The organism is Rothia halotolerans (genome assembly GCF_004136635.1).
GTDB classification, from domain to species: Bacteria; Actinomycetota; Actinomycetes; order Actinomycetales; family Micrococcaceae; genus Rothia; species Rothia halotolerans.
This window is the reverse complement of record NZ_NOIU01000004.1, coordinates 56766-112970: the sequence shown is the minus strand read 5'-3', so window position 1 is coordinate 112970 and position 56205 is coordinate 56766. Positions and strand designations below refer to the sequence as shown.

Here is a 56205-nt window from a genome sequence, read left to right as displayed (position 1 = left end):
GGTGTTCACGCTGCTCGCCCGGCACTTCGCGTTCTGGACGGCCAACGTGCTGACCTCGGTGATCTTCGTGAGCTTCCTGTGGGAGCTCGGATACCAGTCCTGGGGGCCCTTCCTCACCATCCCCTTCGCCCTGGTCCAGGCCGTCATCTTCACCAGGACGAAGTCGCTGCCCTACACCGTCACGGCGCATCTGCTCTTCGATCTGATCGTCTTCCTGGCGATCGTGCACGCGCACCATCCGGGGTGGCTGCCGGTCTTCGTGTACTGAGCGGGCGTCGAGCCTGTCCGCCGGTACCGAAACCCCTGGACGGCGCCCCGCTCCCGGCGTTTGAGTAGGACCATGAGTACTTTCGCTGTGACCAATCCGAACACCGGCCAGGTCGAGGAGACCTTCGACTCCCTCACCGCGGAGGAGATCCCCGGCGTCATCGAGCGCGCCGACCAGGCCTTCAGGCAGTGGCGGGACACCCCCATGCAGAAGCGCTCGGAGATCCTGAGCAAGGCGGCGGAGATCTTCGACTCCCGCGCCGAGGAGCTGGCCGACATCATCGGCCACGAGATGGGCAAGCCCAAGCAGCAGGGCGTCAACGAGGCGAAGAAGGTCGCCATGACCGCCCGCTGGTTCGCCGAGAACGCCCCCGGCTTCCTGGAGACCACCGAGCTGCCCGAGGCGCAGGGCGCCGACAGCACCTACGTCAAGCACGAGCCCCTCGGCGTCCTGCTGGGGATCATGCCGTGGAACTTCCCGTACAACCAGGTCGCCCGCTTCGTGCTGCCCAACCTCATGGTCGGCAACGCCGTGATGATGAAGCAGGCGGCGATCTGCCCCAAGTCCTCCCAGACCTTCCAGGAGATCCTCGAGGAGGCGGGCCTGCCGAAGGGCACGTACACCAACGTCTACCTCAACAGCAGCGACGCCGAGGAGGTCCTCAAGGACTTCCGCGTCAAGGGCGTCTCCCTGACCGGGTCCGAGGGCGCGGGCGCCTCCGTGGCGGGGATCGCCGCCAAGTACCTGAAGAAGTCGGTCCTGGAGCTGGGCGGCAACGACCCCGCCGTCGTCCTGGACACCGACGACGTCGAGGCGCTGGCCCAGAAGCTGGTCACCCTGCGGACCGCCAACGCCGGGCAGGTGTGCACCTCCCCGAAGCGGTTCATCGTCCTCGAGGACGTCTACGACGACTTCGTGGCGGCCGCCAAGAGGGCCGTGGAGAACGTGACCGTGGGCGAGTACGACGGCGAGGACACCGACATGGGCCCGCTCTCCTCGGAGGGCGCCCGCGATGAGGTCGTCGAGCGCATCCAGCAGGCGGCGAAGGACGGCGCGACGCTGCACTTCGGCGGCGAGAAGCTGGACCGCCCGGGCTGGTTCATGTCCCCGGCCCTGCTGACCGACATCGACGAGGACAGCGACCTCGGCTGCAACGAGCTCTTCGGCCCGGCCGTGATGGTCTTCAAGGCCGAGGACGAGGACGACGCCGTGCGGCTGGCCAACAACACCCAGTACGGCCTGATGGCCTCGGTCTGGACCACCGACGCCGAGCGCGGCCGCCGGGTCGCGGACCGCATCGAGGCCGGCATGACCTTCGTCAACACCCACATGGACTCCAGCCCCGAGTTCCCCTTCGGCGGCATCAACAACTCCGGCTACGGCCGCGAGAACGCCCAGTGGGCGCTGAAGGAGTTCACCAACGAGAAGCTGTACCGCGTCAACGGCTAGGGACCGCTGACCGCCGACGCGCCGAGGCCCTCCCCGCATCCGTGCGGGGAGGGCCTCGGCTCTTTTCGCCTCGGGCTCCGGTCCGGGCGGCCGGGCGCTCAGGCGGCCAGGCCCACGCCCTCCTTCCCGGCACGACGCCGTCCGCCCCCTCGGCGCGCCGGCCCGCGCCCGGTCCTCACGAGGGCGAGCAGGGCGAGGATCACGAGCGTGATCAGCAGGAGCAGGAGCGTCATGGCCGCGGCCAGGAAGACCTCCCCGCGGTCCAGCGCCGTGAAGATGCTGACCGGGACGGTCCTCCAAGAGGCCGGGTAGACCATCATGGTGGCCCCCAGCTCGCCCATGCAGAGCGCCAGCGAGAGGCCCGCCGCGGCGCCGATCGAGGGGAGCAGCTGCGGGAGGGTGACGGTGAGGAGGATCCGCGCGGGAGAGGCGCCGAGCGAGGAGGCCACCAGGGCCTGCTGGCGGTCCAGGCCCTCGAGCGCCGCGTGGACGTTGGAGTAGGTGAAGGCCAGCACCATGACCGTCTGGACCGCGACCACGATGGCCGGGGTGCCGTTGAGCAGCAGCGGCGGGGTGGAGAAGGCGATCAGCACCCCGAGGCCGATCACCACGGAGGGGATCGCGGAGGGCAGGTGGAACAGGGCGGACATCGGCTGCCGCAGCCAGGCCGGCGCGCTCCGCCCCGCGAGGGCCGCCCAGGTGCCCAGCAGCACCGCCAGCGCCGAGGAGATCACCGCGGTCTGGACGGAGACCGAGAAGCTGGCCAGGCTGTCCGCGGAGAGGGCCTCGCCCAGGTGCTCCCCGGTGACGCCCGAGGGCAGGAAGCTCGTCCACTGCCGGGCGAGCGCGAGCATGAGCGTGATGAGGACGGGCGAGGCCATGAGCCCCAGCACCAGCAGTCCGAAGACCGCCCAGATCGCACCGCGGGCGGCGGCGTTCCTGATCAGCATGGTGGCATCCTTTCGTGGAGCGGAGGGGCGGGGGGCCGCGGGGCGCGCGCCGCCCTCATCGTCCGGAGCGGCGGACGAAGAGCCGGGAGTAGGCGAAGTAGACCAGCAGGGAGACGGCCGCCTGGAGGCACGCGATGACCGAGGCCCCCGGCAGGTCGAAGGTCACGATGGCCCGGGTGTAGACCATCAGGGGCAGCGTCACCACGTCCTGGGCCCCGGTGAACAGGATGATGCCGAACTCGTTCAGCGCGAGCATGAACACCAGGACCCCGGCCCCCGCGATGGCCGGATAGGCCCCCGGCAGGATCACCTGGCCGACGATGCGCCCGGGATGGGCCCCCAGCGAGGACGCCGCGTTGATCTGGTCCGGGGGAAGCCGCTGGAACGCCGCCAGCACCGGCCGGACGATGAACGGGGTGAAGTACGCGACCTCCGCGAGGACGACGCCGTGGACGCTCCCCATGAACTGCAGCGGCCCCTCCGCGGCGCCGGTGGTCCCGGTGATCGCGGTGTTGACGATGCCCACGGGTCCGAAGAGGGTCCCGAAGGCCAGCGGGATGAGGAACGAGGGGAACGAGATCACGGCCTCGACGAGCCGGGTGACGGCCCCCGCGCCGGGGAAGGGGACGTAGGCCAGGACCAGGGCGAGGAAGACGCCCAGCACCAGGCAGCCCAGGGTGGTCATCGCGGCCACCTGCAGGGTGGTCAGCAGGGCCCGGTGCACGGCCGGGTCGCCGAGCACCGTGGGCCAGGCCTGCCCCGGGGCTCCCGAGCCCACGGCGTCGAAGGACGTCGCGACCACCTGGAGCATCGGGTAGACCAGGAGGATCAGGAGCGCCGCCAGGGGCGGCGCCGCCCAGCCGACGCGGCGGAGGGTGGGGGCTCTCATGCGCCGTCGCTCCTCTCCGCCGGGAGCACCATGACGTCCCGCGGCGCGACGGTCACGGACAGGGTCCCGCCCACCGCTGGGGCCCGGCCACGGGCCGGCATCTCCACGTGGAGGGTCTGGCCGGTGGACTCCGCGGTGGCCTGCACCCGGTAGGACGAGCCCTTCCACTGCACGCCGTCGACCTCCGCCGCGAAGACCGGGTTGGGGGCGGGGACGGCGTCGTCCGCCAACTGCCAGGACCACGGGCGCACCGCCAGGCTGATCCCGTGGTCCCGGGGCAGGTCCTCCCGAGTGAGCACGGAGATCTCGTGGCCGCCGTAGGCCGCGCGGACCGTCTCCCCCGCCCCGGCCGCCGTCAGGGTGCGCGCCGGCAGGATGTCCGCCCCGCCCAGGAAGGTCGCGGCGAACTCGGTGGAGGGCCGCTCGAACATCTCCTCGGTGCGGCCCAGCGACTCCAGCCGGGAGTCGCGCATGAGGGCGATGCGGTCCGCGAGCGCCAGCGCCTCGCCCTGGTCGTGGGTCACGTAGACCATGGCCAGGTCGGGGAGGCGCCGACGCAGCTGCTGGAGCTCGTGGAGCATGCTCTGGCGCAGCGCGGCGTCCAGGGCGGAGAGGGGCTCGTCCAGCAGGAGGACGCGGGGGCGGATCGCCAGCGCGCGGGCGATGGCTACGCGCTGCTGCTGGCCGCCGGAGAGCTCGCGGGGCAGCCGGTCCGCGTAGTCGAACATGCCCACCATCCGCAGGGCCTCGTCCACGCGCTCGCGCGTCCGGGCCGGAGGGACGCGCCGGGCCCGCAGCCCGAATCCCACGTTCTTCCGCACGTTCATGTGCGGGAACAGCGCGTAGGACTGGACGACGATGCCGATCCCCCGCTGGGCCGGGGAGAGCCCGGTGACGTCCCGGCCGCCCAGCAGGACGGCGCCGCGGCTCGGGGCCTCGAAGCCCGCCAGGGCCTTCAGCGCCGTGGACTTGCCGGAGCCGGAGGGCCCGAGCAGGGCCACGGTCTCGCCGTGGTGGATCTCCAGGGAGCAGTCCCTGAGGGCGTCGGTGGCGCCGTAGGAGACGGTGACCTCCCGCAGGGCCGCGGCGGCGGGACGCCGATCGGTCCGGTGGGAGACGGCGTCGGGGGCGGTGATGCTCATTGCTGGGTTGCCTCTCGGTAGTCGCGCAGGTCGGAGTCGAGGTGGGTGAGGACGTCGTTCCAGTCGGGGGACCAGATCTCCGCGCCGTCGAGGGCCGCGGCGATCCGTTCGGCGTCGGGCCCCTCGTGGACGACGTCCCGGCGGGCGGACTCGCCCCGGGCGGCGGACGGGAGGCTCTGCTGGACCTCGGCGGAGACGAGGAACTCCATGAGGCGCCGGGCGCCGTCCGCGTGCGGTGCGTTCTTGGCCAGTCCCATGGCGTAGGGCAGGGCGACGGTCGTCCTCCCGCCCGCGTGGGCAGGGATGAAGGTCTCGTAGTCCATGCGCTCCGCCTCGATGGCGTTCAGGGCCATCTGGACGTCGCTGTTGGCCACCAGGAGCTCCCCCGTGGAGACCTTGGGGCCCAGGCGGCCGGTCGAGGAGGAGGGGCCCACGTTGTTGGCCTGCAGCCTGCCCAGGTACTCGTGGGCCTCCTCCCGCCCCAGCACCTGCTGGAGGAGCAGGAGCATGGCCGTGCCGTCGCCGGACTGCCCGGGCGTGGAGTACTGGATCTTCTTCCGGAGATCCTCGCGGAGCAGGTCCTCCCAGGTCTCCGGCGCGGCGCCCTGGGGCGAGCGGATCATCGTGAAGTAGTTGCGGACCACGGAGAAGAAGAGGCCTTCGGCGTCCCTGTCCTCCGGGTCGAGGATCGAGACGTCGATCCCGTGCGGGGCGAGGAGGTCGTCCTGGGCCGCCTTCTGGATGAAGGGCGGGAGCGTCACGATGAGGTCCACCTGGGGGTTGGAGATCTCCTTGGCGGCGCGCGCGATGACCTCGCCGGAGCCGCCCTCGACGATCGAGACGGCCACGCCGGTGCGCTCTCGGAAGGCCTCGAACTGCCGCTCGAACCAGTCGCCCAGGCCGTCGGCGGAGTAGACGACGACGCCGTCCTCGCCGGAGGGCCCGGTGCCGCCGCAGCCGGCCAGGGCCGCGCCGAGGGTGAGTGTGCCGGCCGCGGTGAGGAAGCCGCGCCGGGAGAGGGGGTGATGCCCCATGATCTGCCTTTCGGGAGGTGTGATGGTCGGGATCGGCGGCCGGTGCGGATCAGCGGAAGGCCCGGCGGCCCAGTCCCAGGCCGATCGTCATGCCGACGCCGGAGGTCACCGTGCAGGCCTCGGCCCGGTCCGAGATCCGGGCCCGGAGATACCTGCCCTGCGTCCCGGCGGCGTAGACGCCCTGCCAGCGCTGGACGGGGCGGAGCGCCGAGCGCCCCAGCCCGAGGGCGTCGGCCGCCGCGCACAGGAGCGTCTCGCTGGTGGCCTCCCGGAGGAAGGGCTCCTGGCTGGGAGCGAGCTCGTGGGAGTCCCCGATGAGCAGGGTCCCGTCGGGGCGCTGGGTGAGCATGAGGTTCGCGTCGATCTCGAGCAGCTCCGGCACGCGGCGGGCGAGCTCGGCTCGCAGGTCCCGGGCGGCGTCGGTCTCGGAGAAGGCGTCGTAGCGCAGCATCGAGGTGCCGGTCAGGACGGCGGGCTCCACCCGGATGCCGGGGTCCTCGGCGAGGACCATCTGCAGGGCGCAGCGCTGGATCCCCGCCGAGCGCGCGGCCTCGGGCTCGAGGTGGTCGAGGTCGTGCCCGACGCACAGGACGACCCGCTGGGCGCGGATCCGTCCCCGCGAGGTCTGGACCAGGCCGTCCTCCTCGGTCAGGAAGGAGGTGTTCCAGAGGATCTCGACGCCGTCCTGCTCCGCGAGCCAGGCGGCCAGCGCCGGCACCGCCTCGCGAGGATCCACGCGGAGGTCCTCGCGCAGCCAGGCTCCGGCGATCAGGCCCTCGGGACCCGGCGCGCCGAGTCGCTCGCGCGCCTGCGCCCCGGTGAGCATCCGCACCTGCCCGTCCCGCCGCCCGGAGAGCTCCTCGAGCACCGCGGCCTCCCGCTCGGTCTGCGCCAGGGCCAGGCCCCCGGTCTCCGCCGCGAAGAAGCCCGCCCGGGAGGCGGCCCGCAACCACGCCTCGCGGGCGCTCTGCGCGAGCTCCGCGCACTCCCCCGCCTGACCGGTCACGCAGGCGTGGCCGAAGTTGCGCACCGACGCCCCCACCACGCGGTGCTCCCGCTCGATGACCACGACCCTGAGGCCGGCCTCGTGCGCGGCCAGGGCGTGCCCGAGGCCCACGATCCCCGCGCCGACGACGAGGACGTCGGCCTCGGACAGGAGGGCTCTGCGGCTCCGGCGGTCTTCTCGATGGGCGCTGCTCGATGTCGTCATGGTCTCAGCGTGCGGCTCGCATGCCAGCACGGGCAAGATGAAACAGAACTTGTTTGAACAGTTGTTCCCAGAGTTCACCTTGAGATCTCAGCGTTCTCCTGCTGTTCACCCGAATCACCTGGGCGCATTCCGGAAACTTGTACAATCAGGATATGACCACGACGCGGCCCCACCTCTCCCGAGAGCTCGAGGAGGCCTTCCGGTCTCTCATCCACGGCGGGGAGTGGCCCAAGGGGCAGAAGATCCCGAGCGAATCCGCCCTCCAGCGGTCCTACGGCGCCTCGCGCGGCACCGTCCGCAAGGCGCTGGACGCCCTGCGCGCAGACGGCCTGATCTACGGCTCCCAGGGGAGGACTCCCGTGGTCCGGCACAACTCCTCGGAGCAGTCCGCGCACCTGCTGGGCAGCTTCACCGCCTGGGCCCGCTCGGCGGGCAGGACGCCCGGCCAGCGGACGCTGGAGGTCACCAAGCGTGCCGCCGGGGACGACGTCGGCGGCGCGCTCCAGGTCCCGGCGGGGGAGCTCGTGGTCTTCGTCCGGCGCCTGCGCCTGCTGGACGGCGAACCGGCGATGCTGGAGGATTCCGCGTTCGCCATGGCGGCGGGGCGCCATCTGCTGAACTTCGACACCGACTCCGGATCCATCTACGCCCGCCTCGCGGCGTGCGGAGCCGGCGTCTACACGGCCCGCCACACCCTCGAGGCCGTCCCCGCGGACGCCGCGCAGGCCGAGGTCCTCGACTGCCGGCCCGGAGCACCCCTGCTGCGCGATCGGCGCATCGGGACGGACTGTGAGGGGCGCATCGTCGAGTACAGCATGGACAGCTACCTCTCCGACCGCGTGAGCCTCACCCTCGACAACCAGATCCATCCCGCCCCCTGAGACCCCATCCCTCTCCGAAAGGCCCTCTCATGCAGCACGTCGACACCTCCCGCATCGCCCTGTGCGTCTTCGACATGGCCGGCACCACCGTCGACGACGGAGGGCAGGTCTACGAGGCGCTCCGCTCCGCGGTCGAGGAGACCGGCGCGGACGTCGCCCCCGCCGACCTGCAGCGCTGGATGGGCACGGACAAGGTCACGGCCATCGCCGAGCTCATGCGCCGGGGCGGGCAGGATCCGGACCACGAGCGCGTCGGCAGGGCCTTCGAGAGGTTCCTCGAGATCCTCAAGGCCGCCTATCAGGCCCGTCCCCCTCGCCCCCTGGACGGGGTCCCCGAGGCGCTGGCGAGGCTGCGGGAGCACGGCGTCAGGGTGGCGCTGACCACCGGCTTCAACGACGAGGTGGCGAAGCCCCTGCTCGCCTCCCTCGGCTGGGACGCCTCCGTCGTCGACGCCGTGGTGACCACCGACGACGTCGCGGCGGGGCGGCCCGCGCCCTACATGATCCACCGGGCCATGGAGCGCCTCGGGGTCGATGACGTCCGCCGCGTGCTGGCCGCCGGCGATACCGCCGTGGACGTCCAGGCCGCGCGGAACTCCGGCGCCGTGGCCGTGGGCGTACTGAGCGGCGGCGCGGACCCTTCCGTCCTGGAGCGCGAGGACCATGACGCGATCCTCGAGGGGGTCCGCGAGGTGCCGGCCTATCTCGGCATCGCGTAGCCGGAGCTCCGGGAGGCACCGAGGCCTGATCCTCGGATCGCCTCGCCGGACCCCCGGGGTCCGCACCGCCCGGCCCAGCTCAGCCGGCCTCGCCCTGCTCTCAGCCGAGGCGGACGAGGTCTCGGAGAACCTCGAGGTCGATGTCCTCGGGCTGTTCACATAGGTGCAGGAGGCGCCCCGGCGGTACTTGCCGGGCCGGGCCCAGAGCTCGGGCGCGGGCTCTCCTCGGCGGGCAACCCGTAGAGCGAGAGGGCCGCCTTACGGGGGCTGAAGCCCGACCTGAAGGCGCTGCCGGACCAGCCGGAGTCGTACGTGTAGTCGTAGGAGCCGAAGCCGATCATCGACTCCCCCACACATGACGGGCTCCTCCCCCCGTGGCATCGCGCCAGAGGTTCAGCAGGAGGCGACCGTGTTCCCGCCGCCGAGCCTGCGGGAGGTTCTCGATGTACTGACGGATCCTGTCCGGTGGGACCGACGACGGAGCTCATGCCCCAGGGTAATCGTCGTCACCCCGGACGTTCAGCTCCCGGCGAGACCCGTAGATCGGCCCCCGGGCCGGGGTGTTGGGTGAGGGTATGAGCACATTCGCAGTGACCAACGCAAGCACGGGCGAGGTCGAGGAGCGCTTCGACTCGCTCACCGCCGATCAGGTTCCCGGCATCGTCGACGTCGCCCATGAGGCGCACACCTCCTGGCGCCGGACCTCCGTGAAGGAGCGGGCGAAGATCCTGGCCCGCGTCGCGGAGATCTTCGACAAGCGCGAGGAGGAGCTCGCCGGGATCATCGGCCGCGAGATGGGCAAGCGCCTTCCGGAGGGGAGGCAGGAGGTCCAGCTCGTCGTCCAGATCTTCTCCTGGTACGCCGAGCACGGCCCCGGCCTGCTCGAGGACACCCCGCTGGACCCGATGGGAGCGGACCGGACCTACGTGCGGCACGACCCGCTGGGCGTGCTGCTGGGCATCATGCCGTGGAACTTCCCCTACTACCAACTGGCCCGCTTCGCGGCCCCGAACCTGCTGGTGGGCAACGCCGTCCTGATGAAGCAGGCCGAGATCTGCCCGCTCTCCTCGCGGACCTTCGCCGACATCCTGAAGGAGGCGGGCCTGCCCGAGGGCGTATACACCAACCTGTACCTGGACACCGACGACGTCCCCCGCGTCATCGAGGACTTCCGCGTGCGCGGGGTCTCCCTGACCGGCTCGGAGCGCGCCGGCTCGAGCGTGGCCGGGCAGGCCGGCGAGCACCTCAAGAAGTCGGTCCTGGAGCTGGGCGGCAACGACCCCTTCGTCGTCCTGGACACCCACGACCTCGACGGCCTCGTCCGGCACGCGGTGGGTCTGCGCGTCTCGGTGCAGGGTCAGGTGTGCACCTCCCCCAAGCGCATCATCGTGGTGGACGAGCTCTACGATGACTTCGTGGCGAAGGCCCAGGAGGCGGTCGAGGCGCTGCGCATCGGCGCCTACGACGACCCCGACGCCGACCTCGGCCCGCTCTCCTCCGAGGCGGCCCGCGACGGCGTCGTCGAGCGGATCCAGCAGGCCGCGCGCGAGGGCGCGACCGTCCGCACCGGGGGCGAGAAGCTGGACCGCCCCGGCTGGTTCATGTCCCCCGCCCTGATCACCGACATCGACCTCGACGCCGACCTCGGCTGCAACGAGCTCTTCGGCCCGGCCGTCATGGTCTTCCGGGCCGCTGACGAGGAGGACGCGCTGCGGATCGCCAACGCCTCCCGCTACGGGCTGCAGGCCTCGGTCTGGACCGAGGACCAGGAGCGCGGCCGCCGGTTCGCCGAGCGGATGGAGGCGGGCATGGTGCACGTCAACGAGCACCTCGTCACGCAGGCCGGGCTGCCCTTCGGCGGCGTCGGCCGCTCGGGCTACGGCCGCGAGCTGGCCGAGTGGGGCCTGAAGGAGTTCACCAACGAGAAGCTGGTGCGGGTGAACCGGCAGGACTTCGGCTGATCCGGGGGAAGCACCGCGACGCCGCACGGGCGGGGCGGGGACGGGCCGAGGGGTCCGCTCCCGCCCCGCCCGCGTCGTCGGGCCCTCCCCGGGCCGTCGTCCCTCCAGGCGCTCCTGTGGGCCGAGGCATCGGCCGAGCATCCGGGGTTCTCCCCCGCGGCCCGGCCAGAGCCCGGTGCCGCCCGGACGGGGCGGGACCCGCGTTGACACGCCCCCGGCACGGGTACCAGACTGGGTGAACGGCACTGGGCTGCAGGTAGCCCCGGGCTCCATCATTTAGCCGCTACGAGCGGCCTTCCGCCGAGAGGCGCTCCCAGCCCAGTGCCACCTCTTCCTCCCGGCTCCCGGTCCTCCCCGGGCAGCTCGGCGCTCCGGCCGGGCTCCTCCCCCTCCGGGACGTCCAGGCGCGTGACCGTGACGCCCCTCTTCCCGTAGCCGCCCTTGGTGGTCCGCCAGACCTCCCCTCGGTAGGTCTCGATGAACCACGCGTGGCTCCCCCGCCCGCTGGCCTCCCGGTAGTCCCTCTTCACCTCGCGGGCGCTGCGCCGCGTGCGCCGCTCCCACTCCTCGAGCTGGTCCCGCGGGATAGCGCGGCGCACCGCGATCCCGTGGGCGGCCCTGACGAACCAGCGCTCCCTGTTCTCCGGGTGGGCGTCCGTGACGTACCAGCCGAAGTTCCCCGAGCCTCCGCCGGGCGGCCTCTTCCGCTCCCAGACGATGTCCTCCCAGTCCAGCCGGGCGGATGCCCGCTGGAGGGCGAGGATGAGCGTGTGCGCATCGCGCGGCCTCTCTGCTCCCATGGTGTCCTCGTTCCCGGCCCTGCCTGCCGCCGCCTGCGGGCGGCCCGCACCGTTCAGTGCCCAGATCGTGACACGGTCCGTGGGGTACTCCCCAGTCCGCTCCGGCGGGGCGGGCGGCGTCGTTAACCTGGGCCGGTTATCTTAGGGACTGTTCCCCCTCGGCATTCACCGGAAGGCACCTGACGTGGCGATCCGACTGTTCCCTCAGGAGACCCAGGCCCTCGAGCTGCTCTCGGACATGGCCCAGCTCGTGGTCGACCAGACCTCCGCGATCTCGCGCATGATGGGCTCCCCCGTGGAGGAGCACGAGGAGATCTTCGAGCGGGCGCTGGAGACCGAGGGGAACTCCACGGACCTGTTCTTCGCCCTGATGACCTCGGTGCGCTCGTCCTTCGTGACGCCGCTGCCGCGCAGCGACCTCTACATCCTGGCCCGGCACCTCAACACCGCGGCGGAGGACCTGACCGGCGCCACCCACGCCATCAAGATCCACTCGCTGAACCAGTTCTCCGACCGGGCCTCGGACCTGCTGGACCTGATCCAGCGCCAGGCCGCGCTGACCGCCGAGGCCATGCGGCACCTCTCCGACCTCGAGGGGCTCGACGAGTACTGGATCGAGGTACTGCGGATGTCCAAGCAGGCGGCCCGCACCTCCGAGCTCTACCAGGCGCATCTGATGGATCGCCTCAAGCCGGGCAGCTACCTGCGGAACACCCTGTTCACGGCGAAGCTCGACGCCGCCTCCCGCAGCATGCGCGGCGTGGCCACCGAGGTGGGCCGCATCCTGGTCCAGGAGTCCTGAGCCCGTGACCGTGACCCTCTTCGGGGCCTGCTGCGCCCTCCTGATGGCCTTCGCGGCGCTGGCCAGCTTCCACGACGTGCCGAACGCCGTCGCCGTCCCGGTGCGCACGCGCGCCGTCACCGCCCGCATCGGCGTCTCGCTCAGCGCCCTCTTCAACGTCCTGGGGCTGCTGCTCAGCATGATCACCCTGCCCCTGGTGGGCGACCGCTGGCTGCAGATCCCGCACTCGCAGGTGGGGCTGGGCATCCTGGCCGCGACGCTGCTGACGGTGATCGCGTGGGAGGCGATCACCTGGTGGTGGGGAATGCCCTCCTCCGCGACCCACGCCCTGGTCGGAGGCCTGCTGGGGGCGCTGTGGGCGGCGAGCGCCGTGGACCTGACCGAGGACATGTCGCTGGCCTGGACCATGCTGGGCGTGGTGTGGCTCCCGCTCCTGCTGGGGCCGGTGCTGGCCTTCGGGATCGGCTGGCTCGCGGTGGTGCCGCTGGTCCGGATCTTCCGCTACGCGAGCCCGCAGACCGTGAACCGCCGGGCCCGCTACGCCCTGACCCTCGCGCTGTCCTGCCTCTCGCTGGCCCACGGGCTGTTCTTCGGGCACCGACTGCTGGTCGTCGTCGCCATGATGTTCCTGGGGGCCGGGATCGGGTTCGACGCCGGCACCCTGTGGCTGCTGTGCATCCCGCTCGCGGCGTGCCTGGTGCTGGGCACCCTGGGGGGCGGTTGGCGGATCGGCTACACGCTGGGCAGCCGGATGGTGAAGGTGGACCCGTTCCGCGGGGCCATCGCGCAGATCACCACGACCCTGCTCGCCTTCGGCACCGGCGCGGTGACCCACGAGCCGCACTCGGCCTCCCAGCTGGCCGCCTCGGCGATGCTGGGGGCGGGCTCCAACCAGCGCTTCAACGCGGTGCGCGTGCTGACCGCCCTGCGGATCGTCGGGACCTGGCTGCTGACCATCCCGGCCTGCGCGGTGGGCGCGGCGGTGTTCCTCCTGGCCCTCTCGCCCCTGCTCTGAGCGGGGACCGGGCCGACGGCGCCGGGCGGGTCCGTCGGGCCGGGCCGGTCCGTCCGGTCCTCCTCACGCGGACGGACCGGTCAGGCGGGAGCCCCGCGTCGGCCCCGGACCTTCCGGGATCAGCCGAAGCGGCCGGAGACGTAGTCCTCGGTGGCCTGGTTCTTCGGGTTGTTGAAGATCTCCTGGGTGGGCGCGTACTCGATCAGCCTGCCGGGCTTGCCGGTGCCCGCGATGTTGAAGAACGCCGTCTTGTGGGAGACGCGGGCCGCCTGCTGCATGTTGTGGGTCACGATCACCACCGTGTACTCCTCCTGCAGCTCGCTGATGAGGTCCTCCACGGCCAGCGTCGAGATCGGGTCCAGGGCGGAGCACGGCTCGTCCATGAGGATCACGTCCGGCTTCACCGCGATGGTCCGGGCGATGCACAGGCGTTGCTGCTGCCCGCCGGACAGGCCCGAGCCGGGCTTGCCCAGCCGGTCCTTGACCTCCTCCCACAGGTTCGCCCCCCGCAGGGAGGACTCGACCAGCTCGTCCGCGGCCGAGCGGGACATCCGCCGGGAGTTCAGCTTGGCGCCGGCCAGCACGTTGTCGCGGATGGACATCGTCGGGAAGGGGTTGGGGCGCTGGAAGACCATGCCGACCTGCGAGCGCACCCGCACGGGGTCGACGCCGCGGCCGTAGAGGTCCTCGCCGTCGAGGTTCACCTTCCCCTCGACCCGGGCGCCGGGGACGACCTCGTGCATGCGGTTCAGCGTCCGCAGGAACGTGGACTTCCCGCAGCCGGAGGGGCCGATGAAGGCGGTCACCGCGCGGGGGTCGATCTGGATGTTCACGTCCTCCACGGCCAGGAAGTCGCCGTAGTACACGTTGAGGCTTTCGACGTCGATGCGCTTGGACATGTCGTTCTTTCTCTCGTCGGTGGGGCCTCCGGCGGCCGGGTCCGCCTCTGGCGGGCGCGGCGCGCGGGGCCGGGGTCCGGCTGGGTCTCAGCGCCCGGTCTTGGGGGCGAAGATCTTGGCGATCAGGCGGGCAAGGAGGTTCAGCACCATCACGATCACGATCAGGATCAGCGCCGCCGACCAGGCCCTGCCCTCGGAGATCCCGGGGTTGGTGGGCGAGGTCGGGGTGACGATCTGGTAGTAGATGTAGGTGGGCAGCGTCGTCATCCAGCCGCTGAAGGCGTTGGCGTTGATCGTGGTGACGAAGCCGGCGGTGACCAGAATGGGCGCCGTCTCGCCGATGACGCGGGCGATGGCCAGGGTGACGCCCGAGGAGATGCCGGAGATCGCCGTCGGGATGACCACCTTGGCGATGGTCCGCCACTTGCGGACCCCTAGGGCGTAGGAGGCCTCGCGCAGCTCGTTCGGCACGATCCGCAGCATCTCCTCCGCGTTGCGCACCACGGTCGGGATCATCAGCACGCTCAGCGCCACTGAGGCGATGAAGCCCATCCGCATGGAGGGGTCGTCGAAGATCTGGACGAACAGCGCCGCGGCGAACAGGCCCGCCACGATCGAGGGGATGCCGGTCATGACGTCGACCAGGAAGGTGATGATCCTGGCGATCAGCCCGGAGATCCTCCCGCCCGAGTACTCGACCAGGAAGATCGCGGTGAGCAGGCCGACCGGGACCGACATCAGGGTGGCCCAGAAGGTGACCACCAGGGTGCCGAGGATCGCGTGGTAGGCCCCGCCGTAGACCGGGGTCTCCCCCGCGGCCGCGGCGTTGTCGGTGGCGCCGGTGACCCCGCCCATCGAGGTCATCAGCATGTTGAGGTCCAGCCCCGGCAGGCCGCGGGCGAGCACCGTGTAGATGACCGAGACCAGGGGGATGAGCGCGAGCAGGAAGGCGCCGTAGACGAGGTAGCGGGCCAGGGCGTCCACGCCCTTGCGCCGCCCCTCGATCGCCCCCACCACGGCCGGTCCGGCGACGACGAAGAGCAGGCCGGCGAAGACCGCCCACAGCCCGATGCTGAAGCCCGCCAGGGAGGCGAGCGCGGCGCCCAGCACCAGTGCCCCCGCACCGACGGCGAAGGGGAGCCAGCGGGGCGCCTGCCCGCCGGCGAGCGATGATTTCCTGAGGGTCGCTGTGCTCACGAGTTGGCTCCCGAGAATTCCTTGTAGCGGCTCACCACGAAGCGGGCCAGCATGTTCACGACCAGGGTGATCAGGAAGAGCACCAGGCCGGCGGCGATCAGCTCGTTCATCCGGAAGCCGTAGGCCTCCGGGAAGTTCAGCGCGATCTCGCTGGCCACGGTCTGGTTGCCGGACTGGATGAGGGACGGGTTGAAGGGGCCGCCGGAGAGCACCAGCGTCACCGCCATGGTCTCGCCGAGCGCGCGCCCGAGGCCGAGCATGACCGAGGAGATGATGCCCGCCCGGGCGAAGGGGAAGACCGTCATCCGCACCATCTCCCAGCGGGTGGCGCCGAGGCCGAGCGCGGCCTCCTGCTGCAGCACCGGCGTCTGCTGGAAGATCTCGCGGCTCATGGAGGTGATGATCGGCAGGATCATGATCCCGAGCACGACGCTGGCGGTCAGGATCGTCTTGCCGGTCGCGCTGGCGGGCCCCGCGAAGATCGGGATGAACCCGAGGTAGGCGCCCAGCCAGTCGTAGAGGGGCACGATCCTGGGCGCCAGCACCGAGGCCCCCCACGCGCCGAAGATGATCGAGGGGATCGCCGCCAGCAGGTCGATCACGTACCCCACGGGCTTGGCCAGCCGGCGGGGGGCGTAGTGCGAGATGTACAGGGCGACCCCGACGCCGACCGGCGTCGCGATGACCAGCGCGATGGCGGCGGCGATCAGCGTCCCGGCCACCAGCGGCCAGATGTAGCTGAGGAAGCCCTCCCCGCCGTAGAACTCCTCGGCGGGGGCGCCCACCACGGGCCACGCCTGCAGGCACAGGAAGAGCGCGACGCCGGCCAGCACCACCAGGATGAGGAGGCTGGCGCCCAGCGCGAGCCCGGAGAAGGCGGCGTCCTGCCGCGGGCTTCCCGAGGGCCCGGCGCCTCGCGGCGCCCGGCGCTCCGCCGGGGCCTCCCCCGTCTCGGGCTCGGTGGGAGCGATTCGAGTCATGGTCCTCAGCTCTTCAGATCGTGGTGGACTGCGGCGTGATTCCCGCCGAGGCCGAGGCGGCCCGGACGGGAATCATGCTAGCGGGTGCGGGCGACCCGGCGGAACCTACCCGCCGGCGTTGATGGAGTCCACGGCCGTCTGCGCCTCCTGGCGGACGCTCTCGCTCAGCGGGGCGGAGCCGGCGGCCTCGGATGCCGTCTTCTGGCCGTCCTCGCTGATCACGTACCCCTCGAAGGCCTTCACCCGGTCGGCGACCTCCTGATCCTGGTACTCGGAGCAGACGATGTGGTAGGAGACCAGGACGATCGGGTACGAGCCGTCGTCCGGGGTCCGGTTCAGCTCCAGGGACATGTCGTGCTCGCCGCGGCCCTCGACGCGCTGCGCGCTCTCCAGGGCGGCCGCCGCGGAGTCCTGCGAGACCTCCACGTAGTCCTCGCCGGACTGCACGTTCACGGTGCCGAGGTCGCCCACCGCGGAGTCGTCGGCGTAGGTGATGGCGCCCTCGGTCTCCGCGGTGGCGGAGACCACGCCGGAGGTGCCCTTGTTGGCCTCGGCGGAGAACGCGCCCGGCCAGTTGCCGTCCGGTTCCTGGCCCCACGCGCCGTTCGAGGCCTCGGCCAGGTACTCGGTGAAGTTCTCGGTGGTCCCGGAGTCGTCCGCGCGGTGCACCACGGTGATCGCGGTGTCCGGGAGCTCGACGCCGTCGTTCTGCTCCGCGATGGCGGGGTCGTTCCAGCGGTCGATCTCGCCCTTGAAGACCTTGGCGATGGTCTCGCCGTCCATGTTGACGTGCTCGACGCCGGGCAGGTTGAAGGCGACCGCGATGGGCGAGACGTAGGCGGGGATGTTGATCGCCCCGTCGGTCCCGCAGGTGTCCCGGGAGGCGAGCTCCTCGTCGTCGTCCAGGTGGGCGTCGGAGCCGGCGAAGTCGGCGCCGCCGGCCAGGAAGGCCTCGCGCCCGGCCCCGGAGCCGTCCGGGGAGTACTGCATGCTGGCGCCGGAGTGCGCCTCCTGGAACCCCGTCTGCCAGGCGGTCATCGCGGCCTGCTGCGAGGAGGCCCCGACGCCGGAGACGGTGCCGGTCAGCGAGTCGCCGCCGCCGGCGGTGCCGGTCCCCTCACCGGTGGCGTCGTCGGAGCCGCACCCGGCCAGGGCGAGCGAGCCGACGGCGGCGAGGGCGGCCAGGCGGCCGATGCGAGTGATCTTCATGGAGAGCTAACCCCTTCGAGATGATGGATGCGCGCCCGGTTCTTGGCCGGACAGCTTCCAGCCTAGGAGCGGCAGGTGGCGGAGGCTCCCACTCGAGGTGAACGCGCGGTGAACTTTGCCGCCGCGGGAGCGGCGGGGGCTCGTCGAGGCCGCCGCCCGCCCCGATTACCATGAGGAGCATGGCTTCAGGAAAGGTCCGCTCGGCGGTGCGCACGGCGTCAGGTCATCTGAAGGACCGCGCCCGCATGGGCTTCAGCCGGGTCCGCGGCGGCTTCGGCCAGTCCCTGCAGATCACGGCCGCCGCCGTGGGGGCGTACTTCATCGCCGAGACCGTGCTGGGGCACACCGGCCCCCTGTTCGCCGCGACCGCCGCCATCGTCTCGCTCGGCTACGGCAACGGCTCGGCGCACCTGCGCCGGATCCTGGAGGTCTCCATCGGCTGCACGCTGGGGATCGTGGTCGGGGACGTGCTCATGTACTTCCTCGGGCGCGGGATCGGCCAGGCGGCGCTCGTGCTGCTCTTCTCGATCCTGCTCGCCCGGTTCCTGGACAACGGCACCATCTTCACCACCCAGATGGGGCTGCAGTCGGTGCTCATCGTGCTGCTGCCGCCCTCGGTGGACGGGCCCTTCGCGCGCAGCCTCGACGCCGTCGTCGGCGGCCTGTGCGCCCTGCTCATCATGGCGCTGGTGCCCAACGACCCCCGGCGCGAGCCCGTCCGGGACCTGCACCGGCTCACCGGGGAGTTCTCCACGGTGCTGCGGGAGGCGGCCAAGGCCATCGGGGACTACGACGCCGCGGAGGCCTGGCACGCGCTCTCCCGCGCCCGGCAGACCCACCCGCTGGTGACCTCGCTCGAGGGCTCCCTGCGGATGGGACGCGAGAACGCCCGGCTCACCCTGACCCGGCGGGCCACCCGGGGGGACATCGAGCGCTACGGACGCACCCTCGAGGGCCTGGACAACGCGATCCGCAACACCCGCGTGCTGACCCGGCGCATCGCCAACACCATCGACACCGTGCAGCTGCGTCCCGGCGCCGTGAAGGCCCTGAGCCGCGCCCTGGGAGAGCTGGCCGACGCCGTGGACCTGATCGGCCTGTCGCTGACCGCGGAGACGGCCGAGTCCCGGCGGGCCTTCCGGGAGCGGGCCCGGCAGGAGCTCAGCCGCACCGCGGACGGCCTCGACCCGCAGGCCATGGACGTCCGCACCTACCAGGGCGAGGCCCTGGTGATGCTGATCCGCCCGCTCACGGTGGACCTGCTGGTGGCCACCGGCATGAAGAGCGCCGAGGCCAGCCGCACGCTGGCCACCATCCGGCAGGAGCTCACCGAGGCGATGGGGACCATCGACCCGGACGAGGATCCCCGGGAGGACCGGCTCTGAAGCCCCCTGGGCCGGGCGAGTGCGCGTGCGGCTCCGTCCTCAGCGCGTGCGGCCGGCCTGAGCGCGTGGCGGCGCCGGGCCCTCGCTCCGCCGGCCTGCCCGGGGCCGTTCTTAAGTTGTCAGTGGGGCGGCCTAGGCTGGGAGACATGAGTCCCGCACGCAAGCCCGCCCGCTCCGTCAACGCCTACCGCTGCCGCGAGTGCGGCTGGACCACGGCCAAGTGGGTCGGGCGCTGCGGGGAGTGCCAGCAGTGGGGGACGATCGAGGAGATCGGCGCCGGGGCCGCCTCCGCGCGGACCAGCGCCTCGCGCAGCGTCGAGACCCCCGCCCGGCCCATCGGGGAGGTCGACGCGAGCCTGGCCAGCTCAGCCCCCACCGGGATGGCGGAGTTCGACAGGGTGCTGGGCGGCGGCCTCGTCCCCGGCGCGGTGATCCTGATGGCCGGGGAGCCCGGCGTCGGGAAGTCGACGCTGCTGCTCGACGTCGCCGCCACCTTCGCCCGCGGCGAGGGGAGGAAGCCCCACGAGGTGCTGTACGTGACCGGCGAGGAGTCCGCGGCGCAGGTGAAGCTGCGGGCGGACCGGATCGGCGCCGTCGCGGACACCCTCTACCTCGCGGCGGAGACGGACCTGGGCGCCGCCCTCGCCCACGTCGAGGCGGTCCAGCCCGGCCTGCTGATCCTCGACTCTGTGCAGACGCTGGCCAGCGCGGAGGTCGAGGGCGCGGCGGGCGGGGTGACCCAGGTCCGCGAGGTCGCCGCCTCCATCATCGCCGAGGCCAAGCGCCGCAACATGACGACGCTGCTGGTGGGCCACGTGACCAAGGAGGGCACCATCGCCGGCCCCCGGCTGCTGGAGCACCTGGTGGACGTGGTCTGCCAGTTCGAGGGGGACAAGAACTCCCGGATCAGGATGCTCCGGGCCGTGAAGAACCGCTACGGCCCCACCGACGAGGTCGGCTGCTTCGACCTGATGGAGGACGGCATCGAGGGCGTCACGGACCCCTCGGGGCTGTTCGTCTCCCGGACGCCGCACCCGGTGGCCGGGACCTGCCTGACCATCACGATGGAGGGCCGCCGCCCCCTGCTGGCCGAGGTGCAGGCGCTGCTGGACGAGTCCTCCACCGCCCAGCCCCGGCGTGCCACCGCCGGGCTGGACTCCCAGCGCACGGCGATGCTGCTGGCGGTCCTGCAGCGGCGGGCGGGGTTCAACGTGGGCAAGCTCGACTGCTACCTCTCCACGGTGGGCGGCGTGCGGCTGGCGGAGCCCGCGGCGGACCTCGCCACGGTCATGGCCCTGGCCTCGGCGGCGGAGGACAAGCCGCTGCCGCGCCGCCTGGTGGTCTTCGGCGAGGTGGGGCTCGCCGGGGAGGTGCGGGCGGTGCCCGGCATCCGGCAGCGGATCGCGGAGGTCGCCCGGCTGGGGTTCACGCACGTCTTGGTCCCGGCCTCCCCCGCCGGCGTCGGCGAGGTGCCGGAGGGGATCACCGTCAAGGAGGTCTCCTCCGTGCTCGACGCCGTGAACACCCTGTTCCCCTCCCGCTCGGCCCGCCCGGCGGCCGACTAGGCCCGCGGTGGCGCGGAGGCGGCGTCGTCGGCCCGTAGACTGTTCTCCGTGGTTCTCCCTCGCTCGACTCTCCTCAAGAAGACCCTGACGCTGCTCGCTCCCGGCACCGAGCTGCGCGACGGCCTGGAGCGCATCCTCCAGGGGCGCACCGGCGCGCTCATCGTGCTGGGCAACGACCGGACGGTCGACGCCATCGGCACCGGCGGCTTCGACATCGCCATCGACTTCACCGGGACGCGCCTGCGCGAGCTCGCCAAGATGGACGGCGCGATCATCTGCGACCGGGAGGTGACCCGCATCCTGCGGGCCGGCATCCACCTCATGCCGGACCCCTCCATCCCCACCGAGGAGTCGGGGACCAGGCATCGCACCGCCGAGCGGGTCGCCCGGCAGACCGGCTTCCCGGTCATCTCGGTCTCGAAGTCGATGGGCATCATCACGATCTACGTGGACGGCGAGCGCTATCCGCTGGAGGGCTCGCAGGCGATCATGGCCCGGGCCAACCAGGCGATCCAGACCCTGGAGCGGTACACCGAGCGGCTCGAGCAGGAGTTCGCCAACCTCTCCGCGCTGGAGATCGAGTCGGACGTGACCGTGCGCAACGTCGCCGCGACCCTCCAGCGCCTCGAGCTGGTCCGGCGCATCACCGAGGAGATCGCGCAGAGCGTCATGGAGCTCGGCGTCGACGGCCGGATGATCTCGATGCAGCTCGAGGAGCTGGTGCTGAACCGTCCCGAGGCGGACACCGTCCTGATGGACTACCTGCCGGTGGAGCCCACCGCCCCCGCGCTGACCGAGGCCCGCCACGCCCTGGCCTCGCTGGACCCCGGCGAGCTCGCGGACCCCGCCACGGTGGCCCGCTGCGTGGGCCTGGTCGGCAACGGGGACCTGGACCACCCGATCTCCCCGCGGGGCCACCGGTTGCTGGCGGGCATCGCCTCGATCCCGCGCGTCGTCGCGGATCGCCTCGTGGACCGCTTCGACGGGCTGCAGGCTCTCATGGCCGCCAACCTCGAGGACCTCAAGGGCGTGGAGGGCATCGGCGAGCACCGGGCCCGCACCATCCGGGAGTCGCTGGCGCGCATGGCGGAGTCGAGCCTGCTCGAGCGGTTCATGTGACCGAGGGGCGTCCGGCCGCGACGCGGCGTCGCTTCCGCGGACACCGGCGGTTCCGAGGCTGCGCGGGCTGACGAGCCGACGCTGGCGGACGGCCGGCGCCCCTACCCCTCGATGCGGATCAGCTGGGGCTCGCTCGCGACGCCGTCCACGCTCGCCGTGACCCAGTAGTAGCCGGGCTCGGCCGGGGTGGCCGCTTCCCCGCACCCGTACGCCGTCATGCCCCGGTTCCAGGTGCTCTCCTGGCTGGCCTCCGCGCCGGGCTCGAGGGTCTGCTCCTGCCCGCCCTCCGGCGCCGCGCCGCAGGCCCGCGAGTCGTAGACCTGGGCGGGGCCGGAGGTGATCACGTACTGCACCTGGCCGGCGGGGTCCACGGTGCACGGGTTCTCCGAGTCGTTGGCCACGGTCGCGGTGATCACCGGGGACTGGCCGGGCGCGTAGGACTCCTGGTTCACCGAGGCGGCGACGCTGATCGAGTCCCCGCAGGCCTGCACCTGCGCGGCGGGATCTGCCGAGGGGCTCTCCTCGGGACCCCCGGACTCGCCGGGACTCTCGGAGGGCTCGGGGCTCTCGCTGCCCTCGCCCGTCGCGGAGGGGCCGGCCGACGAGGAGGGATCGGCCGAGGCGGATCCCGACGCCGTCCCGGAGGGCTCGGCGCTCCCGCCGCCGGACGACGTCGGGCGCGCGCTGAAGCTTGCGAAGTTGTTGTCCTCCGTCTCGACGGCGCTCGCCTCCGCGCCCCCGCCCCCCAGGCCGGCGGAGATGCGCTGCACGGCGAAGACGACCCCCCACACGACCAGCCCGATGACCACCAGCGCGATCAGCGCGGCGACGATCCGGCGGCGTCGGTACACCTCCGGCGGCAGCCGCTGGTAGCGCTGCTCGCCGGGGTCTCCATCCTCAAAATCTGCCATGCCACCAGGCTACCCAATGGTAGCCCCGCGCCACGCCCTCGCGGCATCCCCTACAGTGAGGGTGAGATGAGAACTTCCGCCCCCGAGCTTCCCGCCCCCGAGACCCTCGCCCGCCTCCACGAGCGCATCATCGCCTGGTTCGCCGAGAACGCCCGGGACCTGCCCTGGCGCGCCCCCGACCGCACCGCCTGGCAGGTCATGGTCAGCGAGTTCATGCTGCAGCAGACCCCGGTGGTCAGGGTGCTGCCGGTCTGGCAGCGCTGGATGCAGCTCTGGCCCACCCCCGCGGACCTCGCCGCCAGCTCCACGGGCGAGGCCGTGCGGGAGTGGGGCCGGCTGGGCTACCCGCGGCGCGCGCTGCGCCTGCACGCGGCCGCCACGGCCATCGTGGAGCGCCACGGCGGCCACGTCCCCCGGGACCACGCGCAGCTGCTCGACCTGCCCGGCGTCGGCGCCTACACCGCGGCGGCGGTCTCCGTCTTCGCCTTCGGCCAGCGGCAGACCGTGATCGACACCAACATCCGGCGGGTGCACGCCCGCGCGGTCTCCGGGAAGGCTCTGCCCGGCAAGTCGCTGACCGCGGCGCAGACCCGGCTCGCGGAGGAGCTGATGCCCGCCGACGACGACGCCGCGGTGGCCTGGAACGTCTCCGTGATGGAGCTGGGCGCCCTCGTCTGCACCGCCCGCTCCCCGCTCTGCGACCTCTGCCCGGTCCTGGAGGACTGCGCGTGGGTCGCCGCCGGCCGCCCCGAGCCGGACTACGTGCCCGCCGGGCAGTCCTGGCAGGGGACCGATCGGCAGGCCCGCGGGGCCATCATGGCCGTGCTCCGGGAGGCCGAGGGGCCGGTGCCTCGGGAGTCGCTGCTGCGCCCCGACCTCGCCGAGCCCGGGAACCGGCCCGGAGCCGCGAAGGCCGTCCGCCGGCTGCGCGAGCTGGGCGCGCCGCGGGAGCAGCTGGAGCGCTGCCTGGGCGGGCTGCTGGCCGACGGCCTCGCAGGGGCCGAGGGGGACGACGTCGGCCTCCCCCGCTGACGCTTCCCGCGCGGCCGGACCGGCGCTTCCTCGTTCCCACGGGCCCGCCCGCCGGCGTGGCGCTCGTCCGCGGCCGCCGCAGGATCCGCCCTACAGGTCCCGGATCATCCGCGTGTTGCCCAGCGTGTTGGGCTTCACGCGGGCCAGGTCGAGGAACTCGGCCACGCCCTCGTCGTGCGAGCGCAGCAGCTCCGAGAAGACCTCGGGGTCCACGGTGTCCTGGTTGTCCATGACCTCGAACCCCAGGCGGCGGAAGAACTCGACCTCGAAGGTCAGGCAGAAGACGCGGGAGACACCCAGGCCGCGGGCGCGCTCCAGCAGGGCCTGGACCAGCATGCGCCCCACGCCCAGGCCCTTGGCCTCCGGGGCGGTGGCCAGCGTGCGGACCTCGCCGAGGTCCTCCCACATGATGTGGAGGGCGCCGCAGCCGACCAGCGCCGTCGAGCCCCGCTCGTCCGTCCGCTCGACCACCATGAACTCCTGGACGGCCTCGTAGTAGTCGACGGCGTCCTTGGAGATCAGGATCCCCTCGACGGCGTAGGGGCCGATCAGGCTCCTGATCCCCCTGATATCGCCGGTCCGGGCCGGGCGCATCCTCAATTCGCTCACGGCGGCCAGTCTACGCCGACCCCGGATGCGCGGAACGGCCCGACCCGCGCGATGCGGGTCGGGCCGTTCGGTGGGAGCCCCGGCCCGCGCTGAGCGGGCCGGGGCATCCCGTAGGCGTCCCGCCGGCTAGGCGGTCGCGGAGCCGGTGGCCCCGCCGGGCCCCTCGTCGGAGCGCGGCGGCTGGGTCGGCCGGGAGACCTGCTCGGCGTCGGAGAGCTCATCCTCGCCGGAGCCCGCCTCGCCGTAGTCGAAGCCCTCGTCCGGCAGCTCGGACATCTTCTGGGAGGTGAAGGTGAACGTGGCGCTCTCCCCCTCGCCGTCGACGTCGACCGTGATCTTCTCCCCGCCGCTGATCTCGCCGAAGAGGATCCGCTCGGAGAGCTGGTCCTCGACCTCCTTCTGCATGGTCCGGCGCAGCGGGCGGGCCCCCATCGAGGGGTCGTAGCCGCGCTGCCCGATCAGCTTCTTGGCGGCCTCGGTCAGCTCGATGGACATGTCCTGGTCGCGCAGGCGCTCGGCCAGGCGCGCCACGAAGAGGTCCACGATCTGGATGATCTCCTCCTCCGAGAGCTGCGGGAAGACGATGATGTCGTCCACGCGGTTCAGGAACTCGGGGCGGAAGTGCTCCTTGAGCTCCTCCTGCACCTTGGCCTGCATGCGCTCGTAGTTGGTGGTCGGGTCCTCCGAGGACTGGAAGCCCACCGGGACCCGCCGGGAGATGTCCCGCGTGCCGAGGTTGGTGGTCATGATGATCACCGTGTTCTTGAAGTCCACGACGCGGCCCTGCGAGTCGGTCAGGCGGCCGTCCTCGAGGATCTGCAGCAGCGAGTTGAAGAGGTCCGAGTGGGCCTTCTCCACCTCGTCGAACAGCACCACTGAGAACGGCTTGCGGCGCACCTTCTCGGTGAGCTGGCCGCCCTCCTCGTATCCGACGTAGCCGGGGGGCGCCCCGAACAGCCGGGAGACGGTGTGCTTCTCCTGGTACTCGGACATGTCCAGGGTGATCAGGGCGTCGTCGTCGCCGAAGAGGAACTCGGCGAGCGCCTTGGCCAGCTCGGTCTTGCCGACGCCGGTGGGGCCGGCGAAGATGAACGAGCCGCCGGGACGCCGCGGGTCCTTCAGCCCGGCGCGGGTGCGCCGGATCGAGCGGGACAGCGCCTTGATGGCGTTGTCCTGGCCCACGACGCGCTTGTGCAGCTCCTCCTCCATGTTGAGCAGGCGGCCGGACTCCTCCTCGGAGAGCTTGTAGACCGGGACGCCGGTGGCGGCGGCCAGCACCTCGGCGATGACGTCGGCGTTGACCTCGCCCATCGCGGAGTCGGACTCCTTCCAGGCCTTCTCCTGCTCCTCCTTCTCCACGATGAGCTTCTGCTCCTTGTCGCGGAGGTTGGCGGCCTTCTCGAAGTCCTGCCCCTCGATCGCGGCCTCCTTCTGGGAGCGCAGCTTGGCGATCCGCTCCTCGAGGTCCTTGATCTCCGGCGGGGCGGTCAGCCGCTTGATGCGCAGCCGGGCGCCGGCCTCGTCGATCATGTCGATCGCCTTGTCCGGCAGGAAGCGGTCCGAGACGTAGCGCGCGGACATGTGCACCGCGGCCTCCAGGGCCTCGTCGGTGATGGTCACGCGGTGGTGCGCCTCGTACTTGTCCCGCAGCCCCTTGAGGATCTCGACGGCGTGCGCCTGCGAGGGCTCGTCCACCTGGATCGGCTGGAAGCGGCGCTCGAGGGCGGCGTCCTTCTCGATGTGCTTGCGGTACTCGTCGAGGGTCGTCGCGCCGATGGTCTGCAGCTCGCCGCGGGCCAGCATGGGCTTGAGGATCGAGGCGGCGTCGATCGCGCCCTCGGCCGCGCCCGCACCGACCAGGGTGTGGATCTCATCGATGAACAGGATGATGTCCCCGCGGGTGCGGATCTCCTTGAGCACCTTCTTCAGGCGCTCCTCGAAGTCGCCGCGGTACCGGGAGCCGGCCACCAGGGAGCCGAGGTCCAGGGTGTAGAGGTGCTTGTCCTTCAGCGTCTCCGGGACGTCCCCGCGGACGATCGCCTGGGCCAGGCCCTCGACGACGGCGGTCTTGCCGACGCCGGGCTCGCCGATCAGCACCGGGTTGTTCTTGGTGCGGCGGGAGAGGACCTGCATGACCCGCTCCATCTCCTTGAAGCGCCCGATCACCGGGTCCAGCTTGCCCTCGCGGGCCGCGGCGGTGAGGTTGGTGCCGAACTGGTCCAGCACGGTGGAGCCCGAGGGGGTCCCCTCCTTGCCGCCCCCGCCGACGCCGGCGGTCTCCTTGCTCTCGCCCGCGTTGCCCTGGTAGCCGGAGATCATGTCGATCACCGTCTGGCGGACGCGCGAGGGCTCCGCGCCCAGCTTGGACAGGACCTGGGAGGCCACGCCCTCGCCCGCGCGGATCAGGCCGAGCAGGATGTGCTCGGTGCCGATGTAATTGTGGCCCAGCTGCAGCGCCTCGCGCAGGGACAGCTCCAGCACCTTCTTGGCGCGGGGGGTGAAGGGAATGTGCCCGCTCGGGGCCTGCTGGCCGGGGCCGATGATGTCCTGGACCTGCTCCCGGACGGCCGAGAGGGTGACCCCCATGGACTCCAGGGCCTTCGCCGCGATGCCCTCGCCCTCGTGGATGAGGCCGAGCAGGAGGTGTTCGGTTCCGATGTAATTGTGGTTCAGCATGCGGGCTTCTTCCTGAGCCAGCACCACGACGCGCCGAGCGCGATCCGTAAACCGTTCAAACATAGCTATCTCCTTGTACGTGTCTGGTTCGATGCTACGCAGGGAAATAGCCCCATACAGAACTGTTCGCCACCGGCGAGACGGAATAAAGCTCAGGGCGGAAATGCCTCGGCATTTCCGCCCTGAGCTGCATAAGGACGGGGGAAATCCGGCTCGCCGGCCCCGCCGGCCCCGGGCCCCGTCAGGCTCTAGGAGGCCTTTTTCTGCGCCGCGTAGTAGGCGTCCTGGACCTCCTGGTGGATCCGCCCGCGGTCGGAGACGTTGTAGCCGTTCTCCTTGGCCCACTGGCGGATCATCGCGGTCTCGGGATTGCGCGCCTGCCCCGAGGAGGACGAGGCGGCCTTTCCGGAGCCTCCCCGTGCCGAGCGGGTCTGCACGCGACGGGCTTTGGCCGCATAGGGGCGAATAGCCTCGCGCAGCTTAGCCGCATTGTCCGACGAGAGGTCGATTTCGAACTGCCCGCCGTCGAGGCCGAAACGTACGGTCTCGTCAGCGGCGCCGCCCTCGAGGTCGTCCTCCAGAATGATCTTGACCTTCTGAGCCATAGTGCTCTCCTCAAAAACTGTGTTTGTCGGTTCCCATGTGGGAAGGGCCGACCGGCCGGGCATATCTCCCCGCCCGGCGCGGCCCCCGTCCACTGAACGTGACTATTGAACGGCCCGAAACACACAGTATCAATAGTTGAGTGGAAATGACAGTCTTGTCATCCGAGGGTTATTCGATATTTTCTGTGAATTCCCCAGGAGAGCTATTGCCCGGAATCCTTGAACTGGTCAGAGCCGTCATGCCGGGATTTGATGCTTTCATACCAATTCGCGGCGTCTTCCTCGGCATTCGCCCGGGCGCGGCGCTCCGCCCCGTCCGCGCGGAAGATCCAGCGCATGACGAAGTAGAAGATGACGCCGATGCCGATCGACGGTATGAGGACGGCCAGATACTCCACGATTGCTCCTAACGACGCAGCCGCTCGCGGCTCATTCGGGCTTCATGAGCGGGAAGAGAATGGTCTCACGGATCCCGAGGCCGGTGAACAGCATGATCAGCCGGTCGATGCCGAGCCCGAGCCCGCCCATCGGCGGGGCGGCGTGCTCGAGCGCGCGCAGGAAGTCCTCGTCCAGCTGCATGGCCTCGAGGTCGCCACCGGCGGCCAACTGGGACTGCTCGGTCAGCCGCTCGCGCTGGATCACCGGGTCGATCAGCTCGGAGAACGCCGTGCCGCGCTCCATGCCGCCGATGATCAGGTCCCAGGCCTCGATCACGCCGGGCTGGGAGCGGTGCGGCCGCGCCAGGGGCTGGGCCGAGGGCGGGTAGTCGCACACGAAGGTCGGATTGATCAGCGTCGGCTCGACGATCTCGCCGAACAGCTCGACGACGAGCTTCTCCGCGTCCCAGCCCGGGTCGACGTCGACCTCGTGCTCCGCCGCGACGCCGCGCAGCTCCTCCGCCGTGGTCTCGGGGGTGATCTCGCGTCCCACCGCCTCGGACAGGCCCGGGTAGACGCCGAGCCAGCGCCACTGGCCGGTCAGGTCGATGACGCCGTCCTCGGTCTCGATGCGGTGCATACCGACGGCGTCGGCGCAGGCCATGATGATCTCCTGGATGCGCTGCGCCATGGTGAACTGGTCGCCGTAGGCCTCGTAGGCCTCCAGCGTCGTGAACTCGGGGCTGTGGGTGGAGTCGACGCCCTCGTTGCGGAAGATCCGGCCGATCTCGAAGACCCGCTCGATGCCGCCGACCACCGCGCGCTTCAGGTACAGCTCGGTCGCGATCCGCAGGGTCATGTCCTGGTCGAAGGCGTTGAGGTGGGTCGCGAAGGGCCGCGCCGCGGCGCCGCCGTGGACCAGCTGCAGCATGGGCGTCTCGATCTCGACGTAGCCCTGCTCCACCAGCGTCTGGCGCACCGCCTGGACGATGCGGGCACGGCGGTAGACCACCTCGCGCGCCTCGTCCCGGACCATCAGGTCCAGGTAGCGCTGCCGGACCCGGGTCTCCTCGTTCAGGTCCTTGTGCAGGGTCGGCAGCGGCCGCAGCGACTTCGAGGCCATCGCCCACTCCTCGGCCATCACCGAGAGCTCGCCGCGGCGGGAGCTGATCACCTCGCCGCGCACGAAGACGTGGTCGCCCAGGTCCACCAGGGCCTTCCAGTCGTCGAGCGCCTCCTGCCCGACCTTGGCCAGGGAGATCATCGCCTGCAGGCGGGTCCCGTCCCCGGACTGCAGGGTCGCGAAGCACAGCTTGCCGGTGTTGCGGACGAAGACCACGCGCCCGGCCACGCCGACGACGTCGCCCGTCGTCTCGTCGGCCTCCAGGCCCTCGTACTGCTCCCGGACGCTGGGGATGGTGCGCGTCACCGGGACCCCGACCGGGTACGCCTCCCGTCCGGATTCGAGCAGCCTGCCCCGCTTCTCCATGCGGATCTGCATCTGCTCGCTCACCTCGGCCCGGGGGTCCTGGGCGCGGTCGGCGGCGGTCACGGTCTGAGCGGGGTCTGGAGTAGTCACGGGGTACAGCCTATCGCGGGTCTGAGGGGCTAGAGGACGTCCATGTTGTCGATGAGCCGGGTGCCGCCGACGCGGATCGCGGCCATCGCCATGGCCCGGGTGGAGTCCTCGGTGGGCGCCTCGAAGGTCGCGGGGTCCACGATCTCGAGGTAGTCCAGCTCGACGCCGTCCCGCTCGGCGATGCGGGACCGCGCGGCCTCCAGGTCGATCCCGGCGAACCCGCGGGAGAGCCCCTCCTCGCGCAGCAGGGCGAGGGTGCGGGAGAGCACCAGCGCGGCCCGGCGCGCCTCCTCGTCGAGGTAGGCGTTGCGGGAGGAGAGCGCCAGCCCGCCCTCCTCGCGGACGATCGCGACCGGGACGATGGAGACCGGCACGTTCAGGTCCGCGACCATCCGCTGGACGATCGCGACCTGCTGGGCGTCCTTCTGCCCGAAGTACGCCCGCACCCGCTGCGGTCCGGCCGCCGCGACGAAGAGGTTGAAGAGCTTGGCGACGACGGTCAGCACTCCGTCGAAGTGGCCGGGACGCGAGCTCCCCTCGAAGCGCGTCCCCAGGGTCCCGGCGCTCAGGGTCACCAGGGGATCCCCGCCCGGGTACATGGTCTCCCGCTCGGGGACGAAGGCGAGGTCGACGCCGAGCTCCCGCAGCATCCCGAGGTCGGCCTCGGGGGTGCGCGGGTAGCTCTCGTAGTCCTCGCCGGGGCCGAACTGCAGGGGGTTGACGAAGATCGAGACGGCGACGACGTCGTTCTGCTCCTGCGCCCGCCGGATCAGCGTGGCGTGCCCCTCGTGCAGGGCGCCCATGGTGGGGACCAGCCCCACGGTCACCGGCCGCGGCTCGGCGGCCTCGGACTCCGCGGCGTCGTTCCCCTCCGCGGGCTCCTGGCGGGAGGACGCTTGGGCGGCCTCCCGGCGGCTCTCCTCCGCGGCGTCGATCAGTCGCGCGAGATGCTGGGACAGTTCTTCCGGTGTGCGAGCAACGGTCGGCTCACCCGTCATAGTGGTTCCTTCTTTCGCCGGTGCGTCGGCGTGATCGGTGCGTGATGATCGGTGGTGGCACCACCGGCTCCGTTCCGCGGCGGGAGGGGAAGACACCGCCGGGCGGATCGGAGCACAGACTACCGCCACAGAATTCTACTGCCCGACGACGCCGGCTTCATCCTCGGGCCCGCCCTCGAGGTCCAGGGCGCGGAGGATGCGGGCGTGTCCCTCCTCGCTCAGCGCGCCCCGGGAGCGGGCCCGGTCCGCGGTCGCACGGGCCATGGCGAGGTACGCGGCGTCGATGTCCTCGGCCCGCTCCTCCGCCGCGAAGCCGGCGAGGATCTCCCGGTGGGCCTCCACCGTTCCGGCGTCCCCGCGGACCACGGGGCCGGTCAGCGCGGAGTCCCCGGAGGCCAGCGCGTTCTCCAGCGTCGCCTTCAGCAGCGGCCCCAGCACGTGGGAGGGGTCCTCGACGCCGATGCCGGTGAGGATCTGCGAGGCCTGCCCGACCAGGGTGACCATGTGGTTGGAGGCGTGCGAGAGGGCCGCGTGGTAGAGCGGCCGGTCCCCCTCGGCGATGACCACGGGCTCGCCGCCCATCTCCACGGCCAGCGCCTGCGCGATCGGCAGGAAGGGACCGGGGGCGGTGATGCCGAAGGTCGTCGTCTGCAGCCGCGCGAGGTCCAGCGAGAGCCCGGTGAAGGTCATCGCCGGGTGCATCGCGATGCCGATCGCGCCGGCGGAGCGGGCGTCCCGGAGGACCTCGACGCCGTACCGGCCCGAGGTGTGGATCAGGATCTGGCCGGCGCTGAAGTGCCCGCCGGCGGCGAGGCCGGTCACCAGGGGCTCCAGGGCGTCGTCGGGGACGGCGAGCAGGACCACCTCGCTGCGCTCGACGATCTGGGGGATCGGCAGGACGGGGGTGTCCGGCAGCAGCGCCTCGGCGCGGGTCCGCGACTCCTCGGAGACGGCGTGGACCCCGACGACGGCGTGGCCCGCCGCGCGCAGGGCGGCGCCGAGCACCGCCCCGACCTTGCCCGCGCCGATCACCCCGATGCCGAGGCGGCCGGGGCGCAGGGACGGATCGCTCATGCTTCTCTCCTTCTCGAGTCGGCCGGCGGCACGGGCGGCGGTCCGCCGGCGTCCGCCGGCCCGTGGTCTTCGGCCGCTGCGGGCCCTTCCGCCTCGCCCGGAGGGGCCGGCGGGCAGTCCGCGCGGGCCTGCGGCTCGCCCACCCGGCGAGCCCCGGCGGCCCGCTCCGCCTGCCGCCGGGCCAGCTCCTGGGCGTCAGCGAGCGCCAGATGGCGCACGAGGCCGCTGACCGGCCCGCCCACCGAGTGCAGGTGCAGGTCGGCCAGGCCGAGGCGGCGGTCCAGGGGGCCGTTGGCCAGACGCATCGACTGTACTTTCACGTGCGGCATCACCGCGAGCCGGCGTCGCAGCCGCCCGGAGCGGACCAGCAGGAGGTCCCGGGTCGCGCCGTAGCCGTTGCGGCGGTAGGTCAGGGGGTCGACCCACCGGGCGCTGCCCGGGGAGACCGTGAAGCCGTGCTCGGTGCCCGAGCCCTCCAGGGCCGCGCGCAGCTGACGGCCGTCGACGCCGCCGCGCTCGGGGCGCTCCACCACGTAGGGGAGGATCCGCATCAGCTCCTGCCCCGTGCCGACCGGCAGCAGGACGTTGCGGGCGGAGTCGGCCCCCGAGGCGCCGAGTCCCGCGGAGTTGATGACCAGCTTGAACCATCCGAACGGCCGCCACAGCAGCGGCTGCTCGATGCCCACCGCCTGGATCCTGCCGAGCGGGATGGTCTGGGTGCGGGTCGAGGTGAGGCCGTACCGGACCTTCAGCCCCTCCCCGGTGATGCCGGCCCGGAAGTTCGCGGTGGAGTTGAGGGTCCCCCACCCGCCGGTCACCAGGCCGAAGAGCGCGGGCGCGAGGACGGCCAGGGAGATCCCGGGCAGGCTCACGATGTTGAGCACCACGACGGCGGCCAGCGCCAGGAGGAGGAAGATCCCGTAGCCGCCGGCCACCAGGGCGGCGACGGCGCGGCCCACCCCGACCCGGGCGAGCTCGGTCTCCTCCTGCCCGGATCCGGCCGCCGACGGGGCGGCAGCCGACGGGCCGGCCGGAGCGGCGGCATCGGGCTCCGGCGCCGGGCCGGAGGCCGGTGCCGTCCCCGCGCCGCCCGGGGCAGGGGGCACGGATCCTTCCGGCACGTCGCCGGGATCCCGGGCTTCGCCCGGTCCGGCGCCGCCGGCCCCCGGGCCCCTCGTCCCGGCGGCCGCCTCCCCCGCGGACGAGGGGGCGGCGTCGTCCTGCATCTGCCGCTTGCGCCGCAGCAGGCGGGCCCGCAGGTCCTCGGCGCCGCGGCGGGTCAGGAAGCGCAGGTGCAGCGTCGACTCGCCGGAGTCCGCGACCTCGAAGCGGAGCTCGGCGAGCCCCAGGAGCCTGGCCAGGAGCGGCTGCGAGATCTCGATGGCCTGCACCCGGTCCAGCCGCGCCTGCTTCTCCTTGCGGAACAGCGCCCCCTCCCGGACCCGGACCGTGCCCTCGGTGACCGCGTAGCGGGTGAACCACCAGGACCAGAACATCGCGCCCAGGACCAGCAGCACGACGCCGATGCCGATCAGCCACCCCACCAGCTCCAGGCTCCGTACGAACTCGGGGATCCCGCGGCCGAGCTCCTCGGGGTCCCAGCCGTCCTCGAAGGCCGATTCCACGACGTTGCGCCCGACGACGAAGACGATCACCAGGATGGCGATCCAGAAGCGCGCCAGCGGCGTGAGCGGATGCACCCGCTCCCAGGTCGCCTCGCCCGCGGACGTCCCGGCCGGTCCGCTGCTCTCGTTCCGCGGCTCCGTCATCTACAGCGCCGCCAGACGTTCTTCGCCGCGCTGGGCCAGCTCCTCGCGCAGGCGGGCGGCGTCGTGCTGGCTGATGCCCTCGATCTTCACGTCGGTGGCCGCCGAGGCCGTGTGCAGCTCGACCTTGGCGAGTCCGAAGAGCCGGTCCCACGGTCCCGAGGAGACCTCCACGTACTGCATGCGCCCGTAGGGGACCACCGTGATCCGGTGCCACATCACCCCCTGCCGGACCAGGAGGTCCTCCTCGCGCTCGGAGTAGCCGCGGGCCCGGGCCCGGCGCGGCGCCAGGACCAGCTCGAGGACCGTCCACGCCACCGACAGGACGGGCAGCGCGACGGCCAGCCACATCCACGGCCAGGACCAGACCTCGAGCAGGCGCAGCACGAGCGGCACGCAGAGGACCGCCGTCCAGATCACGCAGGAGACGATCTCGTTGATCACGATCACCGTGAGGTACTTGGCGTCCGGACGGACCCACCGGGAGTCCCAGGCGTCCAGGGCCGCGAGCCGCCGCTCGAAGGCGGGGCTGCCCTCACCCAGGTGCTTGCGGGCCTCTCCTCGGGCCGCGGGGGCGTTCTCGGTCTCTGGCATAGCCGCCTTCTCCTTCGGGCGCATCTCGGTCTCCGCGCGGGTGCTGGGGCGCATACGGGTCGTCCGCCTCGCCGGGGTCCTCGGGGGGCCGCTTGCACCAGCTCTCGGCGACGGCGCCGGCCACTCCCACGGCCAACCCTACGGCACCGTTCAGGACGATCAGCAGGAGGGACGAGGTCGCGCCGCGGTACTGCACCAGCGTGAGCTCGTGCGCCAGGGCGCCGAGCCCCCAGCCGGTCAGGAGCGCGCCGTACACCGCGCAGGCCTGGGCGAAGACCACGATGCGGGAGGCCAGGATCGGGTCGATCCGCCGCTTCCGGGGCTCCCTGATGTGGGCCCGCACCCGCCATGCCAGGACCAGCGCCGCGGCCCCCAGGAAGACGCTGACCAGCAGGGAGAACCACGGCAGCACGAGCGGGGCCCCTCCGTCCCAGACGGAGTTCGCGACGGCGCCCAGGGCCAGCCCCAGCGCGCCGACGAGGACCAGCCAGCGGACCTTGAGCGGCTTCATCGCTACTCCTCCGCGGACGGGTCCAGGTAGCCGCGCAGCCCCTCGCGGTCCGGGGCCCGCTCGGCCAGCGCCGAGACCAGCACCCCGCCGAGCATGGCCTCCGGGTCCATCAGGGCCCACGGCGCCAGCACGAACGCGCGCTCGGCGGCCCGCGGGTGCGGCAGGACCAGCTCGGGCTCGTCCATGATCAGCTCGCCGTAGGTCACGATGTCCACGTCCAGGGTCCGGGGCCCCCAGCGCACCTCGCGCACGCGGTCGAAGGCCTCCTCGAGCTCCTGGCAGTACCGCAGCAACGTGAAGGGCCGCAGGTCGGTCACCACCCGGACCACCTGGTTGAGGAAGTCCGGCTGGCCCTCCGGCCCGCCCACCGGGGCCGTCACGGCGACCGGCGAGACCGCCTCGACCGCGATGCGCTCGTGCTCGTCCAGCAGCGCGACCGTGCGCGCCAGGGTGTCCGCGGAGGCGCCCAGGTTGGAGCCGAGGGCGAGGACTGATCTCACTGGCATGATCGCTCCCGGTAGATCGTGACGGAGACGTCGGCGAAGGTCACCTCGATGGGGGCCTTCGGCTTGTGGACCGTGACCTCCACGGCGCGGGCGGGGTAGTCGCGCAGGACGTCGTCGGCGATCCGCTGGGCCAGCGCCTCCACGAGGTTGAAGCTCTCCCCCACGATGACGTCCTTGACGCTCTCTGCGATCTCGCCGTAGTTGATCGTCTCCCGCAGGTCGTCGCTGCGGCCCGCCGCGGTGAGGTCGGCGAACAGCGAGAGGTCCACGAAGAACGGCTGCCCCACCCGCTTCTCCTGGTCGAACACGCCGTGGTAGCCCACGGCCCCGATGCCGGTGACGGTGATGCGGTCCAGGCCCGCGCCGACCCTCCTGCCGTGGTCGGCCCCCACGGCCGCTGGCGTTTTCTCGGACAATTCTTCCCCTAGCTCTGGTGATCGATGGTGGACTGGGCGGCGAGCCAGCTCCGGGTCACCGCGAGGGCGTCGGCCGTGGCCGCGACGTCGTGCACCCGGACCGCCCACGCCCCGCGCTCGGCGGCCAGCGCGGAGATCACGGCGGTGGCCGCGTCCCGCTCCGGCGCCGGGACCTGCTCCGTCCCGCGGGCCCGGGCGAGGGCCGTGCCGATGAAGCGCTTGCGGGAGGCCGCCACCAGGACGGGGTGCCCCAGCGAGGTCAGGCGGTCCAGGCCGGCCAGCAGCCGCCAGTCCTGGTCGCCTCCTTTGGCGAAGCCCAGCCCCGGGTCCAGAATGATGCGCTCGGGGCGCACGCCCCCGGCGAGCAGCCGCTCGCGCTGCTGGAGGAGCTCGGCGCGGACCTCCTCGACGACGTCGTCGTACCGCGCCCTGGAGTCCATGGTCGCGGAGTCCCCGCGGGCGTGGGTCAGGATGTAGGGCACGTCCGCGGCGGCGCAGACCTCGATCATCTCCTCGGTCAGCCCGAGGCCGGAGACGTCGTTGACGATCTGGGCGCCCGCCCCGATCGCCGCGCGCGCCGTCTGGGCGTGCTTGGTGTCCGCGGAGACGACGACGCCGTGCCCGGCCAGCCGCTCGATGACCTCCAGGACGCGCCGCTGCTCCTCCGCCGGCGCCACCGGATCCGCGCCGGGCCGGGTGGACTCGCCCCCGACGTCGACGACGTCGGCCCCCGCCTCGACCATCGCCAGCGCGTGGGAGACCGCGGCCTCGACGCCGGCGTGGGCGCCGCCGTCGGAGAAGGAGTCGGGGGTGAGGTTGAGGATGCCCATGACCAGGGTCCTCCCGGCGGGCAGCTGCGCGTACGTTCCCCAGCCCCGGGGCGCGCCCCGGCCGGCGGGGTGGCTCGGGGCCCCCGTCATGAGCGCGCGCCCTGTCCGTTGATGAGGCTCATGGCCTCGGCGCGGGTCGCGTTGTCCCGCAGCTGGCCGCGCACCGCCGAGGTGACGGTCCGGGCCCCCGGCTTCTGGACGCCGCGCATCGACATGCACATGTGCTCGCCCTCGATCACCACGATCGCCCCGGCCGGCCGCAGGAACTCCTGCAGCGCGTCGACGACCTGGCTGGTCAGCCGCTCCTGCACCTGGGGGCGCTTGGCGTAGAGGTCCACCAGCCGGGCGAGCTTGGACAGGCCGGTCACCCTGCCGTCCTCTCCCGGGATGTACCCCACGTGCGCATGGCCGTGGAAGGGCACCAGATGGTGCTCGCAGGTCGAGTAGAAGGGGATGTCCTTGACCAGGACCATCTCCGAGTGGCCGATGTCGAAGGTCGTGGAGAGCAGCTCCTCGGGCGTGCGGCCCAGCCCCGAGAACATCTCCTCGTAGGCGCGCGCCACCCGGGCCGGGGTGTCCCTCAGCCCCTCGCGGTCCGGATCCTCGCCGATCGCGGCGAGGATCTCCCGGACGGCGGCCTCGATCCGGGGGAGATCCATGCCGCTCAGCGCTCCTGCGGGCCGGCCGGCCCCTCGGCGTCGGGGCCACCCTCGCCGGGGCCTCCCTGCGGGCCGCCGGCGTCGCCGGTCCCCGGGGGCGTGGTGCCCTGCGAGTGGCGGGGCACCTCGAGCGGGTGCTCCGGCTTGGCGGCCACGGCCTGGTCCTGCGGGGACATCTCCTCCGGGTTCTCCGTCCCGGTGGCCTCGGCCTCGGCCCGTTCTGCGGGGGTGGAGATCGGCGGCACCTCGGAGACCGCGCGGGTCTCCTTGGACAGCCACACCTCGCGCACCGGGCGCTTGCGGACGTCCCGGAAGACCGCGGCGATCTCCGCCTCGTTGAGCGTCTCCTTGTCCAGCAGCTCGAAGGCGAGCCGGTCCAGGACGTCGCGGTTGTCGTTGAGGATCGCGTACGCCTCGTCGTGGGCGTGGTCGATCAGAGCCCGGACCTCGGCGTCGATCTGCGCGGCGACCTGCTCGGAGTACTCGCGGCCGCTCATCCCGGCGTCGCGCCCCATGAACGGCTCGGTGTTGCCCGAGCCCAGCTTCACGGCGCCGACGACGGCGGACATGCCGTACTCGGTGACCATCTTGCGCGCCGTGCTGGTCGCCTTGTCGATGTCGTTGGCGGCGCCGGTGGAGGGGTCGTGGAAGACGATCTCCTCCGCCACGCGGCCGCCCAGGGCGTAGGCCAGCTGGTCCAGCAGCTCGTTGCGGGTGGTGGAGTACTTGTCGTCCACCGGCATGACCATGGTGTAGCCGAGCGCGCGGCCGCGGGGCAGGATGGTGATCTTGGTGACCGGGTCGGTGTTGCGCAGGGCCGCGGCGACCAGGGCGTGGCCGCCCTCGTGGTACGCGGTGATCTTGCGCTCGAGCTCCTTCATGAGCCGGGAGCGCCGCTGCGGGCCGGCGATCACGCGGTCGATCGCCTCGTCCAGCGCGCGGTCGTCGATGATCTGGGCGTTGGAGCGGGCGGTGAGCAGCGCCGCCTCGTTCATCACGTTGGCCAGGTCCGCGCCGGTGAAGCCCGGGGTCTTCTTGGCCACCTGGGCCAGATCCACGTTGGTCGCGAGCCGCTTGCCCTGGCCGTGCACCTCGAGGATCCGCGTGCGGCCCTTCAGGTCCGGGGCGTCGACGCCGATCTGGCGGTCGAAGCGGCCCGGGCGCAGCAGCGCCGGGTCCAGCACGTCCGGCCGGTTGGTCGCGGCGATGAGGATGATGTTGGTGTTCTCGTCGAACCCGTCCATCTCCACCAGGAGCTGGTTCAGGGTCTGCTCGCGCTCGTCGTTGCCGCCGCCCATGCCGGCGCCGCGCTGGCGGCCGACGGCGTCGATCTCGTCGACGAAGATGATCGCGGCCTCGTTCTGCTTGGCCTGCTCGAAGAGGTCGCGCACGCGCGAGGCGCCCACGCCGACGAACATCTCCACGAAGTCCGAGCCGGAGATCGAGAAGAACGGGACGCCGGCCTCTCCTGCCACGGCCTTGGCCAGCAGGGTCTTGCCGGTGCCGGGAGGGCCGTAGAGCAGGACGCCCTTGGGGATCTTGGCGCCCACCGACGTGAAGCGGGAGGGATCGGTCAGGAACTCCTTGACCTCCTGCAGCTCCTCGACCGCCTCGTCCGAGCCCGCGACGTCGGAGAACTTGACGGTCGAGTTCTCCTTGTTGAACTTCTTGGCCTTGGACTTGCCGAAGGACATGATCTGGCTGCCGCCCCCGCTCATGCGGGAGAGCAGGAACCAGAAGAGCACCAGGATGATCAGGAAGGGCAGCAGGAAGCCCAGCAGGGAGGTGAACCAGTTGTTCTGGACCGGCTGGTCCGTGTAGCCCTGCAGGCCGGCGTCGTCCATCGCCTGGACGACGTCGCCCGCGCGCGGCTGCACGTAGTAGAAGACCACCGACTTGCCGAGGTCCCGGCCGTCGTCGTTGTAGTCGTCCTTGAGCGAGAGCTCGACCTTCTGGTCGCCGTCGAAGATCTTGGCCTCGTCGACCTTGTCGTCCTGGAGCAGCTGCATGCCCACGTTGGTGTCGACGCGGTTGCTCTCACCCGACGTCGAGACGTAGATCATCGGCAGCAGCACCAGAAGCGCGAGGAAGATCCAGAAGTACGGCCCCTTGAGGATCCTGTCCCTCAGGGACTTCTTCTGGTCGGTGTTCTGCTGTGCCAATCTTCGGTGCCTTCCGGTGAAGTCGTCACGGGTGACGTGAGGTCTCGGAAAAGGCTACCGCCGTGAGCTGAGAGTCCCCTCGGACTTATCCTCACAGCGGAAGCCTCCCCTTCCGCGGTGGCGCGCGGGACGCGCCGTCCCTGAAGCCTACGAGTAGACGTGCGGAGCGAGCGTCCCGATGAAGTCGAGGTTGCGGTAGCGCTCCGCGAAGTCCAGGCCGTAGCCGACCACGAACTCCGGCTCGATGTCCCACCCGATGTACTTGACCGGGATCTCGGTCTTGACCGAGGCCGGCTTGCGCAGCAGGGCGCAGATCTCCACGGAGCTGGCGCCGCGGGACTCGAGGTTGGACTTGAGCCAGGACAGGGTGAGGCCGGAGTCGATGATGTCCTCGACGATCAGCACGTCCCGCCCGTGCAGGTCGGTGTCCAGGTCCTTGAGGATCCGCACGACGCCGGAGGACTTGGTCCCGGAGCCGTAGGAGGAGACCGCCATCCAGTCCATGGTGTAGTGGGCGTGCAGCGCGCGGGAGAGGTCGGCCATGACCATCACCGCGCCCTTGAGCACCCCCACCAGCAGGACGTCGCGGTCCTTGTAGTCCTCGTCGATCTGGGCGGCGAGCTCGGCGATCTTCTCCTGGATCTGCTCCTTGGTGAAGAGAACGTGCTTGAGATCGTCCTTGACGTCCTGTGAATCCACTGATGTCTCCTGCGGTGGTGACCTAATTCAAGTTCTGGGCCGTGGCTCCCGGGGGCACCGCGGCGACGGGGGCCGTCCGCGCGGCGGCGAACAGCAGGGCCCCTGCGGCGGCCGACTCCGCCGCCGTGCGACGGCGGGCGAGGGGGCGGCGGCGCCACACGGCAACTCTACCCGCCATCTGCACCGGTCCCGCATTCCCCGTCCCGGCGGCCAGGGCCTCGAGCGCGCCGAGCCTCTCGTGGCTCGGGGACTCCCCGCCGGCGGCGACCACCGCGCGCGCCAGCACCCTGCGGCGCAGCGCCGGGTGCTGCTCGCGCAGCGCGGAGAGCAGCAGGGCTCCGTGGATCTCCTCCGCCCCGTCCGGATGCTGGAACGCTGCCGGGTCCGCGGCGGCCTCGGCGGCCGCCCGGTCGGCGAGCTCCTCGATCAGCTCGGCGTCCGGGCCCAGCACCGAGGCCGTGCGCGCCAGGGCCCGCCGGATGCCCGGGCCGAGGTGCTCCTCCAGGTGGGGGACGACGTCGTGCCGGATGCGGTTGCGCAGGAAGGAGCGCTCCTCGTTGCTCGGGTCCTGCCAGGCCTCCAGGCCCTCGGCCGCGCAGATCTCCTCGGTCTGCTCGCGGCGCAGGGCGAGGAGGGGGCGGATCAGCCGGGTCCCGCCGAGGGCGCGCCCCTCGGGCATGCCGGACAGGGAGCGGGTCCCGGAGCCGCGGGACAGGCCCAGCAGCACCGTCTCGGCCTGGTCGTCCAGGGTGTGGCCGAGCAGCACGGCGACGGCGTCGTGCCGCGCCGCGATCCGCTCGAGCGCCTCGTAGCGGGCCTCGCGGGCGGCCATCTCCAGGCCGCCGCCGTCCCGGCGCACCTCGACCCGCTCGCTCAGCACCGGCTCCAGGCCGAGGCCGCGGCAGGCGGCGACGGCGCCGGCGGCCGCCTCCGCTGAGCCCTCCTGCAGCCCGTGGTCGATCACCGCCGCCCCGACCCGCAGGTCCCCGCGCCGGGCGAAGTGGGCGGCGACGGAGGCCAGCGCGAGGGAGTCGGCTCCCCCGCTGCACGCGACCAGCACCAGCGGGGGCCGCTCCCGCTCCGGGGCATCCCGGCGCCGGGTGCGCCCGGTGGGGGCGAGGCCCAGCCCGGGCAGCTGGCGCCGGAGCGCCTCGGCGAAGGCCCCGCGGGCGGCGCCCACGGTCGGGTTCAGTCGGCCCTCCCGGCCGCTCTGCGCCATCAGCCCTCCGACCTTCCGTCGAGGACGCGGGCGATCCAACGCTGGGGATCGTGGATCTCCCGCTCGCTCGGCAGGTGCTCGGCCCGCTCCCAGATCCGGTTGAAGGCCTCCATCCCGCGGCGGTCCACCACGGCCTGGACGAACTTCTGGCCGTCCTGGTACTGCCGCATCTTCAGGTCCATGCCGAGCGCCTTGCGGATCATCCGCTCCAGGACGCCGCGGGTCGCGGAACGGCCCTCGAAGCGGCGCCGGATCGTCCGCACGCTCGGCACCGTCTCGGGCCCGACGGCGTCCATGACCACGTTGGCGTGGCCCTCCATGAGGCTCATGATGGCGGTGAGGTCCGAGAAGGCGCTGGCCGCGGGGCCGTCGAGCAGGGAGGCGATGCGGTGCGTCGGCAGGCGCTCCTCGGCGTGCTCGGCGGGTGCCGCGTTCCGGCCGGACTGCGCGTCCCCGTCCTCGCCCTCGGCCGGCGAGGCCGCCGCGTCGTCGTCGCCCCCGGTGCGGCGGGAGCGGTCCGTCAGGGAGCGCGCTACCTCCGCGGCGCCCTCCAGGATCCGCTCGAGCAGCTCGGCCCCGCCGCCCTCCAGCTGCTGGGGGAGCCGGGAGATCAGCCCGAGCATGTGCTCCCGCAGCCAGGGCGCGGCGGCGAACTGCACCCGGTGGGTCTGCTCGTGCAGGCACACCCAGAGGCGGAAGTCGTCGGGGTCCAGGGTCAGCTCCCGCTCGATCATGACGATGTTGGGGGCCACCAGCATGAGGCGGCCGCCCGGGGCGCCGAAGCCGCCCAGGGCGGCGAAGGGGTCGTACTGGCCCAGCACCCGGGCGGAGAGGAAGGCGAGCACCCCGCCCAGCTCCAGGGCCGCGCCGGCCTCGGTGACCCGGCGGTCCAGCCCGCTCAGCTGCCCCAGGCGCTCGCTCATCCCGGAGCTGACCAGACGGTTCAGCATCATCGAGAAGGTCTGGGAGTTGGCCCGCGCCCACCCCTGCCGGTCCACGACCAGCAGCTGCGAGTCGTGCAGGCGCGCCGCGGCGTCCAGCCCGGTGATGCGGTGGACGTGGTCCACCGAGGCGCTCGCGTGGTAGCGGATGGACTCGACGGCGGCCCGCGCCTCGGCCCGCGAGAGCTTGGGGCCCGCCGGGGCCAGGCGCGCGGCCGCGGCGGCCGCGGACTCCCAGCTGATGATGTCTTCAGTCATGGGAACCACCATGCCACAGGAGGGTGCGCAGGGGCTGGGCGCCGGCCCGGAAGGGCCCGGCGCCGGGGGATCGTCTCCCGGCAAACACACCGGGCCGGAGGGGGCGCCGGCCGGGCCGAGAACCGAGGGACCCATCCCGGCCCGGCGCCCAGAACCGGATCAGCGGCGGATCTGCAGCCCGCTCGGCGACCAGACCGCCTCGACGCCGCGCGAGAACTTCTGGTGCACGCGCCCGTCGGAGCCGACGTACTCGTCCGTGACCGGGTACCCCCAGCCGCCCTCGCGCCCCGCCTTGATCCAGGCCTGCCCGATGGCCCCGTGCTGGAGGATCGTGTGCGAGCCGTTGCGCGGGGTCCACATGATCAGGTGGCTGCGGTTGCCGACCCGGAAGAACTGGTAGGCCGCGCCGTCGGACTTCCTGACCTCGTCGCCCACCGGATAGCCCATCGCGGACTCGCGGCCCGAGGCGGCCCACTTGCCGCCGATGCCGGTGTTCTCACGGATCGCTCCGACGCCGGTCGAGGGGGACCACATCAGCAGGTTGGTGGCGCGGGTGCCGGGGTCGTTGAAGAACTGGTACGAGCCGGTGCTGCCGCGGACCTCCTCGCTGCCCGGGTAGCCGTAGGTGCGCTCGTAGCCGTCCCGCTTGAACTTGGCCCCGATCGATCCCCACCAGTGCACGGCGTGCGCTCCGGTCGAGGAGTGCCAGTAGATCGCCGCGCGGGTGCCCTGCCGGTTGAACTCCTGGACCGCCCCGCCGTGGACCAGCGAGAGCTCGCCGGCCATCGGCTGCCCGAAGGAGCCCGCGCCGCCGTTGCGGTGGTAGTAGGCACCGATCGCCCCTCCCACCGCGGGGGTGCTCGGCTTGGGCTTGGCGGCGGGCTTGACCGCCGCGACCGCCCGGTTGGCGTTGATCAGCGGGTACCCGGAGACCGAGCGGCCGGTGGAGCGCAGCGTGCCGCGGATCTGCTCCACGGTGAGCCCGCGGTTGGCCTGCTTCATCAGCGCGATGGTGCCCGCCACGTGGGGCGCGGCCATCGAGGTGCCGTTGAGGGGGCCGTAGGAGGGGCCCACCGGGCCGTAGGCCCCGGAGTCCACCGTGGACCAGATGTCCGCGCCCACGGTGCCGCCGGGGGCGACGACGTCGAGCGCGGACCCGTAGTTGGAGTAGCCGGTCAGGACGTTGCTGGAGGCGGTGGCCCCCACCACGATGGGCAACCAGCAGTTGGCCGGCGCCGCCTGGGAGGCGTTGATCCCGGCGTTGCCGGCCGCCACGACGACCGGGACGTTGCGGTTGTGGGCCTCGTTGATCGCGTTCTGCATCACCGCCGGGCACGCGCCGGCCCAGGACATCGAGACGTTGACGACCTGCGAGGGGTTGGCGTTGCGCGGCATCCCCGGCCCCTGCCAGCCCGCGGCCCAGGCCGTGGCGTCCGCGATGTCCGAGATGTACCCGGAGCCGGCCGTGCCGAGCGCGCGGACGGGCTGGATCTTGGCGTCGGGCGCGACGCCGGCCACCCCGATCCGGTTCCCGGTGACCGCCCCGGCGATGCCCGCCACGTGGGTCCCGTGCCAGTTGGAGCGGGTGTTGCCGTAGTAGGTGCCCTCGTCGCGCGGGTTGGCGTCGCGGCCGTCGCCGTCGCGGCTGTAGTAGGTGTCCGAGACGAAGTCGTAACCCGGCACGACCTTGGCGTTGAGGTCCGGGTGGCTGACGATCCCGGTGTCCACCACGCCGATGGTCACCCCCGAGCCGGTCGCCGCGGGCCACGCGCCCTGGGCGTCTATGGTGCGCATGTTCCACTGCTTGCCCCAGTGCGGCTCGCCGGTGGGGTTCGGCGCGGCGGAGGTCGCCTGGACGATGAGGTCCGGCTCCGCGGTCTCGACCAGCGGGCTGGCCTTGAGCTTGTCGACGACCTGCCGCTGCTCGCCCTGGTCCAGCCCGGTGTTGGCCTCGACAACGCTGTTCTCCCCCACCGACTCCTTGACGATCTCCGGCTCGGTCACGGCGGTGCCGGCGGCGGCCTCGTCGAGGACCTGGGACTTCTGTTCCTCGGAGACGCCGTCGGCGAAGCGGACGATCACCCGGTCGGTCTCGGGCAGGACCTCGCCCTCGGCGTCCTCCTGCGGCGGGGTGGGGGCCGACTCGGCCAGGGTCGGGGCGGGCTTCGCGGACTCGGCGGCGCCCGGGGCCTGCAGGGCCTGGGTGGCGGCGAGGGTGGGCGCGGGAGCCTGGGGCGCCGGGGGCCCGGCGGGCGCGGCCTCCTGCGTCTGCGGCGCCGGTGCTCCAGGGGTCTCCTGGGCGGCGGCGGGAGCCAGCTGGCTACCGATGAGTACGGCGAGCGCGAGGGCTCCACCCGTTATTCTCTTCAGGGTCACGTGAACCTCGTTCAGGGTTTCAAGGAGTGATAGACCCTGTAAGAGTATGCGATCGCCCGGAGGGCTTAACCCTCCCCCGCTCGAAGACGGTCCTCCGCTTTCTGGCTAGGCCATATGAGGGTCCGTGGTACCCGCGGGATAGGTGGCCAGCGGCGCCCGTCCGTCCTCGTACGCCGCGCGGGCCTCCGCGAGGATGCGCCAGCCCTCCTCGGGGGCGCCCGGCGCGACCCGCAGCGCCGGGTTCCCCTCGAAGATCCCCATGAATACCGCTCCGTACGGGGTCAGCGGCTCCTGCCCGACGCCGGAGGAGAGCGTGACCCTCCGGAGCCCGCCGGACGCGTGGGGGCCGCCGGCTGTCACCTCCCAGCGGACGGCGCCGTCCTCCAGGCCGATCCGCAGCGTGTCCCCGCGGGCCTCGCCCAGGCCCCGGGGCCGTTCGCGGCCGGGCTCGGCCCGGAAGCTCACCGCGATCTCCTGCCGCGGGCTCCCGACCGCCTTGCCCGAGCGCAGGACCACCGGCACGCCCTCCCAGCGCGGCGTCCTCACCCGTACGACGAGGCGGGCGAAGGTCTCGGTGCCCCGCTCCGGGTCGACCCCCTCCTCCTCCGCGTAGTCGGGGAGGTCCGCCCCGCCGACGCGGCCCGCCGTGTATCGGGCCCGGAAGACGGCGCCGGGGTCCTCCGCGTCGAGCCCGGCGGCGGCGATGAGCTCCGCGCTGCCGCGCTGCAGCGCCTCGCCCGAGGCCTCCTCGGGCAGGTCCATCATGAGCATCCCCATCGCCTGCAGCAGGTGGGACTGGAGCATGTCCTCCGCGGCCCCGGTGCCGTCGTAGAAGTCGGCGCGGCCCTCGAGGCCGAGCGTCTCGTCGAAGACGATCTCGATCCGCTCGATGTGCTCGGCGTCCCACCTCCCCTCGAGGCCGGGATTTCCCCAGCGCAGGCCCGGGACGCCCAGCACCCCCGGCATGCCGAGGAAGTGGTCCACGCGCACGATGTCCTCCTCGGGCAGGATCCGTCCCAGCCGCTCGTTGAGCTCCCGCGCGCTCTGCCGGTCCGTGCCGAACGGCTTCTCGACCGCGAGCACCATCCCCTCGGGCAGCGCGCCCCGCTGCGCGAGCTCCTCGAGCGCGGCGCAGGCGCCGTCGACGATCGCCGGGTCGAGGGCGAGGTAGAGGACGGGCGGCCCCTGCGCCTCCCCCAGGACCCGGCCGAGCTCCTCCGCGTCGGTGACGTCGGCCTGGAGGTAGCGGGCCCCCTCCAGCGTGCGCCGCGGCCCGTCCAGGCGCAGCCGCTCCTCGTCGAGCGCCTCGCGGAAGGCCCGGCCCGCGGCGTCCGCGAACCCTCGGTCCTCGCTGTGGCCGACGCCGATCAGCTCGACGCCGCGCTCCGGCCGGCGCTCGGCGAGGTACGTCGCGAGCCCCGGCAGCAGGAGCCGCCAGGAGAGGTCGCCGTTCGCGCCGCAGACGATCAGGGTGTCCATGGAATCCTTCATGCCTTCACGCTACTAGCACGCTGCGATATACAGGGAAGATGTCTGAGAGCACCGGCGCCGCGGGGCGCGCACCGACCGAGCACCCCAGCACGCCGCTGGAGGAGTACGCGCTGCTCTCCGACCTCTCGACCGGCCCGCTGGTCTCGCGGGAGGGCTCCGTCGACTGGCTGTGCCTGCCCCGCTTCGACTCCCCGGCGATGTTCTCGGCCGTCCTCGGCGGCCCGGAGGACGGCCGGTGGAAGCTCTCCGCGATGGGCGGGCACGTCGTCGAGCGCTCCTACCGCGGAGACTCGTTCATCCTCGAGACCGTGTGGCGCGCCCCGGGCGGGCGGGTCCGGGTCACCGACTTCCTCCCGCCCCACGACGGCCACTCGAACCTCATCCGCCGCGTCGAGTGCCTCGAGGGATCGGTCGAGGTCGAGCACGACCTCCGCCTGCGCTTCAACTACGCCCGCTCCCTGCCGTGGTTCCGCCGGGTGGCCTGTCCGGGCGGGGGCGGCCGGGACGCCCTGCTGTGCAGCGCCGGCCCCGACGGCGTGCTGGTCAGCGGCCCGCTCCTCGCCGCCACCACCCTTCCCACGGAGGACGACGCCGTCCGGCGCGGGGGCGGCGAAGGCGTCGCCTCCCGCGAGCGCGAGACGGCTCACGAGGGAGCTCAGGCGCCGCCCGAGGACGAGGCCGGCCGCGGCGAGCAGGACTCCCCCAGCGGCCGTCCCGCCGAACGGGACCCCTCCGACGGCCGTCCCGCCGAGCACGTCGACCCGCACCCCGCCGGAGACCGGCCCGCCGACCGCCCCGCCCCGAGCGCCTCCGGCAGCCTCGCGCCCCGCCTGGCCGGCCGGTTCGCGATGACGGCCGGCCAGACCCTGGACTGGAGCCTCACCTGGTTCCCCTCCTGGCAGGAGACCCCCGTCCCCGCGGACCCCGACCAGGCGCTGCGCGCCGCCGAGGACTACTGGGGCCGCTGGACCCGCCGCCTCGAGGTCAACTCCCCCGAGGGCCACCTGGTGCGGCGCTCCCTGCTGGTGCTCAAGGCCCTGACCCACGCCGAGACCGGCGGGCTCGTCGCCGCCCCCACCGCCTCGCTGCCGGAGAGCTTCGGCGGCGAGCGCAACTGGGACTACCGGTACACGTGGCTGCGCGACGCCGCGCTCACCGTGGAGGTGATGATCGCCCACGGGTACCCGCAGGGCGCGCTGCACTGGCGTGACTGGCTGCTGCGCGCGGTCGCGGGCGACGCCGACCGCCTGCGCATCATGTACGGCCTCGGCGGCGAGCGCGATCTCGAGGAGAGGGAGCTCCCCCACCTCTCCGGCTACGAGGGCTCCCGGCCGGTGCGGATCGGCAACGCCGCCGCGGACCAGTTCCAGGCCGACGTCGTGGGCGAGGTGATGCTGGCGCTCGCCGAGCTGCGCGACTGCGGCCACGAGGAGACCGAGTTCTCCTGGGAGCTCCAGAAGGCGCTGCTGGACTACACGATCGCGAACTTCGAGAGGAAGGGCTGCGGCATCTGGGAGATGCGGGGAGAGCCCCGCCACTTCACCCACGGCCGGGTGATGATGTGGGCCTCCTTCAACGAGGCGCTGCGCGCCGTCGAGGAGCACGGCCTGGACGGGGAGACCGAGCGCTGGGAGGAGTACCGCGCGCGGCTGCGGGAGGAGGTCATGGCCTGCGGCTACGACGAGGGGATCGGCTCCTTCGTCCAGGCCTACGGGAGCCGGGAGGTGGACGCCTCCCTGCTGCAGCTCCCGCACACCCGGTTCATCGCGGCCGATGACCCGAGGATGCTGGGGACCGTCGCGCGGATCGAGCGGGACCTGATGGACGAGCACGGCCTGATCCGCCGGTACCGCACCGAGACCGCCATGGACGGCCTGAAGGGCGAGGAGCACCCGTTCCTGATCTGCGTCTTCTGGCTGGTGGAGCAGTACGCGAACTCGGGGCGGACCGACGACGCCCATCGGCTGATGAACCAGCTGTGCTCCTACGCCTCGGACACGGGCCTGCTCGCGGAGGAGTACGACCCCGTCACGGGCCGGCTGGCGGGGAACTTCCCGCAGGCGTTCTCGCACCTGTCCCTGATCCGCGCCGCGGACGCGCTCCAGAGGGCGCGCGGGCACCGGGTCTGAGTCCGGCGGACGCGGCGTCGGAGGAGCCGCCGCCGGGCCGGTCGCCCTCAGCGCCGCCGGTCCCCTCAGGCCTGGGTCAGCTCGGCCACCGCGAGGTCCAGGGCCTCCCGCGCGGCGTCGGCGTCCTGGAGGTCGTTGACCACCAGGGAGTAGGCCAGCAGCCTGCCCTCGGAGGTCGTGGTGTACCCGGTGAGGCCGGTGACGCTCAGCAGCGTCCCCGTCTTGGCGCGGGCGTACCCCGCCGCCGCCTGCTCCTCCGGGTCGTCGAAGCGCTCGGACAGCGTCCCCGTCCCCGCCGCGACCGGGAGGGTCTCCGCCAGGTGGGAGGCCGGCCCGCCGTCCCGGATCGCGCCGGAGACCGCCCCGGCCAGGGTCGCGGCGGTGACCCTGTCGTCGGCGGCCAGGCCGCACAGGTCCTTCAGGTCCAGCCCCTCGAGGGAGACTCCCTCCTCCCGCAGGGCGCGCTCGATGGTCGCGACGCCGCCCTCCAGGGAGCCCTCCTCGCCCGCCGCGACCGCGGCGTTGCGCCCCAGGACCTCCGCCAGGACGTTGTCGGAGTTCTCCATCATGTACTCGGCCTGCTCCAGCACGGTCGCGGAGCTGACGCCGCCCAGCCGGTCGCCGTCGGCGTCGCCGGCCGGGAGCTCGCGGGGGTCCTGGGCCGCGGCGAAGGACAGGCCGGCCTCCGCGCCGGCGGCGTTGAGGGCCTCGACGTAGGCGTCCAGCGCGTCCAGGGCGGCGTCGTCAGGGCGGTGGGAGACGTCCTCGGGATCGGTCGGCCGCTGGGTGTGGTGGTCCCACAGGGCGATCGGGTGGACCCCCGTCGCGTAGCCGGTCTCGACGTCCTCCGGCGCCCAGTCCGGGCTGACCGCGGGGCCGGTGAACCGCGTCGCGTCCAGGCGCACCTGCTGCCGGCCGGCGACGCCGTCCTCCCGCAGGGAGCGGACCGTCTGCTCGGCCAGGTCGCCGAGGCCCGCGTGGCCCATCACGCCGTCCGGGTCCGACGCCGCGTCGGAGAGCATCGTGTCCCCGCCCGCCACCAGCGTGATCCAGCCGGGCTCGGCCCCCATCCGGCTCTCGGTGAGGTACCGGTCCCCCGGGTCGGCGTGGCGCAGGAGGGCGAAGGCCGTCAGGACCTTGAGGTTGGAGGCGGGGGCCAGCGGCTCGGCGTCGTCCCGCGAGTACAGCGCCTCCCCGCTCTCGACGTCGACGACGCGGGCCCCGAGCCTCCCCCCGCCCATGCCCGCCAGGGCGGCGTCCAGGCTCCGACCGAGCTGCTCGGCGTCGGGATGCGGCGCATCGGAGGGCAGGGGCGAGACGGGCCCGGCGTCGGGCTCCTCCGCGCCCCCGTCCGAGGCCTCGAAGAAGATCGCGTCCCAGTTCGCCACGGCGGTCGGCACCAGCCAGGCCGTGACGCCCAAGCACGCCACGGCGAGGACGGCCGCGGCCGCCCACCATCCCCGGCCCCTCCGGGCCCCCTGCTCAGACATCGGCTCCCTCTCCGCCCCGGCGCTGCGGCCGGGGTCCTCTCCCCCAGAATCTCATGCCGCCGCCCCCGGACGCGGTTTTACCGATTCGCGGAGCCGGACGATAGATTAGGCCAGAAGGCGCGCCCCGCATCCTCTGCGCGGGCGCGGGCGAGGACGCCCCTCGCATCCCCGATCGCAAGGAGAGGAATCCATGGAACGCGACGTCACGATCGAAATCCCCAAGGGGTCCAGGGTCAAGTACGAGATCGACCACGAGACCGGGCGGCTGCGCCTGGACCGGGTCCTCTTCACCTCGATGCAGTACCCGACCCACTACGGCTACTTCGAGGACACCCTGGGCGAGGACGGCGACCCGCTCGACGCCATGGTCATCATGGACTACGACATCATGCCGGGCGTCATCATCGAGGCCCGCCCCATCGGCGTCTTCCAGATGACCGACGAGGCCGGCGGGGACGCCAAGGTCCTCTGCGTCTCGACCGACAAGCGCTTCGACGCGATCCAGTCCCTGGACGACGTCGAGGACTACAAGAAGGACGAGATCCAGCACTTCTTCGAGCGCTACAAGGACCTGGAGCCCGGCAAGTGGGTCAAGGGCGAGGGCTGGGGCACCAAGGAGGATGCCGAGCGCATGATCGACGAGGCCGTGAAGCGCTTCGACGCCTCGCACTACGACAGCGCCGCCGAGGCCGAGCAGAAGGACTGACCCTTCCCTCCAGGAGGCTGGTCCCTTCCGACCGGTGGCCCGGAGGCCTCCTCCCTTGAGGGCGAGGAGGCCTCCGGGCCGCCGTCGTCCGGGGCGCCGGGGGCTCGCCTTCGCCGGGGGCTGAAACCCGTGTCGCCATCCCGTAGGTGATACGCCCCCTCGGCTGGTAGGCTCGTGAGAGCGACGAAAAGAGGGAATGACGAGATTCTCACGGTCTCCCTCGAATTTCCGGGGGTGCACCCAGCGAATCCGCCCCGTTCCCGTTCTCTGCTCTGCAGCCGCTGACGCGGCAGCCGCTCAGTCTTTTCACTCGTAACGCGTCGGGCACTCCGGCGCGAGTACCGGCCGCCGCCGTGCGGTCTCAGCATGATCAAAGGAAACACATCATTATGGCCACTGGCACCGTGAAATGGTTCGACGCGGAAAAGGGCTTCGGCTTCATCGCAACCGATGACGGATCCGACGACGTCTTCGTCCACTTCAGCGCCATCGAAGGCAACGGCTACCGTGAACTCGCCGAGGGGCAGAAGGTCGAGTTCGAGTCCGAGAGCAGCCCCAAGGGCATGCAGGCCAAGAGCGTCCGCGCCCTCTAGGCTCCCCAGACCCCGGTAACGGCCGGGTCGCCCGTGACCTCCTCGTGAGGTCCGGGTGGCCCGGCCGTTCCGCGTTCCGGGGTCCTCATGGCCTGGCAGTCCTGGCGGCGCCTGTCCTGGCCGCCCTGGCGGCGCCTGTCCTGGAACTCGCTCGGGGCCGGCCGAGGCCGGGATCCCAGGCCCTGAGTCCCCAGGGAACCCGGCCAGCGCTGGGACCGCCTGTCTTCCCACCGCCCGGCTAGGCCTCGGCCCCCTCCACCGCCTGCTCGAAGCAGCGCTCGGCCTCGGCGCTGAAGGGCACGAAGACGACGGTTCCGACGACGTCGCCCAGCCGCTCCCCCTGCTCCTGCACGGTCTCGACGGCGATGCGGGCGGCGTCGTCCATGGGCCACCCGTAGATCCCGGCGGAGATCGCCGGGAAGGCGACGCTGCGGGCCCCGAGCTCCGCCGCGACGCGCAGCGACTCCCGGTAGCAGGAGGCCAGGATCGGGGCCTTCTCCGCGTACTTCTCCGGGGTCTTCGCGTAGGTGGGCCCCACGGTGTGGATGACCCACTGCGCGGGGAGGTCGCCGGCGGTGGTGGCCACCGCCTGCCCGGCCGGCAGACCGTCCGGCAGCTCCTCCTCGCGGATCCGCCGGCATTCGGCCAGGATTCCCGGGCCTCCTGCGCGGTGGATCGCGCCGTCCACGCCCCCGCCTCCCAGCAGGGAGGAATTGGCGGCGTTAACGATCGCGTCGACGCGGGTCTGGGTGATGTCTCCGGGCTGGATCGTGATCTCCATGTCACCAGCCTAGGGGCGAGGTCCGCCGGAGAACACCCGTCCGGGCCGGGTCACCGGGGCCGGGGCCGGGGCCCAGTCTGAGGCCCGGGGCCGACTCGGGGGGCCGGGTCGCGACGCCACCGCACCCGCAGATCGCGGGCCTGGCCGGCCGCTCCGCGACCGGAGCGCCGCACGGGCCGCGCGGCCGGTCAGCCCGCGCGACGCCGGCGCAGCACCGAGCGCCGCACCTTGCCGTTCTCGGTGGTGGGGATCTCGCCGATGAAGCTCACCTGCCGCGGGTACGCGTGCGCGCCGTAGTTGTCCTTGACCCAGCGCTGCAGCTCCTCCTCCTTCTCCCGGCCCGGCTCGTGCCCCTCCTCGAGCACCACGTAGGCGTGGACGATCTCGCCCCGGTCCCGGTCGGCGTCCCCGACGACCGCGGCCTCGTGCACCGCGGGGTGTCCCATCAGCGAGTTCTCGATCGACACCGGGCTGAGACGGTAGCCGGAGGACAGGATCACGTCCTCGTCCCTCGCCGCGAACCGGAGCATCCCGTTCCTCTCGCGGATCGCGAGGTCGGTGGTCAGGTAGTAGACGCCGTCCGCGGTGAACCGCTCGTCCTCCGGCTCCTGGGGACCGTCGTAGCCCTCGAAGGTCATGAAGGGGCTCGCGGCGACGTCGACGGCGAGACGGCCGATCTCCCCGTCCGGAGCCGGACGGTCCTCGTCCATCCGCAGCACAACGATCTCCCAGCCGGGCAGGGGCCTGCCCATCGCGCCCTGGACGGGGTCGAGGCGCAGATCGGGGTGATGGGGGAAGCCCACGCAGAGACCGGTCTCGGTCTGCCCGTAGAACTCGTGGACCTGGGTCCCCAGGTCGTCCGACCACTCGAACAGACCGGGGGTCACCGCCTCCCCCGCGCTGGAGAGCCGTTCCAGGTGCCGGACCATCCGCTTCTCGGGGGAGTTGCGCATGACCCGCAGCGTCGTGGGCGCCGCGATGAAGTCGGTGACCTCGAGGTCGGAGAGCACGTCCCAGGACGAGCCGGCCTCGAAGCGGTCCTCGGTGAGGATGTTCGAGCGTCCGAGCAGCATGGGGGCCAGCAGCGCGGTGTACAGGCCGAGGGACCAGCCGGGGTCCACGGCCGACCAGTAGGCGCCCTCGGGCCCGAGCGCCAGACCGTGTTCCAGGAAGCTCTGCCAGCCGGCGGCGTGGCGCTTGGTGTGGACGACGGACTTGGGGCGGCCGGAGGTCCCCGAGGTGAAGATCTGGACCAGGGGGACATCGGGCCCCGCGGGGGCCGCCTGCTCCCACGGCCCGTGCCCTTCCAGCTCGGCATCGAGGGCGGGCGCGCCTCCGACGGCCTCGGAGCCGGTGACGAGCACCGTCCATTCGCCCTGCGGGACGTGCCCGAGGAACTCGGGGTCCGCCACCACCACCTTGGCGGCGGAGCGGCTCAGCCGCCTCTCCGCCGCCTCGGGGGCCAGGGCGGTGAAGATCGGCGTGTAGACGGCCCCGAGTCGCCACGCGCCCAGGATGAGGGCGGGCAGGTCGAAGGAGCGCCTCATGAAGCTCGCGACGCGATCCCCCTCCCCCACGCCCAGGGCCGCGAGGCAGCTCGCGATCCGCCGGGAGCGCTCCGCGAGCTCTCCGAAGCTGTGGCTCACGGGACGGCGCCCCGGCCGATCCACGATGAACGCGGCCTGACCGGCGTCGTGCCGGTCGCAGAAGTGCTCGGGGGCCGAGCGTCCCGGCTCCTCGATGTCCTCGATGATGTCCTGGATCCTGCGGTCGGTCTGCGCGCTCACGGCGTCCTCCTCCTCGTAGATGTCCTCGTCCTCGTCGATTCCCGCGTCCTCCCCGGCCGCCGAGCTGCGGCCCCCGGCCCGGCGGGCCGGGACGGCGCAGGAGATCCGCGCTCTACTCCTCCAATCCCTTCCCGGTCGGGGAGACCAGGATCTTCACGGCCGTCTCGTTGTGGTTGATGAGGGTGTCGAACCCCTCGTCGATGAGATGCTCCAGCCCGATCTTGCCGGTGATAAAGGGGCGCAGGTCCACCTTCCCCTCCTCGACGAGCCGGATGGTGGCCGGGTGGTCGTGCGAGTAGCCGATCGTCCCGCGCAGGTCGATCTCCTTCATGACCAGCTTGTGGAGGGCGACCTTGGGCTCGTGGCCCCAGATGGAGACGTTGACGATCACGCCGGCGGGGCGCACGGCGTCGAGCAGCATGTCCAGCACGACGTCGACCGAGCTGCACTCGAAGCCGACGTCGGCGCCGCGGCCCCCCGTCAGCTCCTTGACCTTCTCCACGACGTCGACCTCGCGGGGGCTGAAGGCGTGGTCCGCGACCCCGGCGTCCAGCGCCTTCTGGCGGCGAAGCTCGGAGAGCTCGCTGACGATCACGGTCAGCCCCTCGGCCTTGAGCACCGCGGCGGTCAGGACCCCGATGGGCCCGGCCCCGCCGATGATCGCGACGTCCCCGGCTCCGGCGCCGGAGCGGACGAAGGCGTGGTGCGCCACCGAGAGGGGCTCGATGAGGGCGGCCTCGTCGAGCTCGACCGAGTCGGCGACGGGGTGCACCCAGTGGCGCTTGACGGCGATCTGCTCGCCGAGCCCGCCGCCACCGCCGCCCAGGCCGATGAAGTTCATGTCCGGGCTCAGCTGGTAGTTCTGGTCGCCCTCGTTCTCCTCGCGGATGATGTACGGCTCGACCACGACCTTCTGTCCGACCTCAAGGTCATCGACCCCCTCGCCCAGCGCGGCCACGGTCCCGCTCATCTCGTGGCCCAGGGTCACCGGGGCCTCCTCCCCGGAGATGGGGTGCGGGTGCCCGGCGGGCGGGACGAAGATCGGCCCGTCGAGGTACTCGTGGAGGTCGGTCCCGCAGATGCCGCACCAGGCCACGTCGATGAGGACGTCCCCCGGGCCCGCCGTGGGAGCCTCGATCTCGTCGATGCGGATGTCGTGGTTCTCGTAGAAGCGGGCTGCGCGCATGGTGTTCGACTCCTTCGCGTCGTCGCGGGTGCAGGTGATTCTCACCATAGCAACACCGCCGCGCTCCGGGCCGGTGCCTGTGGATTCGGGCGGTCGGAAGGCGCGTCTCGCCTCGACCGAGCGGACGGAGATGCGTCCCCTCCCCGCCTTTCGCAACCCGCGGCCCTCTGTACGCTGGCCGGAGAGCCCGAGACCGGGGACGCCCTAGGTAAGGAGCAGCCATGACGGACCGCTTTCGCGAGGTGATGGAGGATCGGAGGATCGTCCTCGCCCCGATGGCCGGGGGCCCTTCGACCCCTCGGCTGTGCGCGGCGGTGAGCGACGCCGGGGGCCTGGGGTTCCTCGCCGCCGGATACCTCGACCTCGAGGCGCTGGACCGCGCCCTCGGGGACGTCGAGGAACTCACCTCCGCTCCCTACGGCGTCAACCTCTTCGTCCCCGACGCCGGCCCGCCGGAGGACGCCGAGGCCCGCTACGACGCCTATCGCGAGCTATTGATAGCCGATGGGGAATATTCCCCGGAGGTCTTTCCGTCCGAGCCGCACTGGTCCGACGACGGCTTCGAGGAGAAGCTCGAGCGGGTCCTGAGCTCCTCGGCGGCCTGCGTCTCCTTCACCTTCGGCCACCCCGGGGAGCGGGTGGTCCGCCGGGTCCCGGAGGCGGGCAAGGCGGCGATCCTCTACGCCACGAGCCGCGCCGGGATCCTCTCCGCCGCCCGCTCCGGCGCCGACGCCCTGGGGGTCCAGGGGATCGAGGCCGGGGGCCACCGGGCGAGCGCCGCCGGGATCGACGACGACTCGGCGGAGGACCTGACGGACCTCATCGCGGCGGCCCGCGCCGCCACGGACCGGCCGGTGATCGCCGCCGGCGGCGTGGCGGGGAGGGACGACGTCGTGCGCCTGCTGGAGGCGGGGGCGGACGCGGTGCAGGTCGGCACCCTGTTCCTCACCGCGCGGGAGGCCGGGACCAAGGCCACGCACCGCCGGGCGCTGCTGGAGCTGAGGGGGCGCGGGACCGTGCTCACCCGGGCCTTCTCCGGCCGGCCGGCCCGGACCGTGGAGAACGCCTTCGCCGCGGAGCACTCCGCCCACGCTCCGGCTCTATATCCTCAGGTTCACTACCTGACCTCTCAGATGCGGCGCCTCGCCGACACCGCCGGGGATCCGGAGCACCTGAACCTGTGGGCGGGGACGGGATTCGCCGCCTGCCGGGAGACGAGGGCGGCACAGCTCGTGCGGGAGCTGACTCCCTGAACGGAGGGCGCTGACCCGGCGGGCGCCACCCGGCGGGCGCCACCCGGCGGGTGCCATCCGGAAGGCGCCGGAAGACGCCGTCCAGAAGACGCCGGCCGGAGGGCACCGCCCGGAGAGTGCTGCCGGAGAGCACCGTCCCTCAGGCGCCAGCCCTCCGGCGCGCCTCTCGCCCCTTCGGGCCTCCTCTGCCCTGCTCCCCTACTCCGTCTCCTCCCACGCGCTGCGCAGCCGGTGCACCCTCAGCGACTCGACGGCGATGCTCCCGGACTCGGAGCTGAGCACCGCCGCGCGGGGCCCCTCGGCGGGGAAGGCGAACGAGGAGACCGACTCCGCGCCGTCGTCCACGAAGACCTCCACCGAGCCCCGGTCCACCAGGACCCGCAGCCGCAGGCGGTCCCCGCCCGGGAAGGGGGCGCCGCGCTGGCCGCGGTCGCCGTGGGCCGCGGCGTGCCGGTCGAGGACCACGCGGCCGAGGAGGTCGTCGTAGGCGACCAGGGTGTGGCTGCCGTCCCGGGTC

The 56205-nt window shown here is 72.4% G+C and carries 51 protein-coding genes (2 of these 51 running past the window's edge); 15 read left to right on the top strand and 36 right to left on the bottom strand.

All coding sequences use genetic code 11. The features are described 5' to 3' along the window. On the top strand, positions 1–268 hold the 3' portion of the coding sequence (locus EWV39_RS11720) for a type II CAAX endopeptidase family protein (protein WP_238148322.1). The gene continues 596 nt to the left of window position 1, outside the view; 268 of the gene's 864 nt are visible here — the last part of the coding sequence; its start codon lies off the left edge, out of view; it ends in the stop codon at positions 266–268. A 72-nt stretch (positions 269–340) separates the two neighbouring features. After that, positions 341–1717 (top strand): NAD-dependent succinate-semialdehyde dehydrogenase, encoded by a 1377-nt coding sequence (locus EWV39_RS11715; RefSeq protein ID WP_129660402.1) that lies wholly within the window; start codon positions 341–343, stop codon positions 1715–1717. Positions 1718–1815: 98 nt separating this feature from the next. Here EWV39_RS11715 and EWV39_RS11710 read toward each other — a convergent pair whose 3' ends face one another. Genes EWV39_RS11710 through EWV39_RS11690 form a run of 5 tightly spaced genes read right to left on the bottom strand, consistent with a single transcriptional unit; the run spans position 1816 to position 6942 of the window. Beyond that, the gene (locus EWV39_RS11710; RefSeq protein ID WP_129660399.1) at positions 1816–2667 is read right to left on the bottom strand and encodes an ABC transporter permease; all 852 of its coding nucleotides are present in this window, start codon (positions 2665–2667) and stop codon (positions 1816–1818) included. Between the two features lie 55 nt (positions 2668–2722). Further along, positions 2723–3556, bottom strand: coding sequence for a 2-aminoethylphosphonate ABC transporter permease subunit (locus EWV39_RS11705; protein WP_129660396.1), 834 nt, complete (start codon positions 3554–3556; stop codon positions 2723–2725). Beyond that, positions 3553–4698 (bottom strand): ABC transporter ATP-binding protein, encoded by a 1146-nt coding sequence (locus EWV39_RS11700; RefSeq protein ID WP_129660393.1) that lies wholly within the window; start codon positions 4696–4698, stop codon positions 3553–3555. Before EWV39_RS11700 ends, EWV39_RS11705 begins: the two co-directional genes overlap by 4 nt. After that, positions 4695–5732, bottom strand: a complete 1038-nt coding sequence (locus EWV39_RS11695) for a 2-aminoethylphosphonate ABC transporter substrate-binding protein (protein ID WP_129660389.1) — start codon at positions 5730–5732, stop codon at positions 4695–4697. The genes EWV39_RS11700 and EWV39_RS11695 overlap by 4 nt, the downstream gene beginning before the upstream one ends. Before the next feature lie 49 nt (positions 5733–5781). After that, entirely contained in the window at positions 5782–6942 is a 1161-nt protein-coding gene (locus tag EWV39_RS11690; RefSeq protein ID WP_129660387.1) for a TIGR03364 family FAD-dependent oxidoreductase, read from the bottom strand. 152 nt (positions 6943–7094) lie between these two features. Here EWV39_RS11690 and EWV39_RS11685 point away from each other — a divergent pair, with 152 nt between their 5' ends. The 3 genes from EWV39_RS11685 (at position 7095) to EWV39_RS11675 (ending at position 10503) form a co-directional block, all read left to right on the top strand. Beyond that, positions 7095–7823: a GntR family transcriptional regulator gene (locus EWV39_RS11685; protein ID WP_129660384.1), complete on the top strand. Its 729-nt coding sequence runs from the start codon at positions 7095–7097 to the stop codon at positions 7821–7823. A 29-nt stretch (positions 7824–7852) separates the two neighbouring features. Beyond that, positions 7853–8542 carry a phosphonatase-like hydrolase gene (locus EWV39_RS11680; RefSeq protein ID WP_129660381.1) on the top strand — a complete coding sequence of 230 codons (690 nt, stop codon included), beginning with the start codon at positions 7853–7855 and terminating at the stop codon, positions 8540–8542. A gap of 575 nt (positions 8543–9117) precedes the next feature. Beyond that, a complete protein-coding gene (locus EWV39_RS11675; protein WP_129660378.1) occupies positions 9118–10503 on the top strand; it encodes an NAD-dependent succinate-semialdehyde dehydrogenase in 1386 nt (461 codons plus the stop codon). Between the two features lie 272 nt (positions 10504–10775). On the opposite strand, the gene EWV39_RS11670 is transcribed toward EWV39_RS11675, so the two are convergent. Then, entirely contained in the window at positions 10776–11303 is a 528-nt protein-coding gene (locus EWV39_RS11670; RefSeq protein ID WP_129660375.1) for a hypothetical protein, read from the bottom strand. Between the two features lie 184 nt (positions 11304–11487). Here EWV39_RS11670 and EWV39_RS11665 point away from each other — a divergent pair, with 184 nt between their 5' ends. Then, a complete protein-coding gene (locus tag EWV39_RS11665; RefSeq protein ID WP_129660372.1) occupies positions 11488–12105 on the top strand; it encodes a DUF47 domain-containing protein in 618 nt (205 codons plus the stop codon). 4 nt (positions 12106–12109) lie between these two features. Then, a complete protein-coding gene (locus EWV39_RS11660; RefSeq protein WP_129660369.1) occupies positions 12110–13120 on the top strand; it encodes an inorganic phosphate transporter in 1011 nt (336 codons plus the stop codon). A 119-nt stretch (positions 13121–13239) separates the two neighbouring features. Here the strand turns inward: EWV39_RS11660 and pstB are convergent, their stop codons facing one another. The 4 genes from pstB to pstS form a co-directional block, all read right to left on the bottom strand. Beyond that, positions 13240–14019 (bottom strand): phosphate ABC transporter ATP-binding protein PstB, encoded by a 780-nt coding sequence (gene pstB, locus EWV39_RS11655; RefSeq protein ID WP_129660366.1) that lies wholly within the window; start codon positions 14017–14019, stop codon positions 13240–13242. Positions 14020–14106: 87 nt separating this feature from the next. Beyond that, positions 14107–15216 carry a phosphate ABC transporter permease PstA gene (gene pstA, locus EWV39_RS11650; protein ID WP_129660364.1) on the bottom strand — a complete coding sequence of 370 codons (1110 nt, stop codon included), beginning with the start codon at positions 15214–15216 and terminating at the stop codon, positions 14107–14109. After that, the gene (gene pstC / locus EWV39_RS11645; RefSeq protein ID WP_129660361.1) at positions 15213–16196 is read right to left on the bottom strand and encodes a phosphate ABC transporter permease subunit PstC; all 984 of its coding nucleotides are present in this window, start codon (positions 16194–16196) and stop codon (positions 15213–15215) included. The genes pstA and pstC overlap by 4 nt, the downstream gene beginning before the upstream one ends. A gap of 105 nt (positions 16197–16301) precedes the next feature. Beyond that, on the bottom strand, positions 16302–17405 hold the full coding sequence (gene pstS / locus EWV39_RS11640; RefSeq protein WP_129660358.1) for a phosphate ABC transporter substrate-binding protein PstS: 1104 nt from the start codon (positions 17403–17405) through the stop codon (positions 16302–16304). A 179-nt stretch (positions 17406–17584) separates the two neighbouring features. On the opposite strand from pstS, the gene EWV39_RS11635 reads away from it, so the two are divergent. The 3 genes from EWV39_RS11635 to disA all read left to right on the top strand — a co-directional run bounded on the left by EWV39_RS11635 (position 17585) and on the right by disA (position 21474). Beyond that, the gene (locus EWV39_RS11635; protein ID WP_129660355.1) at positions 17585–18790 is read left to right on the top strand and encodes an FUSC family protein; all 1206 of its coding nucleotides are present in this window, start codon (positions 17585–17587) and stop codon (positions 18788–18790) included. A gap of 146 nt (positions 18791–18936) precedes the next feature. Beyond that, on the top strand, positions 18937–20355 hold the full coding sequence (gene radA / locus EWV39_RS11630; RefSeq protein WP_129660353.1) for a DNA repair protein RadA: 1419 nt from the start codon (positions 18937–18939) through the stop codon (positions 20353–20355). A 39-nt stretch (positions 20356–20394) separates the two neighbouring features. Beyond that, the gene (gene disA / locus EWV39_RS11625) at positions 20395–21474 is read left to right on the top strand and encodes a DNA integrity scanning diadenylate cyclase DisA (protein ID WP_129660350.1); all 1080 of its coding nucleotides are present in this window, start codon (positions 20395–20397) and stop codon (positions 21472–21474) included. A 101-nt stretch (positions 21475–21575) separates the two neighbouring features. Here the strand turns inward: disA and EWV39_RS11620 are convergent, their stop codons facing one another. Next, on the bottom strand, positions 21576–22385 hold the full coding sequence (locus EWV39_RS11620) for a hypothetical protein (protein WP_129660347.1): 810 nt from the start codon (positions 22383–22385) through the stop codon (positions 21576–21578). A gap of 66 nt (positions 22386–22451) precedes the next feature. Here EWV39_RS11620 and EWV39_RS11615 point away from each other — a divergent pair, with 66 nt between their 5' ends. Continuing rightward, the gene (locus EWV39_RS11615) at positions 22452–23417 is read left to right on the top strand and encodes an HhH-GPD family protein (protein WP_129660344.1); all 966 of its coding nucleotides are present in this window, start codon (positions 22452–22454) and stop codon (positions 23415–23417) included. A 90-nt stretch (positions 23418–23507) separates the two neighbouring features. On the opposite strand, the gene EWV39_RS11610 is transcribed toward EWV39_RS11615, so the two are convergent. The 20 genes from EWV39_RS11610 to EWV39_RS11515 form a co-directional block, all read right to left on the bottom strand. Then, complete coding sequence (locus EWV39_RS11610) at positions 23508–24011, bottom strand: amino-acid N-acetyltransferase (protein ID WP_129660775.1); 504 nt, start codon at positions 24009–24011, stop codon at positions 23508–23510. Positions 24012–24152: 141 nt separating this feature from the next. Beyond that, positions 24153–26765, bottom strand: a complete 2613-nt coding sequence (locus EWV39_RS11605; protein ID WP_129660341.1) for an ATP-dependent Clp protease ATP-binding subunit — start codon at positions 26763–26765, stop codon at positions 24153–24155. 185 nt (positions 26766–26950) lie between these two features. After that, positions 26951–27307, bottom strand: a complete 357-nt coding sequence (locus EWV39_RS11600; protein WP_129660338.1) for a histone-like nucleoid-structuring protein Lsr2 — start codon at positions 27305–27307, stop codon at positions 26951–26953. A gap of 203 nt (positions 27308–27510) precedes the next feature. Beyond that, positions 27511–27705: a hypothetical protein gene (locus EWV39_RS11595; protein WP_165313294.1), complete on the bottom strand. Its 195-nt coding sequence runs from the start codon at positions 27703–27705 to the stop codon at positions 27511–27513. A gap of 31 nt (positions 27706–27736) precedes the next feature. Further along, complete coding sequence (lysS, locus tag EWV39_RS11590) at positions 27737–29185, bottom strand: lysine--tRNA ligase (RefSeq protein WP_129660772.1); 1449 nt, start codon at positions 29183–29185, stop codon at positions 27737–27739. 107 nt (positions 29186–29292) lie between these two features. After that, a complete protein-coding gene (gene panC / locus EWV39_RS11585) occupies positions 29293–30261 on the bottom strand; it encodes a pantoate--beta-alanine ligase (protein ID WP_129660331.1) in 969 nt (322 codons plus the stop codon). Between the two features lie 135 nt (positions 30262–30396). Then, a complete protein-coding gene (locus EWV39_RS11580) occupies positions 30397–31335 on the bottom strand; it encodes a Rossmann-like and DUF2520 domain-containing protein (protein ID WP_129660328.1) in 939 nt (312 codons plus the stop codon). Continuing rightward, on the bottom strand, positions 31332–33104 hold the full coding sequence (locus EWV39_RS11575) for a PH domain-containing protein (protein ID WP_129660325.1): 1773 nt from the start codon (positions 33102–33104) through the stop codon (positions 31332–31334). Before EWV39_RS11575 ends, EWV39_RS11580 begins: the two co-directional genes overlap by 4 nt. Next, positions 33105–33695 (bottom strand): PH domain-containing protein, encoded by a 591-nt coding sequence (locus tag EWV39_RS11570; protein ID WP_129660322.1) that lies wholly within the window; start codon positions 33693–33695, stop codon positions 33105–33107. Beyond that, complete coding sequence (locus EWV39_RS11565; protein ID WP_129660319.1) at positions 33637–34206, bottom strand: DUF3180 domain-containing protein; 570 nt, start codon at positions 34204–34206, stop codon at positions 33637–33639. The genes EWV39_RS11570 and EWV39_RS11565 overlap by 59 nt, the downstream gene beginning before the upstream one ends. A gap of 2 nt (positions 34207–34208) precedes the next feature. Next, a complete protein-coding gene (gene folK / locus EWV39_RS11560) occupies positions 34209–34712 on the bottom strand; it encodes a 2-amino-4-hydroxy-6-hydroxymethyldihydropteridine diphosphokinase (RefSeq protein ID WP_129660316.1) in 504 nt (167 codons plus the stop codon). Then, the gene (folB, locus tag EWV39_RS11555) at positions 34703–35128 is read right to left on the bottom strand and encodes a dihydroneopterin aldolase (protein ID WP_238148320.1); all 426 of its coding nucleotides are present in this window, start codon (positions 35126–35128) and stop codon (positions 34703–34705) included. Before folB ends, folK begins: the two co-directional genes overlap by 10 nt. 8 nt (positions 35129–35136) lie before the next feature. Then, positions 35137–36048: a dihydropteroate synthase gene (gene folP / locus EWV39_RS11550; protein WP_129660313.1), complete on the bottom strand. Its 912-nt coding sequence runs from the start codon at positions 36046–36048 to the stop codon at positions 35137–35139. Beyond that, positions 36045–36617, bottom strand: a complete 573-nt coding sequence (gene folE / locus EWV39_RS11545) for a GTP cyclohydrolase I FolE (protein ID WP_129660310.1) — start codon at positions 36615–36617, stop codon at positions 36045–36047. The genes folP and folE overlap by 4 nt, the downstream gene beginning before the upstream one ends. A 5-nt stretch (positions 36618–36622) precedes the next feature. After that, positions 36623–38779: an ATP-dependent zinc metalloprotease FtsH gene (gene ftsH / locus EWV39_RS11540; RefSeq protein WP_193554712.1), complete on the bottom strand. Its 2157-nt coding sequence runs from the start codon at positions 38777–38779 to the stop codon at positions 36623–36625. Positions 38780–38926: 147 nt separating this feature from the next. Next, the gene (gene hpt / locus EWV39_RS11535) at positions 38927–39478 is read right to left on the bottom strand and encodes a hypoxanthine phosphoribosyltransferase (RefSeq protein ID WP_129660307.1); all 552 of its coding nucleotides are present in this window, start codon (positions 39476–39478) and stop codon (positions 38927–38929) included. A 22-nt stretch (positions 39479–39500) separates the two neighbouring features. Continuing rightward, positions 39501–40697, bottom strand: a complete 1197-nt coding sequence (tilS, locus tag EWV39_RS11530) for a tRNA lysidine(34) synthetase TilS (protein ID WP_129660304.1) — start codon at positions 40695–40697, stop codon at positions 39501–39503. Then, a complete protein-coding gene (locus EWV39_RS11525) occupies positions 40697–41896 on the bottom strand; it encodes a zinc-dependent metalloprotease (protein ID WP_238148319.1) in 1200 nt (399 codons plus the stop codon). Before EWV39_RS11525 ends, tilS begins: the two co-directional genes overlap by 1 nt. Positions 41897–42055: 159 nt before the next feature. After that, positions 42056–44272 (bottom strand): S8 family serine peptidase, encoded by a 2217-nt coding sequence (locus EWV39_RS11520; RefSeq protein WP_129660298.1) that lies wholly within the window; start codon positions 44270–44272, stop codon positions 42056–42058. A 105-nt stretch (positions 44273–44377) separates the two neighbouring features. Next, positions 44378–45751 carry a glucose-6-phosphate dehydrogenase gene (locus EWV39_RS11515; RefSeq protein WP_238148318.1) on the bottom strand — a complete coding sequence of 458 codons (1374 nt, stop codon included), beginning with the start codon at positions 45749–45751 and terminating at the stop codon, positions 44378–44380. Positions 45752–45801: 50 nt separating this feature from the next. On the opposite strand from EWV39_RS11515, the gene EWV39_RS11510 reads away from it, so the two are divergent. Then, on the top strand, positions 45802–47892 hold the full coding sequence (locus EWV39_RS11510) for a glycoside hydrolase family 15 protein (RefSeq protein ID WP_129660292.1): 2091 nt from the start codon (positions 45802–45804) through the stop codon (positions 47890–47892). A gap of 65 nt (positions 47893–47957) precedes the next feature. Here the strand turns inward: EWV39_RS11510 and dacB are convergent, their stop codons facing one another. Further along, positions 47958–49382 carry a D-alanyl-D-alanine carboxypeptidase/D-alanyl-D-alanine endopeptidase gene (dacB, locus tag EWV39_RS11505; RefSeq protein ID WP_129660289.1) on the bottom strand — a complete coding sequence of 475 codons (1425 nt, stop codon included), beginning with the start codon at positions 49380–49382 and terminating at the stop codon, positions 47958–47960. 190 nt (positions 49383–49572) lie between these two features. Here dacB and EWV39_RS11500 point away from each other — a divergent pair, with 190 nt between their 5' ends. Together EWV39_RS11500 and EWV39_RS11495 are read left to right on the top strand one after the other, a co-directional pair. After that, positions 49573–50088 (top strand): inorganic diphosphatase, encoded by a 516-nt coding sequence (locus EWV39_RS11500; protein WP_129660286.1) that lies wholly within the window; start codon positions 49573–49575, stop codon positions 50086–50088. Positions 50089–50477: 389 nt separating this feature from the next. Further along, positions 50478–50681: a cold-shock protein gene (locus EWV39_RS11495; protein WP_129660283.1), complete on the top strand. Its 204-nt coding sequence runs from the start codon at positions 50478–50480 to the stop codon at positions 50679–50681. Between the two features lie 238 nt (positions 50682–50919). Here the strand turns inward: EWV39_RS11495 and EWV39_RS11490 are convergent, their stop codons facing one another. From EWV39_RS11490 to EWV39_RS11480, 3 genes are all read right to left on the bottom strand, one after another. Next, a complete protein-coding gene (locus tag EWV39_RS11490; protein WP_129660280.1) occupies positions 50920–51462 on the bottom strand; it encodes an O-acetyl-ADP-ribose deacetylase in 543 nt (180 codons plus the stop codon). A gap of 188 nt (positions 51463–51650) precedes the next feature. Next, the gene (locus tag EWV39_RS11485) at positions 51651–53249 is read right to left on the bottom strand and encodes an AMP-binding protein (protein WP_129660277.1); all 1599 of its coding nucleotides are present in this window, start codon (positions 53247–53249) and stop codon (positions 51651–51653) included. Between the two features lie 112 nt (positions 53250–53361). Further along, a complete protein-coding gene (locus tag EWV39_RS11480) occupies positions 53362–54435 on the bottom strand; it encodes a 2,3-butanediol dehydrogenase (RefSeq protein ID WP_129660763.1) in 1074 nt (357 codons plus the stop codon). A 221-nt stretch (positions 54436–54656) separates the two neighbouring features. On the opposite strand from EWV39_RS11480, the gene EWV39_RS11475 reads away from it, so the two are divergent. Next, positions 54657–55688: an NAD(P)H-dependent flavin oxidoreductase gene (locus EWV39_RS11475; protein ID WP_193554711.1), complete on the top strand. Its 1032-nt coding sequence runs from the start codon at positions 54657–54659 to the stop codon at positions 55686–55688. Positions 55689–55886: 198 nt separating this feature from the next. Here EWV39_RS11475 and EWV39_RS11470 read toward each other — a convergent pair whose 3' ends face one another. Then, positions 55887–56205, bottom strand: partial view of a glycoside hydrolase family 32 protein gene (locus EWV39_RS11470; protein ID WP_129660274.1) — the 3' portion only. The gene runs 1190 nt beyond the window's last position; 319 of the gene's 1509 nt are visible here — the last part of the coding sequence; the start codon falls outside the window, past its right edge — the gene reads right to left on this strand; its stop codon occupies positions 55887–55889.

Coding starts and splice junctions, on each gene's coding strand:
- EWV39_RS11715 (WP_129660402.1), top strand. CDS start 341: ATGAGTACTTTCGCTGTGACCAATCCGAACACCGGCCAGGTCGAGGAG.
- EWV39_RS11710 (WP_129660399.1), bottom strand. CDS start 2,667: ATGCTGATCAGGAACGCCGCCGCCCGCGGTGCGATCTGGGCGGTCTTC.
- EWV39_RS11705 (WP_129660396.1), bottom strand. CDS start 3,556: ATGAGAGCCCCCACCCTCCGCCGCGTCGGCTGGGCGGCGCCGCCCCTG.
- EWV39_RS11700 (WP_129660393.1), bottom strand. CDS start 4,698: ATGAGCATCACCGCCCCCGACGCCGTCTCCCACCGGACCGATCGGCGT.
- EWV39_RS11695 (WP_129660389.1), bottom strand. CDS start 5,732: ATGGGGCATCACCCCCTCTCCCGGCGCGGCTTCCTCACCGCGGCCGGC.
- EWV39_RS11690 (WP_129660387.1), bottom strand. CDS start 6,942: ATGACGACATCGAGCAGCGCCCATCGAGAAGACCGCCGGAGCCGCAGA.
- EWV39_RS11685 (WP_129660384.1), top strand. CDS start 7,095: ATGACCACGACGCGGCCCCACCTCTCCCGAGAGCTCGAGGAGGCCTTC.
- EWV39_RS11680 (WP_129660381.1), top strand. CDS start 7,853: ATGCAGCACGTCGACACCTCCCGCATCGCCCTGTGCGTCTTCGACATG.
- EWV39_RS11675 (WP_129660378.1), top strand. CDS start 9,118: ATGAGCACATTCGCAGTGACCAACGCAAGCACGGGCGAGGTCGAGGAG.
- EWV39_RS11670 (WP_129660375.1), bottom strand. CDS start 11,303: ATGGGAGCAGAGAGGCCGCGCGATGCGCACACGCTCATCCTCGCCCTC.
- pstB (WP_129660366.1), bottom strand. CDS start 14,019: ATGTCCAAGCGCATCGACGTCGAAAGCCTCAACGTGTACTACGGCGAC.
- pstC (WP_129660361.1), bottom strand. CDS start 16,196: ATGACTCGAATCGCTCCCACCGAGCCCGAGACGGGGGAGGCCCCGGCG.
- pstS (WP_129660358.1), bottom strand. CDS start 17,405: ATGAAGATCACTCGCATCGGCCGCCTGGCCGCCCTCGCCGCCGTCGGC.
- EWV39_RS11635 (WP_129660355.1), top strand. CDS start 17,585: ATGGCTTCAGGAAAGGTCCGCTCGGCGGTGCGCACGGCGTCAGGTCAT.
- radA (WP_129660353.1), top strand. CDS start 18,937: ATGAGTCCCGCACGCAAGCCCGCCCGCTCCGTCAACGCCTACCGCTGC.
- EWV39_RS11620 (WP_129660347.1), bottom strand. CDS start 22,385: ATGGCAGATTTTGAGGATGGAGACCCCGGCGAGCAGCGCTACCAGCGG.
- EWV39_RS11615 (WP_129660344.1), top strand. CDS start 22,452: ATGAGAACTTCCGCCCCCGAGCTTCCCGCCCCCGAGACCCTCGCCCGC.
- EWV39_RS11610 (WP_129660775.1), bottom strand. CDS start 24,011: ATGCGCCCGGCCCGGACCGGCGATATCAGGGGGATCAGGAGCCTGATC.
- EWV39_RS11605 (WP_129660341.1), bottom strand. CDS start 26,765: ATGTTTGAACGGTTTACGGATCGCGCTCGGCGCGTCGTGGTGCTGGCT.
- EWV39_RS11600 (WP_129660338.1), bottom strand. CDS start 27,307: ATGGCTCAGAAGGTCAAGATCATTCTGGAGGACGACCTCGAGGGCGGC.
- lysS (WP_129660772.1), bottom strand. CDS start 29,185: ATGCAGATCCGCATGGAGAAGCGGGGCAGGCTGCTCGAATCCGGACGG.
- panC (WP_129660331.1), bottom strand. CDS start 30,261: ATGACGGGTGAGCCGACCGTTGCTCGCACACCGGAAGAACTGTCCCAG.
- EWV39_RS11580 (WP_129660328.1), bottom strand. CDS start 31,335: ATGAGCGATCCGTCCCTGCGCCCCGGCCGCCTCGGCATCGGGGTGATC.
- EWV39_RS11575 (WP_129660325.1), bottom strand. CDS start 33,104: ATGACGGAGCCGCGGAACGAGAGCAGCGGACCGGCCGGGACGTCCGCG.
- EWV39_RS11570 (WP_129660322.1), bottom strand. CDS start 33,695: ATGCCAGAGACCGAGAACGCCCCCGCGGCCCGAGGAGAGGCCCGCAAG.
- EWV39_RS11565 (WP_129660319.1), bottom strand. CDS start 34,206: ATGAAGCCGCTCAAGGTCCGCTGGCTGGTCCTCGTCGGCGCGCTGGGG.
- folK (WP_129660316.1), bottom strand. CDS start 34,712: ATGCCAGTGAGATCAGTCCTCGCCCTCGGCTCCAACCTGGGCGCCTCC.
- folP (WP_129660313.1), bottom strand. CDS start 36,048: ATGACGGGGGCCCCGAGCCACCCCGCCGGCCGGGGCGCGCCCCGGGGC.
- folE (WP_129660310.1), bottom strand. CDS start 36,617: ATGGATCTCCCCCGGATCGAGGCCGCCGTCCGGGAGATCCTCGCCGCG.
- tilS (WP_129660304.1), bottom strand. CDS start 40,697: ATGGCGCAGAGCGGCCGGGAGGGCCGACTGAACCCGACCGTGGGCGCC.
- EWV39_RS11525 (WP_238148319.1), bottom strand. CDS start 41,896: ATGACTGAAGACATCATCAGCTGGGAGTCCGCGGCCGCCGCGGCCGCG.
- EWV39_RS11515 (WP_238148318.1), bottom strand. CDS start 45,751: ATGGACACCCTGATCGTCTGCGGCGCGAACGGCGACCTCTCCTGGCGG.
- EWV39_RS11510 (WP_129660292.1), top strand. CDS start 45,802: ATGTCTGAGAGCACCGGCGCCGCGGGGCGCGCACCGACCGAGCACCCC.
- dacB (WP_129660289.1), bottom strand. CDS start 49,382: ATGTCTGAGCAGGGGGCCCGGAGGGGCCGGGGATGGTGGGCGGCCGCG.
- EWV39_RS11500 (WP_129660286.1), top strand. CDS start 49,573: ATGGAACGCGACGTCACGATCGAAATCCCCAAGGGGTCCAGGGTCAAG.
- EWV39_RS11495 (WP_129660283.1), top strand. CDS start 50,478: ATGGCCACTGGCACCGTGAAATGGTTCGACGCGGAAAAGGGCTTCGGC.
- EWV39_RS11490 (WP_129660280.1), bottom strand. CDS start 51,462: ATGGAGATCACGATCCAGCCCGGAGACATCACCCAGACCCGCGTCGAC.
- EWV39_RS11480 (WP_129660763.1), bottom strand. CDS start 54,435: ATGCGCGCAGCCCGCTTCTACGAGAACCACGACATCCGCATCGACGAG.
- EWV39_RS11475 (WP_193554711.1), top strand. CDS start 54,657: ATGACGGACCGCTTTCGCGAGGTGATGGAGGATCGGAGGATCGTCCTC.